The sequence below is a fragment of the Sphingomonas sp. Sph1(2015) genome (genome assembly GCF_001970915.1).
In the GTDB taxonomy this organism is placed as follows: Bacteria; Pseudomonadota; Alphaproteobacteria; order Sphingomonadales; family Sphingomonadaceae; genus Sphingomonas; species Sphingomonas parapaucimobilis.
In genome coordinates this window covers 1-40,607 of sequence record NZ_MQUI01000034.1, presented here as the reverse complement: position 1 = coordinate 40,607, position 40,607 = coordinate 1, and the positions used below count along the sequence as shown (strand labels likewise).

Below are 40,607 nucleotides of genomic sequence, written 5' to 3'. Positions count from 1 at the left end.
TCCAACCGCCCCCGCGCGGTGTCCGAACTGCTGCCCGCCATCGGCGGCGCGGCCTTTCGCCGCTTCGGCTTCGTGCAGAGCGCGATCGTCAGCCGCTGGCCCGATATCGTCGGCCCCCGCCTGTCCACCGCCAGCGCGCCCGAATCAATTCGCTTCCCGCAGGGCGAGAAGCAGAACGGCGTGCTGACCCTGGTCGTGCGCGGGGCGCACGCGCCGATGATGCAGCATATCGCGCCCGAGATCATCGAACGGGTGAACCGCTTCTTCGGTTATCCCGCAGTTGCCCGGCTCCAGATCCGGCAGGGCGAACTGCCCATGGCCGCGCCGCGTCGTGCCGCCCCGCCCAAGCCGCAGCCGGTGCCGCCGGAAATGGGTGACGGATTGCGCCAGATCGCGGACCCGGAACTTCGCGCCGTGCTCGAATCGCTTGCCGCGGGCGTCGCTGCGACGCGCGGCCTTCCCAAGGTGTCGTGATGCGTCTTTTCCTGTCGCTGGCCGCGCTCGGCCTTGCGGTGGCCGCCGGTTCGGCCCAGTCCGCCCAGGCCCAGCACAAGGGCGTGAACTGGGCGAGCCATATCACCCAGACGCCCGCCGGGGCCTATGTCATCGGCAATCCGGCGGCACGGGTGAAGCTGGTCGAATATGTCAGCTATACCTGCCCGCATTGCGCCGTCTTCACCACCGAATCGGCCCCCGTGCTGAAAGGACAGATGGTTCGGTCGGGCTCGACCAGCATCGAGATCCGCCATTTCATCCGCGACCGGCTGGACCTGGCCGCCGCCCTTATCGCGCGCTGCGGCGGGGCGGGCAAATTTGCCGGACTGAGCGACACGATCTTTGCGCAGCAGCGCGACTGGCTGAAGCGCGGCATGGAGTTCGACCAGGCCAATGGCCAGCGGATCGCCGCCTATCCCGCCGCCGCGCAGATGCGTGCCGAGGCAGACGGATCGGGCCTGACCGCGATCGGCAAGAGCGCCGGGCTGAGCGATGCGCAGATCACCGCCTGCCTGTCGGACCGGGCCGCCACCGACCGGATCGTCGCGATGACCACCGCCGCCCCCGACTCGATCGAGGGCACGCCCGGTTTCTTCATCAACGGCAAACAGGCCATGGGCGTCTTTACCTGGGACAAGCTGCTGCCGCTGCTGCGCGCAGGCGGCGCCCGCTAAATCCTTCTTTTCCTTCGGAGCATATGTCGATGAAGTCTCGTCTCCTCCTCCTCGCCCTTCCGCTGGCGCTGGCCGCCTGTGGTGGCGGCAATGGCGACGCCAACAGCAGCGCCCCGGCCGCTTCGCCGCTGCCCGCGGTCGCTGCGCCCGCGGGCCAGGACTGGACCCAGGTCGTCAGCAAGACCGCCGAGGGCTATGTGATGGGCAACCCCAACGCGCCGATCAAGCTGGTCGAATATGGCTCGCGCCTGTGCCCGGCCTGCGGCGCCTTCGCGCGCGAGGGGTATGAGCCGCTGACGAACAATTACGTCAAGTCGGGCAAGGTCAGCTGGGAATTCCGCGAATTCCTGATCCACGGCGCGCCCGACCTTCCCCCGGCGCTGCTCGGCATCTGTGCGGGCGAGGCGACCTTCTTCCCGGTGCTGGAACAGATGTACCAGTCGCAACAGGGCTTCAACGACAAGCTCCAGGCGATGAGCCCCGAGCAGCAGAAGGCGCTGCAGAACGCCAAGCCGGTCGACGTCATCAAGGCGCTGGCCGACCAGATGGACCTCATCAACTTCGTCAAGCAGCGCGGCATTCCCGAAGCCAAGGCGCGCCAGTGCCTGAGCGACATGACGCAGATCGACCGCCTGACCAAGCAGACCCAGGATCGCGGTGCCGACGGCACCGTGACGGGCACGCCGACCTTCATCCTGAACGGCAAGCCGCTGAAGGGCGCGGTCAGCTGGCCGGACGTGCAGGCGGCGCTGAAGAACGCGGGCGCGTAAGCGGGTCTGACTTTCGGATTACGGAAAAGGCGGTCGGGCGAAGGTCCGGCCGCCTTTTTCCATGCCGCCTTCCGTACCCGGCGGAGGCCGTGACGATGTGCGTAGGTTTTGCCTCCACGCCATGTCCAGCGCCACCTCGAGCGCACCGAAACTGGACCCCGGCCTTCGCCGGGGTACGGGGCCTGCGGGGTGCGGGGCCTTTTATCGCCCCCCGACCATCACACCCCGTTCCCACCGAGCGAAGTCGAAGCGCACGCCCCGCCGTCTTCCCCGGAGAGTCCCATGGCCTTCGACTTCGCTCAGGCTGAACGGATGTAGGGAGCGCGGCACCCGGCGTGATCCTGGGAAGTAGGCCTCACCCCCAACCACCGTTCACGCTGAGCGAAGTCGAAGCGCACGACCCGGCCTAGCGCCAAGCGAGTCGCGTGGCCTTCGACTTCGCTCAGGCTGAACGATCGGTGGGATAACTGAACAGACAAAAAAAAGGCCCGGGGATCGCTCCCCAGGCCCTCTTTTGGCTGTGCCGCAAGGACAAGGCCGGTCCGGTTCCCGGCGGGTTGCCCCGCCGGTCCCCGATCCGACTTAGAAGTCCATGCCGCCCATGCCGCCCATGCCACCACCGGCGGGCATGGCGGGCTTGTCGTCGGGCAGCTCGGCCACGGTGGCTTCCGTGGTGATCAGCAGCCCTGCGACCGACGCCGCGTTCTGGAGCGCGGTGCGCACGACCTTGGTCGGGTCGATGACGCCAGCCGTCACCAGGTTCTCATAGGTATCGGTCGACGCGTTGAAGCCGAACGAGGTGTCGTTCTGGTCGAGCAGCTTGCCCGACACGACCGCACCGTCATGACCGGCGTTCTGGGCGATCTGGCGAACCAGCGCGGTCAGCGACTTGCGAACGATGTCGATACCACGGGTCTGGTCGTCGTTGATGCCCTTGACGCCGTCCAGCGCCTTGGTCGCATACAGCAGCGCCGTACCACCACCGGGGACGATGCCCTCTTCGACGGCCGCGCGGGTCGCGTGCAGCGCGTCGTCGACGCGGTCCTTGCGCTCCTTGACCTCGACCTCGGTCGCACCGCCGACCTTGATGACGGCGACGCCGCCAGCGAGCTTGGCCAGACGCTCCTGGAGCTTCTCGCGGTCGTAATCGCTGGTGGTGTTCTCGATCTGCGCACGGATCGCCTCGGTGCGGCCCTTGATCGCGTCGGCTTCACCCGCACCATCGACGATGGTGGTGTTGTCCTTGTCGATCGTGACGCGCTTGGCAGTGCCCAGCATGCCGACGGTAACGGTCTCGAGCTTGATGCCCAGGTCTTCCGAGATCAGCTCGCCCGCGGTCAGGATGGCGATGTCTTCCAGCATCGCCTTGCGACGATCGCCGAAGCCCGGTGCCTTGACCGCTGCGACCTTCAGGCCGCCGCGCAGCTTGTTGACGACCAGGGTCGCCAGCGCTTCGCCCTCGATGTCCTCGGCGATGATCAGGAGCGGACGGCCCGACTGGACGACAGCTTCCAGGATCGGGAGCATCGCCTGCAGGTTCGACAGCTTCTTCTCGTGGATCAGGATGTACGGGTCGTTCAGTTCGACCGTCATCTTTTCCGGGTTGGTGATGAAGTAGGGCGACAGGTAGCCACGGTCGAACTGCATGCCTTCGACGACGTCGAGCTCGAAATCGAGACCCTTCGCTTCCTCGACGGTGATCACGCCTTCCTTGCCGACCTTCTCCATGGCTTCGGCGATCTTCTCGCCGACTTCACGGTCGCCATTGGCCGAGATGATGCCGACCTGCGCCACTTCCGACGAACCCGACACGGGCTTCGAGCGCGACTTGATGTCCTCGGTCACCTTGGCGACGGCGATGTCGATGCCGCGCTTCAGGTCCATCGGGTTCATGCCGGCCGCGACCGACTTCATGCCCTCGCGGACGATCGCCTGGGCCAGGACGGTCGCGGTGGTGGTGCCGTCACCGGCGATGTCGTTGGTCTTCGACGCCACTTCGCGCACCATCTGCGCGCCCATATTCTCGAACTTGTCCTTCAGTTCGATTTCCTTGGCGACCGAAACGCCGTCCTTGGTGATGCGCGGGGCACCGAACGACTTGTCGATCACGACGTTGCGGCCCTTCGGCCCCAGCGTGACCTTGACGGCATCGGCGAGGATGTCGACGCCCTTCATGATGCGCTCACGCGCGTCGCGCGAAAACTTGACTTCCTTGGCTGCCATGGTGGCTACCCTTTCAATAGAATGTCAGAAAAAACGGGAGGAAAACCGGTCGCTCAGCCGATGATGCCGAGGATATCCGATTCCTTCATGATGAGCAGGTCTTCACCGTTCACCTTGACCTCGGTGCCCGACCACTTGCCGAACAGGATGCGGTCGCCCGCCTTCACGTCCAGCGGCGTGACCTTGCCGTCTTCGGCCTTCGCGCCCGAACCGGCGGCGACGACTTCGCCCTCCTGGGGCTTTTCCTTGGCGGTATCCGGGATGATGATCCCGCCAGCCGTCTTTTCCTCGGCCTCGACGCGACGGACGAGAACGCGGTCGTGCAACGGACGAAAGTTCATTGCCATGTCCCTTTAATCTGGCGTGTTACACTTTTCTGGCACTCGAGCCATGCGAGTGCCAACGCCCCGGATATGTGAACGGGCATTCAGGGCGTCAACGCCCGCCTGCAAAAAATTTCGACGAAGCGTGGCGCGGGTGGGAACAAAATCGGGGCCGCCCGCCCCGCGTATTGGCTCGCTAACACGGACCATTGCCGAGCATTCGTCGCTGGGGTAGCGATAGGGAATGACCGACGCCCGCGCCGACGCGCTTCCGCCCGCCTCTCCGCTCGACCAGGATTTCAGCCGACCGGGGCGCAAGCCCGGACGGCGCAGCGGGTGGCGACTGGTCCGGGGCGCGTGGCGGCTGCTGGTCGGCATCAAGGATTTCCTGGTGCTGGCCGCCATGCTGCTGTTCTTCGGCCTGATCTTCGCCGCGCTCAACGCCCGGCCGGGGACCAAAGCGATCACCGACGGCGCGCTGCTGCTGAAGCTGGACGGCCCGATCGTCGAACAGCCCGAGGCGATCGCCCCGCTCGCCATGCTGTCGGGGCGCAGCGTGCCGCATCAATATCGCCTGCGCGATCTCGTCCGCGCGATCGACGCGGCGAAGGACGATGGCCGCGTCAAGGTACTGGTCCTCGACCTGGATGCGTTCGGCGGCGCATACCCCGCGACCCTGCAAGAGGTCGGCGACGCGATCCAGCGCTTCCGTAAAGGCGGCAAGCCGGTGCTGGCCTATGCCACCGCCTATACCGACGGCGCCTATCGCCTGGCGGCCAATGCCAGCGAGATCTGGGTCAATCCGCTGGGTGGCACGCTGTTCACTGGCCCCGGCGGCAACCAGCTTTATTACAAGGGCCTGATCGACAAGCTGGGCGTCACCACCCATGTCTACCGCGTCGGCAAGTTCAAATCCTTTGTCGAACCCTATATCCGCAGCGACCAAAGCCCCGATGCGCGCGCCGCGTCGCAAGCGCTGTACGGCACGTTGTTCGCCCAGTGGCGCGAAGCGGTCGCCAAGGCCCGGCCCAAGGCGCAGATCGACGCCTTCCTGACCCAGCCCGACCGCGCCGTGCTCGCCGCGAACGGCAGCATCGCCGATGCCAATCTGAAGGCCGGCCTGGTCGACAAGCTGGGCGACAAGCTGGCCTTCGGCAAGCGCGTGGCCGAGATTGCGGGAGCGGAGGCGGACAAGCCCGCAGGCGCGTTCCGCACCATCTCCTATGCCGCCTGGGTCAAGGCGAACCCGCTGCCGACCAAGGGCGATGCGATCGGCGTGCTGACCATTGCGGGCAATATCGTCGATGGCGAGGCCGGCCCCGGCACCGCGGCGGGTGAGACGGTGTCCAAGGCACTGCTCGACGGCCTTGCCAAGAAGAATCTGAAGGCGCTGGTCGTCCGCGTCGACTCGCCGGGCGGCTCGGTGCTGGCCTCCGAACAAATCCGCCAGGCGATCCTTGAGGCCAAGCGGCAGAAGCTGCCCGTCATCGTCTCGATGGGTGGCCTCGCGGCGTCGGGCGGCTATTGGGTGTCGACCCCGGCCGACCTGATCTTCGCCGAGCCGGGCACGATCACCGGATCGATCGGCATCTTCGGCATCATCCCGACCTTCGAGAATACGCTCGCCAAGATCGGCGTTACCACCGACGGGGTGAAGACCACGCCGCTGACCGGCCAGCCCGACGTGCTGGGCGGCACGACGCCGATGCTCGACACCATCCTGCAGGCGGGGATCGAGAATGGCTATCGCCAGTTCCTGACCCGCGTCGCCCAATCGCGCCACATGACGCCCGAAAAGGTCGACACCATCGCGCAGGGCCGCGTCTGGGACGGCGGCACCGCGCGCCAGATCGGACTGGTCGACCGCTTCGGCAACCTGTCCGACGCCATCGCCGAGGCCGCCCGCCGCGCCAAGCTGGACCCGGCCAAGGTCCATGCCGAATATCTGGAAAAGAAGCCGGGCTTTGCCGCGACGCTGGTCGAAGGGTTCGACAGCGACGATGACAGCCAGCAGGGCGGCGACGTCTTCGCCATCGCGGCGGCCGAACGCCGCGCGGTGGCAGCGCGCGCGCTGGGCGATGTCGCGCGGCTGGCGCGGGGCGGCTCGGTCCAGGCGAAATGCCTGGAGTGCGGCGCGCTGGGTCCGGTGGGCACGGCCAGCGACGAGCGGCTGCTCGACCTGCTGATCGCGCGACTGGGGCTGTAACTTTTACGCGCAGACAATGCCCAGCCTCCCCCACTCCCGTTCAGCCTGAGCGAAGTCGAAGGCCAAGGGACGCCCTCGCCTCAAGCGCGGGGCGTGCATTTCGACTTCGCTCAGTGCGAACGGATGGGGGACTTGGCGCAAAAGGCAAAGAATGCTGGCCCCTTCCGCAGCACGGCCCCCCGCGCTACCCAGTCTCATCGCTTCAGGAGACGCAAAGCCCCATGATCGCCATCCGCGCCGCCCGCCCCGATGACGCCGCCGCCATCGCCGCCATCTATGCGCCGCATGTGCTGGCGGGCGTCGTGTCGTTCGAGACCCAGGCCCCCGACGCCGATACGATGCGCGCGCGGATGGAGGGGGCGGACGGCCTCTATCCCTGGATCGTCGCGACGTTGGCCGACGAAGAAGGCCGTGAAGATGCGGTGATCGGCTATGCCTATGCCGCGCGCTTCCGCGAGCGCGAGGCCTATCGCTGGGTGGTCGAGACGACCATCTACGTCGCCGACGTGTCGCAGCGTTCGGGCATCGGGCGGCTACTGTACGAGGCACTGGTCGACACGCTGACCGCGCAAGGCTTCACCCAGGCGATGGGCGTGATCGCGCTGCCCAATGACGGCTCGATCAAGCTGCACGAAGCCGTCGGCTTCCGCCGCGCGGGCGTCTTCCGCGAAGTCGGCCACAAGCATGGCCGCTGGATCGACGTCGGCTACTGGCAGCGCGAACTCGCCGAACCCGCCCCCCACCCCGCCGAACCGAAGCGCTTCGCCAATATCGGCGTGGTCCGCGATCCGGTGGCGGGGAAGCATCGGTAAGGCAAAACACTAAGGCCGATCGACATTCATCTATTCCTCCCCTGGCAGGGGAGGTGGCAGGCCGAAGGCCTGACGGAGGGGTGTCCCGCTGGAACAGGCGGGTCAACGATCGCGACCGGAACACCCCTCCACCAGCTTCGCTGGTCCCTCTCCCCTTGCAGGGGAGGAATGAAGACAACACGCGCTGAATGTCGATTGGGCCTAATTCCGCGTTCAGCCGTGCATTAGGACGATTACATCTAAAACCTTGCAATATGTCATTGACGACGCATCATACCGCCGCAACCACAAATGGATGCGGCCATGGTCACCGGAAGCGTGGGCAGGTACGGCATTAATCGGCGCGAAGACGTTGCCTTGGTCCAAGCGCTATCTCGGTCTATCGCGCATCGGACCTAAGTCGTATCCGGGTCGAGCCACGCTGCCGCAAACCGCATTTCGCGTCGGAACGCATTCTGCAATGCGCGGGGCAGCGTGTCGGCGGCATGGGCGACATCGTCGAGGCACCGCGACGGATCGATCTTTAATATCCGGCATCGCCCTGCCCCACCATACCAATCTAAGGCTTGGCTTTGCCCGCCCGCTTTGGCTAACGCCGTGAGGGAAGCCCTTCGGGGCACGCGCAAGGAAGGAACAGGCATCATGGCTGCCGACTGGTCGACGATCGAATCGCTCCCGCAGACCCCGCTTCTCGATCTTTTCGCGAATGATCCCAACCGGCTGGCCTCGCTCAGCCTGGACGTGGCGGGCATCCATTTCGACTGGTCCAAGACGCACCTCACCCGCGAGGCCGTCACCGCCTTCGCCGACCTCGCCAAGGCGAGCGGGCTGGCCGCCAAGCGTGACGCGCTGTTCGGCGGCGAGGTCGTCAACGTCACCGAAGGCCGCGCGGTCGAGCACACCGCCGAGCGTGGCGAGGGCAATCCCGAAAGCGTCGCCACCGCGCGCCAGTCGCACGCCCGGATGCGCGCGCTGATCGACGCGATCGAGGCCGAGGCACTCGGCCCGATCCGCCATGTCCTGCATATCGGCATCGGCGGCTCGGCGCTCGGCCCCGACCTGCTGGTCGACGCGCTGGGCCGTGACAGCGACCGTTACGACGTGGCGATCGTCTCGAACGTCGACGGCGTCGCGCTGGAGGAGGTGTTCAAACGCTTCGACCCCGCCGCCACGCTGCTGGTCGTCGCCTCCAAGACCTTCACCACCACCGAGACGATGCTGAACGCCACCTCGGCGCTCCAGTGGATGACCGAGAGCGGTGTCGAGGATCCCTATGGCAAGGTGATCGCGCTGACCGCCAACCCGGAAAAGGCGGTGGAATGGGGCGTGGACGAGACGCGCATCCTGCCCTTCGCCGAATCGGTCGGCGGTCGGTATTCGCTCTGGTCGACGATCGGCTTCCCCGCCGCGCTGGGCCTGGGCTGGGATGCGTTCGAGGAACTGCTGGAGGGGGCGGCCGAGATGGACCGCCACTTCCGCCTCACCGACCTTAGCCAGAACGCACCCGCACTCGCCGCCTTTGCCGACCTCTATTACACCCAGGTCCGCCATGCCGAGACGCGCGCGCCCTTCGCCTATGACGAGCGCCTGCGCCTCCTGCCCTCCTATCTCCAGCAGCTGGAGATGGAGTCGAACGGCAAGGGCGTGACCGTCGACGGCCAGCCGGTCGGCCGTCCCACCGCCGCCATCACCTGGGGCGGGGTCGGCACCGACGCGCAGCACGCGGTGTTCCAGCTGCTCCACCAGGGCACGCACCTCGTCCCCGTCGAGTTCATCGCGGTCATCGAGCCGGGCGATGTGCTGAGCGACGATCACCATCGCCAGCTGCTGCTCAATGCCTTTGCGCAGGGCGCCGCGCTGATGAAGGGCAAACAGGCCGATGACCCCGCGCGCAGCTATTCGGGCGATCGTCCGTCCTCGACCATCCTGCTCGATACGCTCGACCCGCGCACGCTGGGCGCGCTGATCGCATTCTACGAGCATCGCGTGTTCGTGAACGGCGTGCTGCTCGGCATCAACAGCTTCGACCAGTTCGGCGTCGAGCTGGGCAAGGAAATGGCCAAGGCGGCCGATCAGGGCGGGCAGGAGTTCGACCCCTCGACCGAGGACCTGATCAAGCGGGCTTTTGGCGAATAACTGTCCTCCCCGCTCGCGGGGAGGTGGCAGGCCGCAGGCCTGACGGAGGGGGGCTTCCTCACAGGATATCCTTTGTGGAACGCCCCCTCCACCATGCTTCGCATGGTCCCCCTCCCCGCAAGCGGGAAGGATGAACATCATTTCCGATCACTGTCAGGGGGACGCTGAACTTGGCTCGGCGTCCCCCGTTATGCTTTCAGGCGGCTGAACCGCCCCCAATTCCCGGAGAAACCGTTCCCATGGCTGAGTATGACTATGACCTGTTCGTCATCGGTGCAGGGTCGGGGGGCACGCGCGCCTCGCGGGTCGCGGCGGCACATGGCGCGCGCGTGGCGGTGGCCGAGGAATATCGGGTCGGCGGCACCTGCGTCATTCGTGGCTGTGTGCCCAAGAAGCTGCTCGTCTATGGCGCGCATTTCGCCGAGGATCTGAAGGACGCGCGCCGCTTCGGCTGGCAGGTGCCGAGCGAGTGCGAATTTTCGTGGCAAACGCTGCGGGACAATGTGCTGGCGGAAGTCGACCGGCTGAACGGCGCGTACAAGAAGACGCTGGAGAGCCACAATGTCGAGATCATCGACCAGCGCGCCGTCGTCACCGGCCCCAACAGCGTCCGCCTGGCCGACGGGACCGAGAAGACCGCCGAACGCATCCTGATCGCGGTCGGCGCGCATCCGGCCGTCCCCTCCTGCCCCGGTCACGAGCATGGCATCACCTCCAACGAGGCGTTCCATCTGGACGCCATCCCCAAGCGTGTGCTGATCGCCGGCGCGGGCTATATCGCCAATGAATTTGCGGGCGTCTTCCACCAGTTCGGCGCGCACGTCACGCTGATCAATCGCAGCAAGGACATATTGCGCGGTTACGACCTGACGATCCGCGACCGGCTGCTCCAGATCTCGATGATGAAGGGGATCGAATTCCGCTTCGACGCGACGTTCGAGGGGATCGAGAAGATGGACGATGGCTGCCTGAAGGTATCCATGTCCAACCACGAGCCGATGATCGTCGACCTGGTGATGTTCGCGACCGGCCGCCTTCCCAATACCCATGGCCTGGGGCTGGAGACGGCCGGTGTCGAGTTGGACGATCATGGCGCGATCAAGGTGGACGAGGACAATCGCTCGACCTGCCCCAGCATCTATGCGGTCGGCGACGTGACCAACCGGGTTCAGCTGACCCCTGTTGCCATTCGCGAGGGACAGGCCTTTGCCGACACCGTGTTCGGCGGCAAGCCGACCCGTGTCGACTATGACTGCATCCCCGCCGCCGTGTTCAGCCATCCCCCGATGGCGGGCGTCGGCATGACCGAGGCGCAGGCGCGCCAGACCCTGGGGTCGGTGCAGGTCTATACCTCCGACTTCCGCCCGATGAAGAATGTCCTGGCGGGCCGCGAGGAACGCGCGCTCTACAAGATGGTATGCGACGGCGACACCGGCCGCGTGGTCGGGCTGCACATGATCGGCCCCGACGTGCCCGAAATCCTCCAGGCCGCCGCCATCGCGGTCAAGGCCGGGCTGACCAAGGCGCAGTTCGACGCCACCGTCGCGCTGCACCCGACCATGTCCGAGGAGCTGGTGCTGATGCGTTGAGGCTCAGTCGCCCCCCGGTGTCCCGCCGGGGGGCAGTTCGAAAAGACCAGCCTTATTTGCATATCGCGCGAAACTTTATTGCAGCTTAGTATTATATACATGTCGAGTCGTCAGGACGTTGGAACAGAGTCGTTGCGGTGGAAATGGAATCGAAGATGAGTGAGCATGGTGTCACCTTTGAGCAGGTCATCGCCTTCGCCAAGGCCGCGATGGACGGTGCGGATGCGCTGAACCAGCCGCTGGCGGGCAACCACATCGCCGCGGGACTCGAGATGCTGCGCGCTGCCCATCAACAGGCGGGAGCCGCCGCCGCGGTCTGATCGTCAGGCGTCTTCCGCGCTCTTGCCATCGTCCAAGGCACTGGCGCGCCGGTGGGCCGGGCGATTCTGCAAACGGCCGATATAGGCCATCATCGCATCGGTCCTGGGGATCAGCCCAAACTGGGTGAACCACATCAGCTGCGAGCCCAGATAGACATCCGCCGCCGTGAAGCGCTCGCCAGTGATATAGGGATGCTCGGCCACTGCCGCGCCGATAACACCCACAGCCCGGTCGAAATCGCCATAGCCTGCCATACGCCGCTGCTCGGGGGTCGGGTCCATGCCCATCGCGCGATTGGTGATCGCAGCTTCCAGCGGCCCCGCCGCGAAGAACAGCCAGCGATAATAACGCGCCCGCTCCTGCGGCAGCGGCGCCAGCTCGGCATCGGGAAAGGCATCGGCCAGATAGGCGCAGATGGCTGCCGTCTCCGTCACGACCTGGCCGAGATGGACGATGGCGGGCACCTTCATCATCGGATTGATCGCGCGATAGTCGGGCGCGATCATCGTCGTCCCATAATCCAGCACGACCGTGTCATAGGTCGCCCCCGTCTCCTCCAGCATCCAGCGCGCGATACGGCCCCGCGACTGGGGGTTGGTGTACAGCGTCAGGTCGGCGGTCATCAGGCTCTCCAAGGCGAAGGGAGGGGGCGGGATCAGGCGCGATCGAGATGACGGTGCAGAAAGGCGATGGTCCGCGACCAGGCCTGGGTCGCCGCCGCCGCGTTATAGCGCTCGGCCGAGCTGTCATTGTTGAAGGCATGGTCGACACCCGGATAGGTGAAGGCCTCGACCGGCCGCCCCGCCGCCTTCAGCGCCGCGACCCAGGGCTCGCCGGTCGCATTCACGCGCGCATCCTTGCCCGCATAATGGAGCATCAACGGTGCCTGGACCTTGGCCGCTTCGCCGGGATTGGGTGCGGGGCCGTAATAGGCCACGCCCGCCGCCAGCGTCGGGCCTGCCGCCACCGCCAGCCGGTTGACGAACGCCCCGCCCCAACAAAAGCCCACCACCCCGACGCGGCCGGTGCCGGTCTTGTCGGCGGCGGCATGGGCCATCATCGCGCGCGCCTGGGCCAGCGCCAGATCATAGTCGAGCGTTCCGATCAGCGTCCGCGCCCGATCCTCGTCCGCTGGCGTGCCGCCCTGTGGCGCGAGCAGATCGGGGGCAACCGCATGGAACCCGGCCAGCGCCACGCGCCGCGTGACATCCTCGATATGCGGGGTCAGCCCGCGATTCTCGTGGATGACCAGCACCGTCCCGATCCGCTTCTTCACGCCCCTGGGACTGGCGAGATAGGCGGCCGATCGCGCACCGGCCTCCATCCCCTCGCGGCGGTCGATGCGCAGCCGGGTGTCATGGGGGTCGGTCATTGCGGCGGCGGCGGGACTGGCGGAAATTCCCAGGATCAGCGCCTCGGCGGCGGCGACCGATCCCGCGAGTGCGGTCATCTGGCGCAAAAGGGTCCGGCGGTCGTGATGCTCATGGGTGAAGGCGTCATAGATACGCACCGCGCGGTCGCGCAGGGATTCATTCGGGGGGATATCGGTCATGCGGGCATCCTCCACTCCGGTCGCGGGTCCGGCATGGGTGCCGGTATTTATGCGAGTGTGATGGGGAGCTTAGTCGTGCAGGACGGCAGGGGCTAGGGTTGATGGGATGGGTTTGAGAGCGTGGCCTTCGACTTCGCTCAGGCTGAAAGGAGGGTGGGAGCTATTCCATGAGAGCCAGGCGGCAAATCCCCCCAGTCCGTTCAGCCTGACCGAAGTCGAAGGCCACGGGAAAACGCCCCCCCCCAAACAAAAAGGCCGCCCCCGCACCGGGGACGGCCCTTTCGTCAGCCTGGCCGCAAGATCACGCCCCCAACGGGCTCGGCGATCCGAACGGCCCGTTGCCGCGCCGCGTCTTCGGGATCGAGGTTCCCGCCTTGGCGATCGGCGCCGCTTTCAGCTTGGGATCGTCGCGACCGATATCGTCGCCCGCGATCAGCTTCTTGATCTCGTCACCCGACAGAGTCTCATATTCCAGCAGCGCCCCGGCCAGCAGGTGGAGCTGGTCGACATGCTCGGTCAGGACATGCTTGGCGCGGTGCAGGCCGCCCTCGACGATCGACTTGATCTCGTCGTCGATCAGCTGCGCCGTCTGGTTGGACATGCGCACCGGCTGGCTGGACGAATAGCCCAGGAAGCTCTCGCCCTCCGGCTGGGCATATTCGACAGGGCCGACCTTGTCCGACATGCCCCATTTCGTGACCATGTCGCGGGCCAGACCCGTGGCGTACTGGATGTCGCCGCTGGCACCGCTCGACACCTTGTCATAGCCGAAGATGATCTCTTCGGCGACGCGACCGCCCATGGCGACCGCCAGGTTCGCGTACATCTTGTCGCGGTGATAGCTGTACGAGTCGCGCTCCGGCAGGCGCATCACCATGCCCAGCGCACGACCGCGCGGGATGATCGTCGCCTTGTGGATCGGGTCCGACGCCGGTTCGTGCAGCGCAATGATCGCGTGGCCCGCCTCGTGATAGGCGGTCATCCGCTTCTCGTCCTCGGTCATGACCATGGAGCGGCGTTCCGCGCCCATCATGACCTTGTCCTTGGCTTCCTCGAACTCGGCATTGGCGACCAGGCGCTTGCCCTTGCGCGCCGCCATCAGCGCCGCTTCGTTGACGAGGTTGGCGAGGTCCGCGCCCGAAAAGCCCGGCGTGCCGCGCGCGATGACACGGGCGTCTACGTCGGGGGCCAGCGGCACCTTCTTCATATGGACTTCGAGGATCTTCACGCGGCCGTCGATGTCCGGGCGCGGCACCACGACCTGGCGGTCGAAGCGGCCTGGACGCAGCAGCGCCGGGTCGAGCACGTCGGGGCGGTTGGTCGCGGCGATGATGATGATGCCTTCATTGGCCTCGAAACCATCCATCTCGACCAGCAGCTGGTTCAGCGTCTGCTCGCGCTCGTCATTGCCGTTGCCCAGACCCGCGCCGCGATGGCGACCGACCGCGTCGATTTCGTCGATGAAGACGATGCAGGGAGCCGACTTCTTGGCCTGCTCGAACATGTCGCGCACGCGGCTGGCACCGACGCCGACGAACATCTCGACGAAGTCCGAACCCGAAATGGTGAAGAACGGCACGCCCGCTTCACCCGCGATCGCGCGGGCGAGCAGCGTCTTACCCGTACCCGGCGAGCCGACCAGCAGCGCGCCCTTCGGAATCTTGCCGCCCAGGCGGGCGAACTTCGAGGGATCCTTCAGGAACTCGACGATTTCCTGCAACTCTTCGCGCGCTTCGTCGATGCCGGCCACATCGTCGAAGGTCACCTTGCCTTCCTTCTGGGTCAGCATGCGCGCACGGCTCTTGCCGAAGCCCATCGCGCCGCTCGCGCCGCCGCCCTTCTGCATCTGGCGCAGCACGAAGAAGGCGATACCGATGAACAGGATGAACGGCAGCGAATTATAGAGCATCAGCATCCAGATGGACGGCCCTTCCTCGGTCTTCGCCGTGAAGGTCACGCCCTTCTCGCGCAGGCGTGGGATCAGCTGCGAATCGGGGACAGGCGTCGTGCGGAACTTCTCGCCCGAGGACAGCGTGCCGGTGATCGACTCGCGCGAGATCGTCGCGGTCTTCACCGTGCCCTCGTCGACCTTGTCCAGGAAGGTCGAATATTCGATCTGGTTGCCGCTCTGCGCCGAGGAACCCGCGCCCGACAGGCTGACGAACAGGGCGAGCGCCATCAGGATGCCCACCCAGATCAACAGGCTCTTCATCCAGGGGTTGCCGCCCCCATTGGGATCGGGGCTCTGCTGCTTGTCGTTGTCGTTCATCGGTGCCGGATACCTTTCAGCCTCCAAGATAGGCATGACGAGGTTAATGGCAATGGAACAAGACCGATCATTGTGATCGGGGCGCCTGACTTGATCCTCCCCGCGCTTCGCGCAGGGAGGATTGAAGAATGGGATCAGCCCGTCTTCCTCGGCGGGGCGGGCCGGAAACGCCAGACGCCCGAGCGGACGCTGGCGATCACGCCCGCCTGGGTCGCGCGACTGCCCTGCGCCAGCGATTCGAGCAGCTTTTCGATATTGCTCCCCTCGCTCCACGCCGGGCTTTCGATCCCGGCGGCGGCGCGGACCGTGCCGATCGCGCGGCGGGCCAGACGGCGGCCCAGCTCACGCGGGAGGTCGGCGGCCTGGATCCGGACATTGTCGCCATCGATCTGCGCCCGGTCGGCCCAAAGCCAGTCGACCGTCGCACGCAGGTCGGTATCCGCCTCGGCCAGCTGCGCCGCCGCACGCGCCAGTTGCGCCACGCCCAGCCACTCATGGCCATCGAGCAACTGCCGGAACCGGGTACGATCATGGCGCGGGTCGTGGTTGGCGGGATCGTCGACGAACGGGGCTTCGGCGCGGCGAACGATCCGGCGCAGCTCGGCGCGACGCCAGTCGAGCAGCGGGCGCAGAACCACCATATCGGCGATCACCGTCCGGGCGCGCACCCCCGACAGGCCCGACAGCCCGGCCCCGCGCGCGGCGCGCATCAGGAAGGTCTCGGCCTGATCGTCGGCATGATGCGCGGTGAGGATCGCCGCTGCACCGATCGCGCGAGCCTGTGCGGCAAGCAGGGCGTAGCGCACTTCACGCGCCTGGGACTGGATGCTCGCCCCAGCGATCGGCGTTTCGGGGCGCAAACCGTGATGCGGCACGCCCAGCTGGACGCAAAGATCGGCGACCATGCGCACCTCGTCCGCTGCCTCGGGTCGCAGGCCATGATCGACCGTCGCCACCGCGATCCGCCCCGGAAAGGCGGCCGCCGCCAGCGTCAGCATCGCCATGCTGTCCGGCCCGCCGGATACCGCCAGCAACAGCGGCGCCGCATCGGCATGGGGATCGTGAAGAAGCGTCAGATCGGCGACAAAGCGCGCAATCTGATCGGCGGCCGTGGCATCGGTGGCCATGATGCTCTCAAAACTGGTCAGGGATGCGCGCGCTCTGGCCCTTCCGCCGCACCAGTGCAAGGGGTTTCGTGGCTGTCCCCATTCCTCCCCTGCAAGGGGAGGTGGCTGGGCGAAGCCCGGAGGGAGGGGTGTCGCCCTCTCGATAGGGGGACACCCCTCCACCATGCTGCGCATGGTCCCCCTCCCCTTACAGGGAAGGAATAGGCCTCACTGACACTTCGCCGCGCTGCGCCCGCTGGCGATCTGGCCCTTCATCGCGGTGGACAGCTTGGCGCCGTACACGTCGCTCAACTCGTCATAGACCTTGCAGGCATCGGCCGCCTTGTTGAGCCTGGTCAGCGCCTGGCCAAGATAGAGCAGGCTGTCGGGCGCGCGCTCGCCGTCCGGGAATTTCTTGTAATTTTCGTAGAAGGCCATCGACGCGAGGCTGGGCTTGCCGGAATCGAGATAGGTGCGCCCCAACAGGTTCTGCGCAAAGCTGGCGCGGCGGCTCTTGGGATAGTCGGCGACCACCTTCTTCAGTGCGGCCTCCGCTTCCGGATAGCGCTTCGCGGCCCACAGGCGATAGCCATAGAGATAGGCGTCCTCTGCCGCATCGCCGGTCGAGGGCTTGTCGACCGCCGCCGCCGGGGTCGCCGTCGCGGTGTCGCCGGTCACGACCGAGGGGGCCGCCGGGGTCTTGGGCGGGCGGGTCGATCCGGTCGCGGCGGCGGCGGGCGTGGCGGACGTGTCGAGCGGCGCGCTCTGCCCCGCCGGGGCGATCGGCGCGGGGCCGGATTCCAGCGCCTTCAGCCGCGCTTCGGTGGCGCGCTTATAGGCGTCGAACTGGTCCTGGAGCTGGCGGGTGCGATACCCATTCTGCTCGATCTGGCCGGTCAGCCCCGCCATCTGCTCCTCCAGCGAGGTCACGCGCGAGGTCAGGTCCGACAGCGCGCTGGAGGCGGGAACGCCCGGCGCCTGCGCCTGGGTCTGCGGCGCGGTGATCTCGGGCTGGACATAGCCGCCCGCGCCGTTCGGGAAGACCTTGCGCTGGACGGCGCGCATTTCGCTTTCCAGCTTGCCGACCCGACCCTCGACATTGGATTGGGCGGCGGCGGCGGTCGGCAGGATCATCACGGCCGCGACCCCGGCCAGCAACAGGTTACGCATCGGTTTCACCCCCCCGGTGGGCTGGTTATGAAAGGGACAGGGCCACCCTGCCCTGCCCCGGCTGTCTCCAGCCTGAAGATTTCCGCTTGCTACAGATCCGCCGGAGCCGTGGTGGCGGAGGACGGCGACGGCGTAGGCGTCGTCGGGGCGTTGGCGCCCGTTTCGCCGCTCGTATCACGCGTCGAACGGCGCTCCGTCCGCTCGCGCAGCGGGGTACGCACGGCCGGCGTCGGCGCGGCGGAAGCGGTCGAAGCCCCCGACAGTCGCGCCCCGATCGCCTGCGGATCGAGCCGCACGTCCTTGATCGCGCGCGAGCCATCGCCCAGCGGCGGGATCGGCTTGCCGTCCAGCGTCACACTCAGCTTGTCGGGGCGGCCGACATTCAGCAGCGGCCCCTTGGCGGTGGCGGGCACCTCATAGCTTTCGCCGGGCTTCAGCGTGCCCATCTTCAGCGTGACATTGTCGGCGTCGTACACGCGCAGCCATACCTCGCCATTGGCGGTCAGCACGACCTTGCCCGCCGTCACCGGCGTCGGGCTGGGGGCAGGCGCGGGTGCGGGCGCAGCGCTGTTGGTCAGCGGGGTCGCGGCGGGCACCTCTTGCGCGGTGCGGTCGCGGCGGAACAGATCGGTGCCGTACCACAGCCCGGCGATGATGAGCAGCGCCAGCGCCAGGCCGACGCCGACGATCGCCAGCCCGCGCGACGGGACGCGCGCCGGATCGGCGATGTCCTGCGGCACATATTCGGTGACGCGGCGGCCCAGCTTGTCGACATCCGCGCGCACGGCCTGCGCGATCGCGACCTCGTCGGCGCCGACCGCGCGGGCATAGGCCTTGGCGAAGCCGACCGCATAGGTGGCCGACGGCAGGCTCTGATAATCGGATGCCTCGATCGCCGCGAGATGGCGACTGGGGATGCGCGTCCGCGCACCGATATCGCCCAGCGATAGCCCCTGCGCCTCGCGCGCCGTGCGCAGGACGTCACCGGCGCGGGCAGGTGCCGCTGGTGCGGCATCGTGGCCGGGATTGACCTCGTCCATTCTCAACTCCGAAGCGACCATGGCCCACCCCATGATCGCGGTCGTTCTTTCAGACGGCTGGGATCAAGTCAACGCGAACACCTGACCTGGATCAGGCCAATTCGACACCGTTCGTCGCAGCCCAGGCACCAAGCGCCCCGCGCATGTCGCGGACCGGATGCGCCAGCAGCCGCGCCATTTCGGCGGTGATCGCATCCCGGTCGAGCGAACGGATCATCGCCTTGACCGGGCCGACCGCCGCGGGGGTGATCGACAGCCGGTCGATGCCCAGGCCAATCAACGCCATCGCCTCCAGCGGACGCCCGCCCATCTCGCCGCACACGCCGACCGGCACGCCCGCCTCGCGCGCAGGCTCGACCACCCGGCGCAGGAAACGCAGGATCGACGGGCTGAGCCAGTCATAGCGCTCGGCGAGCTTGGGATTGGCGCGGTCGGCGGCGAACAGGAACTGGGTCAAGTCGTTGGTGCCGATCGACAGGAAGTCGACATTGGGCAGGATCAGATCGAGCTGCTCCGCCAGCGCCGGCACCTCCAGCATCGCGCCGTAGCGCACATCGAGCGGCAGGCGACGCCCGCGCGAGCCGAGCCAGGCGCGCTGCGCCTCGAACAGCGCCTTGGCCTCGTCGAATTCCCACGCTTCCGACACCATGGGGAACATGACGTGGAGCGTGCGCCCCGCCCCCGCCTCGATCAGCGCGCGCGCCTGTGCCTTCATCAGGCCGTCACGCTCCAGCGCCAGGCGCAGTGCGCGCCAGCCCATCGCCGGGTTCTCCTCGTCCCCCGCCTCGGTGTTGAGATAGGGCAGCGCCTTGTCGCCGCCGATATCGATGGTGCGGAACACGACCGGCCGGTCGCCCGCCGCCTCCATCACGTCGCGGTACAGCCGCTGCTGCCGCTCGCGCTGCGGCAGGGTGGCGGAGACCAGAAACTGGAACTCGGTGCGAAACAGGCCGATGCCGTCCGCGCCCGTGGTGTCGAGCGCGGCGGCATCGTCGCGAAGCCCGGCATTGACCATCAGTGTGACGCGGTGGCCGTCCTTCGTCACCGGCGGCACGTCGCGCAGCGCCGCAAAGGCCGCGCGGCGCTTCTGCCGCAGCTCCAGCTTGGCGTCGAACGCCTCCTCCATCGCCGATGAGGGCCGGACCAGGACACTACCCTCCGATACGTCGAGCAGCAGCTGGTCGCCGTCGGCGATCTGGCGGCGCACGTCGCTGACCCGGCCCAGCACCGGCACGCCCATGGCGCGCGCGACAATGATGACATGTGCGGTCAGCGACCCTTCCTCCAGGATCACGCCCTTCAACCGCCGCCGGTCATATTCCAGCAGCTCGGCAGGCCCCAGGTTGCGCGCGATCAGGATCGTGTCCTGCCGCAGGCCCAGCTGCGCCGCCGTGCCCATCTGGCCCGACACGATGCGCAGCAACCGGTTGGACAGGTCCTCCAGGTCGTGCATCCGGTCGGCGAGCAGCGGATCGTCGATCTGGCGCATCCGCTGGCGCGTGCGCTGCTGCACCCGCTCGATCGCGGCCTCGGCCGTCAGGCCGCTGTCGATCGCCTCGTTGATGCGGCGCGCCCAACCCTCGTCATAGGCGAACATCTTGTAGGTCTCGATGACCTCGACATGCTCGCCCGCGACGCCGAACTCGGCCTCGCGCGCCATGCGGTCGATCTGCTCGCGCATCTTGTCGAACGCGGCATAGACGCGGCGGCGCTCGGCATCGATGTCCTCGGCCACCGTATGTTCGACGACGATGCGCGGCTGGTGATAGACGGCAAAGCCGCTGCCCATGCCCTCGACCAGCTTCTGCCCCGACAGGCGGATCGTCGCGGTCATCTGCGGCCGCGCCCCCGCCCCCGCCGCCGCGTCGATCAGCCCGGCATTGGCGATCAGCTCGGACAGGACCATCGCGACGGTCTGCAGCGCCTCGATCTCGACATCGGCATATTTGCGCGGTTCGCTATGCTGGACCGCCAGCACGCCCACCGCCCGCTCGCGCCGGATGATCGGCACGCCCGCAAAGCTGTGGAACCGGTCCTCGCCCGTCTCGGGCTTATAGGCGAAGTCGGGATGGCTGGCGGCTTCGTCGAGATTGAGCACCTCGACATCCTCGGCGATCGTGCCGACCAGCCCCTCGCCCATCGCCAGCTTGGTGACATGCACCGCCTCCTCGGCCAGGCCGCGCGTCGCGAACAACTCCAGCACGCCTTCGCGCAGGAGGTAGATCGAGCAGACCTCGCTGCCGATCGCCTCGCCGATGATCTGGACCACCTGGTTCAGCTTGGCTTGGGCGGGGGTGCGCGACGCCATCACGTCGTGCAGACGAACGAGGATCTCGCGGGCGGATGCGGCGGCCGAAACGGGCATGGGCATAGGGCTAACAGACGGAATGCGGCGGTGTCATGCGTTAATATTGCACGTGCGTGCCTTTTGATGGCGCACCCACCCCGATCGACACGCCGACCTGCGTTACAAATCGGGTCGTATGACCGGTTCCCTGGCCGACGCCGCGGCCTTGGAGTCGTCGCCACCCCGATGATCCGATGCGCCACATTCTGGCCAAGCCGCGATATGGCTATCAGCGCGTAGACCAGGGCTTCGCGCCCGGCACGCCGAAGCGGAACAGGATGATGGCGCCCCTGCGCAAGGACGCCGAATACTCTGGGGCCAGATCGCCGCCGTCTTTGCCATCATACTCCTGAGGATCTGGGCGGCGACGCAATGGACGGCATGGCGGCTGGGGCTTCAGCCGCAATTCGGTCAGCCGGGACAGGCGACGGCACAGGACAAGCAGCTCACGTTCCTAAACGCCGCCGCTGACCGCCGCGATCTTCCAATATACGCTGCGGTGCTCGTCCCGAGACGAACCAGCCTGCCGCCGATCCCCTGACGCTCATCGTACCGACGCTCGAACGCTTCATCGCGGCACTCCAACCCCCAATTCCCGAGAAAGTATTTGGAAACATATTTAGAGAAATGAACACCTAAGGGACAATATCTAAGCAACTTTTGCGGCTGGATTCAAATCATTGGCTGTTAGTCGCGTGGCATCACGGACAGTCCGCGCGATGAGTCATGCCAAATTTCCGATGATCGATCAGGCCTCCGGCAAACAAAAATCTTCACTCAATATGTCGATGAAGGCGCGCACCTTCGGAGAGAGGTGCTTACTCGACGGCCAAAGGACGGTTAGCGTGCACGGCGCCGCAGCTGCCTCTTGCGGAAGGTCAACCAATCTCTTCGATCTCAACGCTTGCGCTACCTCGAAGTCGGGGAGGCAGGCAATGCCGCGCCCCTCGAGGGCGAGATATTTGAGTATCTCGACCGAATTACAGACGACGTTAGACACATTGGTCGAGCCGATGACGTTCTGAAAGTCCGCCACGGGCCATTGCTCGAATTTTCCGGTGTTGGGGAAGCGATAAAGAAGGAGGGTATGCGAAAGGAGATGCTGTGCGGTGGCAGGCTGGCCACAGCGCTCCACATAGCTCGGTGAAGCAACCAGTATTTGTCGAAAGCACCCCAGCGACCTGCTCATGATTCGAGTGTCTATTGTATCGCCAATCCGAATGGCCGCGTCATAGCCTTCATCGATGAGATCGACCTTCCTATCGGTGACATCGATCTCGACTTCGACATTTGGATAAAATTCAATGAATCGGGCAATCCGTGGCAGGAGTAGATTTCCGATCATCGGAACACTCACTCGTAACTTGCCCCTGGGCATAACGAGTGTGGTGCTCAACTCATGCTCGGCGGCCTTGAGTTCGCTCAGGATACGATGGCACCGCTGAAGCAAGAGCTCGCCCTCCGCCGTCAACTTCATGCTGCGCGTGCTCCGGTGGAATAGGCGGACGCCAAAGCGACTTTCGAGACGAGCGATCGACTTGCCAATGGCGGATGCGGAAACGCCAAACCGTCGTCCGGCTTCGGTGAAGCTCAACGTCTCCGCGGCTGCAACGAAGGTCGAAATGCCCGCGAGATGATCCATAATCTCGCTTTAGCTGGCCCCATTGAAGACGGCAACGTCCGCTCTGATCGGAACTGCGGCCCATTTATCTACAATGGCGTGCCGAGTAACCGCAATTCGGCATCCCGCAGCAGGGAGGCGCCCTTGTTGCAATCCTCGAACCGGAGTCATGCATGATGACCGACGAAACTCAATTTCCTTATGCCGCGCGATCGTTCATCGTCAATTACGGCGACGGACTGGTGTTCCGTAACAGTTATCTTGCCGATGGAAAGTCGGTAACGGTTGAACACCTTGAGGGAGTCATGAAGGGAACTTTGTCGACCTCAACCTTCAACTGGTTCGAGTTAGGCAATGGTGAATATATCCTATCTTGGCAGGAGGAAGACAAATCCACAGTCGTGCATTGTGACAATTTTGAAAAGAGGACAACTCGGTCCTTCTACACGATGATGGACGGAAGCTTTTTCGAGCTGTCCGGGAAGATCACAAGCGAGACGGCCCATGTCTGATCGGCAGAATAAGGTAGCCTTGGTGACAGGTGCCTCTCGCGGAATGGGTCGCGCGGCTGCGATCGCACTTGCATCCGCTGGCACTCATGCGCTGGTTCACTACAATTCGAACGGGCAAGCGGCCGACGATGTTGTTGCTGAAATCTTGGATCGAGGAGGAAGTGTTCAGACGGTGAGCGCCGACCTTGGCACGCCCGATGGACCTTTCGGCCTGTCAGCCGCCGTTCGCAGGATCGCCAATGGCAAGATCGACATTTTCGTTTCGAACGCCGGTATTTGCCGGCCTCTCAGCCTGGGAAATACGACCGCTGAGGACTTCGACGAACAGTTTGCCGTAAATGTCAGGGCGCCCTTCTTTCTGGTCCAGCAACTTGCTCCGATGATGCCGCCAGGCGGCAGCATCGTGCTCACCTCTTCGCTGGCCGCTCGAACGACCGTAGGTGAGCTTTCCGCTTATGCAGCGTCCAAAGGCGCAATCTCAACCCTGGTCATCCAACTGGCGGCGGAGCTTGGGAAGCAAGGCCTTCGGGTCAATGGCATTGCGCCTGGTATCGTCGCCACGGACATGTCCACCTTCATCGAAACGAAGGAGGGCCATGATTTCACGCTCGGACTGCAATCCATCAAACGGATTGCAACAGCCGACGATATCGCCGCGGTGATCGCTTTCCTGACGAGCGACGCTGCCGGTTGGATCACGGGCGATGTCATCCACGTCGATGGTGGTTCCAAACTCTAGCCAACCCTTCCCGCCTCTCGATCCATGGCGAGAAACGTGATCGAGCCTGCGGGGCTTCGCAAGTCGAATCGCCTCTGACTGAACCGACGGCGAGCAAGGTCGACCAAAACCAAACAAGGCGTGCGCGGGGTTTCCAATGGCCCGACGCTGCTGAACGGCATCTGCTTTTGCGCGAAGTGCGGCGGCGCGATGACCCTGCGCACGAGCAATGGTGATGGCGGGCAGTATAGCTATTCCACCTGCTCGACCAAGGCGCGGCAGGGCAAGACGGGCTGCGAAAGTCGCTCGATCCGCATGGACAAGCTCGACCATCTGGTCGCGGGCCATCTCGACCGGCGACAGGAACGGGCCGAGCGCCGCTGCGAGCATCTGGCAGACTTGAACCGGCGAATCACGGAAACCGATCAGCGCCTCAACCGGCTCTACGACGCGATAGAATCAGGCGTCGCAGCGCTGGACGACGTGGGACTGAAAGACCCGATCGCCAATCTGAAAGCGATCCGCGATCAGGCCACGGCCGATGCCGAGCGGATACGGATGGCACTCGACGGCTCCGGCGATCGGGCCGTGACACCGGAGATGATCGACGCCCTTTCGGAGACGGCACGCAGGAGCTTGCGGATCGAAGGAGGCGGCTATCGGCGAGATCACCTGCGCGCCTTCGCCCAGCGCGTCGAGGTCGCCGATGACGAGGTTCGCATCATGGGAAACAAGTCGGACCTGCTTCAAACCCTCGTCGCCGCTTCGAGCGGGGAAACGGCGGCGTTTGCGGTTCGCAGTTCTGTACTGAAATGGCGCACCCGACAGGATTCGAACCTGTGGCCTCTGCCTTCGGAGGGCAGCGCTCTATCCAGCTGAGCTACGGGTGCGTGGGCTGGCCGACTAGCATCGCGGGGCACCCCGCGCCAGTCCTTTTTATGCGGCGGCTGCTTTTCCGTTCCTGGCAACAGGGGCCGGGGTCTTGGGGCGATAGGCGCACAGGTCCTCGACCGGACAGCGCCAGCATTCGGGCCGCCTGGCCTTGCAGATATAGCGACCATGCAGGATCAGCCAGTGATGCGCATGGAGCCGGAATGGCGCGGGCGTCGCCTTGTCCAGCTTCAGCTCGACCGCCAGCACCGTCTTGCCCTTGGCCAGGCCGGTGCGGTTGCACACGCGGAAGATATGCGTGTCGACCGCGAAGGTCTCCTGCCCGAAGGCGGTGTTGAGCACCACATTGGCGGTCTTGCGCCCGACGCCGGGCAGGCGCTCGAGCGCGGCGCGATCCTCGGGCACTTCGCCGCCATAGTCGTCGACCAGCATCTGCGACAGCGCGATGACGTTCTTGGCCTTGGTGTTGAACAGGCCGATCGTCTTGATGTGCTGCTTGAGCCCATCCTCGCCCAGGTCCAGCATCTTCTGCGGCGTATCGACCTCGGCGAACAGGGCGCGGGTCGCCTTGTTGACGCCGATATCGGTCGCCTGCGCCGACAGCGCGACCGCGACGACCAGCGTATAGGGATTGCGATATTCCAGCTCGGTCTCGGGATGCGGGTTCGCCTCCGCCAGCCGGTGATAGAATTCGACGATATCGGCCTTCTTCATGGGCGCTTACAGACCCAGCACGTCGCCCATGCGATAGCGGCCCGGCACCTGCCCCGCGAGCCACAGCGCGGCGCGCACGGCCCCGCGCGCGAAGATCGTCCGGTCCTGCGCGAAATGGCCGAGCGTCAGCCGCTCGCCCTCGCCCGCGAAGATCACCTCATGGTCGCCGATCACCGAGCCGCCACGCAGCGCCGCCATGCCGATCGTACCCTCGGTCCGCGCACCGACCAGCCCGGCGCGGCCATCGACACGCAGCTCGGACAGGCTATGCCCCCGCCCCGCCGCCGCCGCCTCGCCCAGCAGCAAGGCGGTGCCCGAGGGCGCGTCGACCTTGTGCCGGTGGTGCATCTCGGTGATCTCGATATCCCAGTCGGTACCCAGCCGCGCCGCCGCCTCGCGCACCAGATTGGCGAGCAGCGTGATGCCGAGCGAGGTGTTGCCGGTCTGGAGCACCGCGATCTCCGTCGCGGCGGCATCGATCGCGGCGTGCTGAGCCGGAGACAGGCCGGTGGTGCCGATCACGATGGGCGTGCGCGCCGCCCGCGCCGCCGCCAGATGCACGTCGAGCGCGCCCGCGATCGAGAAGTCGACCAGCACGTCCGCCGACTTGGCCAGCGCATCCGGATCGTCGCGCGAATCGCACCCGCCCGCCAGCGTCGCGCCCTCACCCTCGATCAGGTCCGCGATGGCCCGGCCCATGCGACCGGCGCTGCCGTAGATACCGATGGCGGTCATGCGGGGGCCTTGGGCGACAGGGGGGAATGGGTCGTCATGTGCGGCTTCTTTACACAGGTTGCGGCCGGGGGAAACCGGCCACGATACGCGCCTGTCAACGATCCGCGGACTGTTCGGGCGAATGGCCAAGCCGTTCGCCGATGTCGACCTCAAAATACGACGTATCCTATTACAGACTGCCCAATCTTATGTACGATCGCTGACATCAGATTTTTGATTTTAGATGTCGAATGCTGATACCCCCATGGAGGATTCTTTGTCGCTATCAATCGACCTTCAACTGCCCGGCGCCGAAATAGCGCTCGAACTGCGCGCGGGCATGTCAACGATCGTCGTTGGTGCAAACGGCAGCGGCAAGACGCAGCTGGCTACAAATTGCGAGGAACAGCTGGGAGAGCAGGCGCATCGTATCTCGGCGCAGCGCATGCTGGCGCTAGACCCTGGGGTCGAAAAAATTAGTGAGCGGATGGCTCGAGAGCGCCTTCGTTATGGTGCCCGTAAGGAGGAGCTTTTTGGCGATTACATGAGCGCGAGAAAGAACTGGCGCTGGGGACAAGCACAAGCTCAGTTCATACTAAACGATGCCGTCGCCCTCATGCAAGTTCTGTTCGCCGAGCAGGCGAACATTGGCGTCGCCGTCAACGAAGCCGCTATCTCCGGCGCTCCAGTGGTCGGGCGGGAGACGACCCTGCGCAAACTGAAAGCGATCTTTCACCGGGTTCTGCCCGCCCGCCGCCTCACGACTACTGCCGACAACATCACGGTAACCGCCATCGACGCGCAAGGTGTCGAGGGTGAGCCGTATAGCATCACCAAGATGAGTGACGGGGAAAAAGCCGTTTTCTACATGGTCGGTCAGGTGCTCGTTGCGCAGCAAGGTTCGGTCTTCATTATGGACGAGCCCGAGATTCACGTACACCGCGCGATCCTCGGCCGCCTATGGGACGAGCTCGAGTCAGCACGGCCCGATTGCGCGTTCCTGCTTATCACCCACGATCTGGAGTTCGCGGCCTCGCGGGCTGGCAGAAAGTATGTGGTGCGCAACTATGCGCCGCTGACCGGCTGGCAGATCGAAGAGGTGCCGGAGGCAAAGGGGTTTAGCGAGGACCTCGTCACGCTAATCCTCGGCAGCCGCAAACCGGTGCTATTCGTAGAGGGGCAGCAGGGCAGCCTCGACCTCGCCTTCTACCGCGCTTGTTACCCGAATTGGACGGTTATCCCGCGGGGTGGATGCCAAGACGTCATATACTCGGTCGCGACGATGCGGCGCAACGCGATGCTTACCCGCGTCACCTGCGCGGGGCTTGTCGATGCGGACGGACGGGATGCGGACGACCGGGCACGTCTTGCCAGCTTAGGCGTCTCTGTCCTGCCGGTCGCCGAGATCGAGAACCTGCTACTGCTGCCTGACGTCGCACGTGTCATTCTCGCCAAGAACGACTTTGCTGGCCCGGAACTGGAGAAGAGGCTTGCCGAAATAAAGGCGGCTGTGTTCGCGGACGCCGCCGTGCGCGCGAACATTAACGAGGTGGTGCTCGGTTACGTTCGACGGCGGGTTGACCAAATGTTGAAGAATATTGACTTTTCGGCGGATAAGTCGGTGGATAGCCTCGCGCAGAGCTACACCGCGCAGACCGGCAAGCTCGACATACCCACGATTGCCGCCAGCATCGAGAAGACGATCACCGACGCGATCGCAGCCGACGACCTACCCGCTCTGCTCGCTATCTATGATCGCAAAAGGCCGCTGCTTGCCATCGCTGCCAAGCTGCGCACCGGACATATCAATGATTTTACAGCCTGGGTAACGCGCGCCATTCAGAGTAAGGATGACGATCGGTTACGGCTTGCCGTCGAGGCGGTGCTTCCGCCCGTGTTAGCCGCATGATTGGCCGTCGAGCACCTGAGAACGGTCAGGCCGCCCAACCATTCCAGACGAGCTAAACAAACCCTATCCTCGCCCCCATGCACCCCATCCACAACATCGTCATCCTCACCGGCGCAGGCGTCTCCGCCGAGTCCGGCATCGCCACCTTTCGTGGTCCCGGCGGGCTGTGGGAGGGGCACCGGGTCGAGGATGTCTGCACGCCCGAAGCGCTCGCCGCCGATCCCGACCTCGTTCACCGCTTCTACGACCTGCGGCGGGCGGCGCTGGCCGGTGTCGCGCCCAATGCGGCGCATAAGGCCTTGGCGCGGCTGGACCGGGAATGGCCGGGCGCGTTGCTGATCGTCACGCAGAATGTCGACGACCTGCACGAGCGGGCGGGGGCAGAGCGGATGCTGCATATGCATGGTGCGCTGAAGCAGGCGCTGTGTGCCGCCTGTGGCGAGCGGTTCGACTGGCCGGACGATCTGCCGCCCGGTACGCCCTGCCCCGCCTGCGCCGCGCCGCGCTTGCGACCCGACATCGTGTTCTTCGGCGAGATTCCCTATCATATGGAGCGGATCGAGGCGGCGCTGGCCAAGGCCGATCTGTTCGTGTCGATCGGCACCTCGGGCGCGGTCTATCCGGCGGCCGGGTTCGTGCGGATGGCGAGTGCCTATGGTGCGGCGACGCTGGAACTGAATCTCGATCGGTCGGAGGGGAGCGGCTGGTTCGACGAAAGCCGCCTCGGCCCGGCGGGGCAATTGGTGCCCGAATGGGTGGAGCAGATGCTCAGCCGGTAACGGGAACGATGACCTCGCGCGCACGCGGCGTGAGCCGCTCGAGCGCCGGGTCCTGAAGGCCCCGCGCCGTCACCAGTACGCCAAAGGCGCGCGGATCGGGCTTGTTGAAGAGCAAAGGCTGGCCCAGGGCATCGGCGACCCCTGCCCCCGCCTCGGACGCGATCAGCGCGGCGGCGGCGATGTCCCACTCATTGCCCCAGCGCAGGGTCGCGACGAGATCGGCTTCGTCGGCGGCGACCATGGCGATGCGCAACGCGATCGAGTTGGGCTTGAACACCGCGACCAGATCGCGGTCGGCCTTGGGCAGCGCATCGACGGGCACGCGCGCGCCGGGCATCTGGTGGCAATAGCCCGCGCTGAGTGCGCTGCCGTTGCGGGTCGCGCCATGCCCCGCCTGCGCCAGCCACAGCTCGCCGCGCGCGGGCGCGGCCAGCACGCCGATCACCGGCACACCGTCCTCGACCAGCGCGACCGACACCGCCCAGCCCTCACGTCCGCGGATATAGTCGCGGGTGCCGTCGATCGGATCGACCACCCAGACGCGGCGTGCCGCCAGCCGGTCGGGCTTGTCCGCCGTCTCCTCCGACAGCCAGCCCGCCTCGGGGATCAGCGCGTGGAGCCGGGCATAGAGCATCCGGTCGACATCCAGATCGACCTCGCACACCGGGCTGCCCGGCGTCTTTTCCCATTGGCGGAAATCGGTGCGCCAGCGGGCAAGCGCCATCGCCGCCGCCTCGCGCGCCGCCGCCACGACAGCAGGGATCAGCTCAGCTGCTGGCAACCGTCATTCCATCGATGCGCAGCGTCGGCACATTGACGCCGTAGCGGAATTCCAGGTCGTTGGCCGGGGTCATGCCGAGGAACATATCCTTCAGATTGCCTGCCACGGTGAACTCCGCAACCGGCTCGGCGATCCGCCCGTTCACGATGCGAAAGCCCGCCGCGCCCCGGCTATAGTCGCCGGTGACGGGGTTCACGCCGCTGCCGATCAGTTCGGTGACGTACACACCATCGGCGATGTCGGCGATCAGCGTGTCGACCGGCACGCGGCCCGCCGCCATGAACAGGTTGCTGGTCGACACGCCCGGCCCGCCGCCGGTGCCGCGTGCGGCATGGCCGGTCGGCTCCAGCCCCAGCTGCCGGGCCGAGGCCGAATCGAGCAGCCAGGTCTCCAGCACCCCGTCCTCGACGATGGCGGTCGGCGACACGGCCAGCCCCTCGCCATCGAACGGGCGCGAACGCAGGCCGTGCGGGCGGTGGGGATCATCCTCGATCCGGATGCCCGCCGCCATCACCCGCTCGCCCAGACGGTCGAGCAGGAAGCTGGTCCGCCGCGTGATCGCCGCCCCCGCGATCGCCGAGACGAGATGGCCGACCAACGACGATCCGACGCGCGGATCATAGACGACCGGCATCGCGCCGCTGGCCAGCTTGGCCGGATTGAGCCGCGCCACGGTCCGCTCGCCCGCGCGCATGCCGATCGCCTCGGGGCTTTCGAGCAGGCGACGCAGGCGGGCGCCATGATGGGCATAGTCGCGTTGCATGTTCGCGCCCTCGCCCGCCACCACGCTGACCGACAGGCCGTATCCGGTGGCGGCATAGCCCGCCGCGAAGCCATGGCTGGTCGCCAGCGCCGAGACGACGCGCGAGGCGGAAGCCCCCGCCCCTTCCGAATTGGTCACGCCCGCCACGGCACGGGCGGCCTCCTCGGCCTCCAGCGCGGCGGCGCGCAACGCCTCGGGGGCGACCTCGCCGCCATCGTCCAGGTCGAGCATCGGCGGCGCACCGCGCAACAGCCGTTCCTCGGGCGCGAGCCCGGCCCAACGATCCTCGGGCGCCTCGCGCGCCATGGCGACCGCGCGCTCGACGGCGCGGTCCATCGCATCGCCCGACAGGTCCGAGGTCGAGACACTGGCCGAGCGCCGCCCGACAAACACGCGCAGGCCCAGGTCCTCGCTTTCCGACCGGCCGACATCCTCCAGGGCGCCCAAGCGTACGGATACTTCGAGCGCGGCGTCGGCGGCAAAGACCGCGTCGGCGGCGTCGGCTCCGGCGGCACGGGCGCGGGCAACGATATCGGCGGCCCGGTCGCGGGCCTGTTCGGGGGTCAGCATGGGTCAGGACTTAAGAGCGGTTGGGCGGGGATGCCAGTCCCTGTCGCATCGCCGTGGCGAGTTCCGCGCCCTCGCCTTCGCTTCGGCCGGTCGGAGACCGTCGCTGAACCGTCAGGCAATCGGGACGTTGATCCGCCATGTCCACCTCGCCGCCCTGCCGAAACCCCGTTTACCAGAAGGCCGTGCTTCGCCTGTCCGCCGGGCGCGCGGTCGAGCTGCGGCTGAAGCTGCACCTCACCCGTGGCGGATTGCTGGCGGTCGGCGGGCTCGTTTCGTCGATATTGTTGTCGACGGCCGTGCTGGTCGGCGTTGCGACACGGCACCCGCCCCGTCGCGACCATCAATAGGAAGGATTACGCAGGCTTACGCCTTGCTCAGCATCTTTTCGGCGCTGGTCTTCACGAACTCGCCGATCGGCCCGGCCATCATCGACAGCATCATCGGGATCGCCACCGTGCCGCGAAGCGCGGTGTCGGCAATCTCCATATCGGCCTTCACCGTCTGGCCCATGGCGATGATGGTCAGGATCAGGCGATCCTCGGCAGGCCATTCGGACGACACCTGGCCGCCACCGGGGATTTTCGCTTCCAGCTTGGGAAGCCCCTGCTCGATCCGGCGCCGGGCTTCGGCATGACCCAGAGAGTGGGGGATGTCGAAATTGACCGATGCCATCAGGTGGGACTCTTTCTCATTCGGGAATGAGACTCGAGTGACCCGCTTTGCCATGGGGGTCAAGCGCTATGCGGCGAAATAATATACCACTCGCACATGCCGAATATGTCGGAGGATGGAGCGGGTAACGGGAATCGAACCCGTGTATTCAGCTTGGAAGGCTGCTGCACTACCATTGTGCTATACCCGCTCAGGTCCAGCGCCGCTGATCGACCCTAGCCGATTGGCGGGGATGGTGGAAGGGACTGGATTCGAACCAGTGTACGCTCACGCGGGCAGATTTACAGTCTGCTGCCTTTAACCACTCGGCCACCCTTCCGGGGTGTCACTCCATCGGAGCGAGGCGCGCCCAATGCCGAAGCTCGGCCGGCCTGTCAACGCCGATTTGCACGATTTTTCGTCGGCCATGCCTGATCGGGTTGCTTGCATGTCGCGCAATCGGGACATAGCCTTTGACCCATTCAAGAGACACCGGGGGAAATATCATGATGCGCCCATCCTTGCTCGCCGCGGTCGCGGCGGCCGCGTTGTTGCCCGCCGCCATGGCGGGCGCGCAGGACCGTAATGCTGCCAACCGGCTGATCGACGAGGGCATGAACCACAGCCAGGTCATGCAGACCGTGCAGCATCTGACCGACGTGATCGGCCCGCGCATGACCAACAGCCCGGCGATGCGCACCGCGGAGGGCTGGACCGCGGAACAGTTCGCCAAATGGGGCCTGAAGAACGTCCATAAGGAAGGCTTCGCCTTTGGGCGCGGCTGGTCGATCGAGCGCGCCAGCGTGCGCATGGTGTCGCCCCGCCCGCTACAGCTGACCGCCATCCCCATCGCCTGGACGCCCGGCACCAACGGTGCGGTGACCGCCCCCGTCATCGTCGCGCCGATGAAGCGCGAACGCGACTTCGACAAGTGGCGCGGACAGCTGCGCGGCAAGATCGTCATGGTGTCGATGCCCGGCACCGGCGACGAGCAGACCAGTGCCCCCTTCCGCCGCCTGACCGGCGAGGACATCGCCAAGCTCGACGTCTATGTCCAGCCCGAGCATGATCCCGAGAGCGCCGACCGCCGGATGAAGCGGCTGGACTTCGCGCAGAAGCTCGACGCCTTCCTGAAGGCCGAGGGCGCGGTGGCCTATGTCACGCAGAGCTATCGCGACGGCAAGCTGGTCCACGGCGAGGGCTATCTGTTCGGGCGCGGCGAAACGCCCGCCGTCCCCGGCATCGAACTGGCCGCCGAGGATTATCGCCGCCTCGCCCGCCTGACCAGGACCGGCCCCGCCCCGACGATCGAGGTGCTGAGCGACGTTCGCTATGATGACAGCGACGTGAACGCGTACAACATCATCGCCGAAATCCCCGGCACCGACCCCAAGGCGGGCTATGTGATGGCGGGCGCGCATCTCGACAGCTGGGTCGCGGGCGACGGCGCGACCGACAATGCGGCGGGCAGCGCCATGGTGATGGAGGCCGCGCGCATCCTGGCCGCCACCGGCCAGCGGCCGAAGCGCACCATCCGTTTCGCGCTGTGGTCGGGCGAGGAGCAGGGCATCCTCGGCTCCATGGCCTATGTCGAGCAGCATCTGGCGTCGCGCGGGCGACCCGACGATGCGCCGCAGTCGGGCCTGAAGCGCTATTATGGCTGGACCAACCGCTGGCCGATCACGCCCAAGCCGAGCTACGGCGACCTGGCGGCCTATTTCAACATCGACAATGGTTCGGGCAAGCTGCGCGGGATCTATGCCGAAAACAATCCGGCGGCGGTGCCGATCCTGAAGGAATGGCTGTCGCCCTATGCGGCGATGGGCGCCGGGAACGTCGTGCAGCGGACGACGGGCGGCACCGACCATGTCTTCATGCAGGCGGTCGGGGTACAGGGCTTCCAGTTCATCCAGGACCCGCTGGATTATGGCAGCCGCACGCATCACAGCTCGGCCGATACCTTCGACCATCTGAAGGCCGACGACATGCGCCAGGCGTCGGTCGTGCTCGCCGGGGTCTTGCTCGCGGCGGCGAATGCGGACAAGGCATTGCCGCGCCCGCCGGTGCCGACGCAACCGGCGACGACCAGACCCTTTGATTTTACGGACAACGACGACTGATGGCACGCCGAGGACATCGCCCCAGCCAGGCTTCATCCAACCGCCCCCGCTTCTGGGGACGGCATGCGGTGACGGCGGCGCTCGCCAACCCGAACCGGACGGTGCGCAAGATCTGGGGCACGCGCGAGGCGCTGGCCGCGCTCGACCTGCCGCCGGTCCTGCCGGTCACCTTTGCCGATGTCGCCGATCTGGGCCGACTGGTGCCCGCCGACGCGCCGCATCAGGGCCTGGTGGCAGAGGTCGATCCGCTGGAGGATATCTGGCTGGGCGATCTGCTGCACGAGGTACAGGATAACCAGCGACCGCTGGTCGTGCTGGACCAGGTGACCGACCCGCACAATGTCGGCGCGATCCTGCGCTCGGCCGCCGCGTTCGACGCGGTGGGCATCGTGACCCAGGACCGGCACGCGCCGCCCGAATCGGGCACGGTCGCCCGCTCGGCCAGCGGCGCGCTGGAGACGGTGCCGTGGGTGCGCGTGGTGAACCTGGCCCGCGCGCTGGAGGAGATCGCGGAAGCGGGCTTCTGGCGAATCGGCCTGACCGGCCATGCCAACCAGACGCTGGCCCAGGCGATGGGCACCCAGCGCATCTGCATCGTGCTGGGCGCCGAGGGCGAAGGGATGCGCCAGAATACCGAAGCGCATTGCGACGAACTCGCCAAGCTGCCGATCAGCCCGAAGGTGGAGAGCCTGAACGTCTCCAACGCGGCGGCAATCGCGCTGTACGCGGTGGCGGCGCGGTGATCTTCCGGGCGGCGGGGCCGGTCCCTGCCGCCTTTTTTGCGCGGGGCGAAGGGCGGGACGTGCGCTTCGACTTCGCTCAGCGTGAACGGCTGTTTGTCCTGATGGCCACCATCCCCGTCCTCCGTTCAGCCTGAGCGAAGTCGAAGGCTATGGGATGAAGGTTCGCGCGGAGGCGCGGAGATGGTGTATCTGGCCGCAAGGCCTCTCCATCCTCGCCAGCCGCCGCAAAAGTCTGCCGGTCGTGATGGCCGACTCCGCTCGCCCGACGCCGGATATCTCCGCGCCTCCGCGTCTCCGCGCGAACAAAATCTCTCGGGTAAACCGCAACGCCACCCGACAGGACACCACCTCCGCGCCCTCCGCGCCTCTGCGCGCAAAAAAAGAGGCGGGGCCGAAACCCCGCCTCCGACGTTCCGACGCAATGCGCCGTCAGTCCTCCGCCGCGATCCGCACCCGCATCCCGTCCTGCGCCGCGCCGAAGGGCAGCTGGCACGACAGGCGCGAAGTTGCGTCGCGCTCACTGGTCGAATCGAGCAGGTCGTCCTCATCCGGGCCGAGCGCGGGCAGCGTGTCGGCAAAGGCCGGGTCGACATGCACATGGCAGGTCGCGCACGAACAGCAGCCGCCGCACAGCGCCAGCAATTCGTCGACACCGGCATCCCGGATGACTTCCATCACCGACAGACCGGCCTCGCCGTCGATTTCGCGTTCTTCCCCGTCGCGGGTCACGACGATAAGCTTGGGCATGTCCATTCTCCTTGTCGGCCCTGATATTGAAAGCGCCTCTGCCGGGCCTGAACGCGCGGATCAAGCATCATGGGGCTGAGCGCCGAACAGATTCGCGAAAGCATGGACGCACTCGCCGCCGCCGAGCCCGCCATCGCCGCCGCGCTGGACCGGATCGGCTACCCGGCGCCGCGCATCCGGGCGCGCGGCTATGCCACGCTGGTACGCACCATATTGGGCCAGCAGGTCTCGGTTGCCTCGGCCGATGCGCATTGGCGGCGGCTGAACGAGCTGCTCGGCGATGCGAGCGATCCGACGCGACTTCACGGCTTCACCGACGAGGAACTGCGCGGTGCAGGCATCTCGCGGCAAAAGGCGGGGTATCTGCGCAGCCTGGCCGAGGAAGTGACGAGCGGTCGGCTGAACCTGTCCGCCCTGCCCGAGGATGACGAGGACGCGATCGCCAAGCTGGTCGCGGTCAAGGGCATCGGCCGCTGGTCGGCGGAGGTCTATCTGCTGTTCGCCGAAGGCCGCACCGATATCTGGCCCGCGGGCGACCTCGCCGTGCAGATCGAGATGGGGCGCATCCTGGGCCATGACGCGCGGCCATCGGAAAAGCGGGTTCGCGAACTGGCAGAGGCCTTTCGTCCACACCGCAGCGCGCTCGCGATCTTTACATGGCATCATTATGGCGCCGGAGCCGACGCCGCGCCGGTGTGATCCTCCCCGCTCGCGGGGAGGTGGCAGGCCGCAGGCCTGACGGAGGGGGGCTTCGGCAAGGGCTTCGTTCCGTCGCACGCCCCCTCCACCACCCTGCGGGTGGTCCCCCTCCCCGTGCCGGGGAGGATGATTGATCCACTTCTCCCTTGCCCCGCCCGACCCGAAAGGCCACCTTTCCCGCGATGCCCACCCTTCCCGCCGTCGCCACCATCGCCCAGACCATCCAGCTGTCGCTGGCCCCCGTCTTCCTGCTCGCCGCGATCGGGCAGTTGCTGAACGTGCTGGCCGGGCGGCTGGCACGGGTGATCGACCGGGCGCGCGGGCTGGAGATGATGATCCACAAGATCGATGACGGCCCCGAACTGGCCCGCCACAAATGGGAACTGCGGCTGCTCGACCGGCGCATGTCGATCATCAACGCGGCCCTGTTCCTGTCGGTGTCGAGCGCGGTGATGGCCTGCATCGTCATCGCCGTGCTGTTCATCGCCAATCTCGGCAAATTCCATATCGGCACCTGGATCGCACTGGCCTTCATCCTCTCGGTCTGCCTGCTGACCATGTGCCTGGTCGCCTTCATGGTCGAGGTCCGCATCTCGCTGCGTGCGATCCATGTCCGCAAGGAAATCCTGGATTGAGCGTCACCCCGACCGAGCGACGTGCCTTGCAGGCCGTGGTCGCCACCGCCTGTCTGGTGCCGCTGACCATCGGCGGGATCAGCATCGTGCGCGGCCCCGGCTGGCTGGGCCATGCGCCCATGATCCCGACCGACCTGGACAGCCAGTTCCGTTATGTCTCGGGCATCTTTTTTGCCCTTGGGCTCGCCTTCACCACCTGCGTGCCCGGCATCGAACGCAAGAGCGCACGGTTTCGCCTGCTCGGCCTGCTGGTGGTGGCGGGCGGACTGGCGCGGCTGCTGTCCTGGGGGACGATCGGCGCGCCTTCCCCGGGGCATCAGCTGGGTCTGGTGATGGAACTGGGGGTCGTGCCGCTTCTTATGCTCTGGCAGGCCCGCATCGCGCGCGGTCGTTGACCGTCAGGAGCTTTGCGATGCATTTTTCGAACCGAGCTCCCTCATGACCATCGTCCGCCGGATCGCCAAGGGACTGGCGCTGGTCCTGATCCTCGTCGGCCTGGCCGCGACGATCGTGCCGCATTATCTCGACCGTCTCTATTATGAAGGGCCGGAGAGCGGCCATTATGACGGCGAGCGTTTCTTCAACCCCGATGGCGATGCCGATACGCGGCGGATGCCGACACGCGGCGGGCGCGGCGGCTTTCTGTGGCGACAGCTGACCGGCGATGACGGCCGCCCCGCATGGCCCAAAGCGGTGCCGGTCCAGCCCTCCAGGCCCCAGGCCCGTGTCGAGGGACAGCGGATGGTCGCAACCTGGATCGGCCATGCGACCGTGCTGGTCCAGACCCAGGGTCTCAACATTCTGACCGATCCTGTCTATGCCGAGCGTACCGGCCCCTTCGGCTTTGGCCCGAAGCGGGTGGCGCGGCCGGGCGTGGCGCTCGACGACCTGCCCCGGATCGACCTGATCCTGATCAGCCACAATCATTACGACCATCTGGATCAGGCGACCCTGCGCCAGCTCTGGCAGCGCGACCGGCCGCTGGTCGTCACCAGCCTGGGCAATGACAGCGTGATCGGCCAGGTCGGCGTGCCCGCCACCGCGCTCGACTGGGGGCGGGAGAAGGTGATCCGGCCCGGCGTCTCGGTCGCCGTCACGCGTAATCATCACTGGGGCAGCCGCTGGTTCACCGACCGCAACCGCGCGCTGTGGTCCAGCTTCGTGGTGAAGCTGCCCGGCGGCAATATCTTCTTTGCCGGCGATACCGGCATGGGCGATGGCCGCTGGCCGGAGGAAGCGGCAAAGCTTGGCCCGGTGCGCCTCGCCCTGCTGCCAATCGGGGCGTTCCGCTTCGAACCCGGCCAGATGGCCTCGGGCAGCCATATCGGCCCGCCGCAAGCGGTGCAGGTTTTCGAGCGGCTGGGGGCGTCCATGGCGATCCCCATCCACTGGGGCACGTTCCGCCTGTCCTATGAGGGCTATGATACGCCGCCCAAGCTGCTGGATGCGGCGATGGCGTGTTCGGGGGCGCGGGGTCGGTTTGCGGCGGTTCGGCTGGGTCAGCCGGTGGAGATCGCGCCGTTCCGGGCTGCGGGTGCAGTACGGACCAGCGATGCGGCGATGCGGACTTGCCTCGACACGCCGCAGGTCCGGGCTTTGCGATAGGGATTCCCTTGGCCTTCGACTTCGCTCAGGCTGAACGGGGTTTGGTATTGAAACCCTCTCCCCCCCTCCATTCGGGCTGAGCGAAGTCGAAGGCCACGCCCCAAACATCGGACCCACTGGAACAAAAGTGCAACCGGACCCATATTCACCCCCATGGCGATCCAGATCCGCACCACCCTCGACGAGCCCGAAACCGGGGTCAGCTTCATCCCCCACCGCCCGTCGCGCCCCGAAAAGGCGGAGGGCGGCAAGCGCTTCGAACTCGTCACCGAATATACCGCCAGCGGCGACCAGCCTGCGGCGATCAAGGAACTGACGGCGGCGGCCCGCGCGGGCGACAAGGATCAGGTGCTGCTGGGCGTCACCGGATCGGGCAAGACCTTCACCATGGCCAAGGTGATCGAGGAATTGCAGCGCCCCGCGCTGATCCTCGCCCCCAACAAGATCCTGGCGGCGCAGTTGTACGGGGAGTTCAAGAGTTTCTTCCCCAACAACGCGGTCGAATATTTCGTCAGCTATTACGACTATTACCAGCCCGAGGCTTATGTGCCGCGGTCCGACACCTATATCGAGAAGGAAAGCTCGATCAACGAGTCGATCGACCGGATGCGCCACTCGGCCACCCGCGCGCTGCTGGAGCGTGACGACGTCATCATCGTCGCCTCGGTATCGTGCCTTTACGGTATCGGCTCGGTCGAAACCTATTCGGCGATGATCTTCGACCTGAAGAAGGGCCAGAGCGTCGACCAGCGCGAGATCATCCGCAAGCTCGTCGCGCTGCAATATAAGCGCAACGACGCCGCCTTCATGCGTGGCAATTTCCGGGTGCGCGGCGACAATCTGGAAATCTTCCCCTCGCATTATGAGGATTCGGCCTGGCGCGTGTCCTTCTTCGGCGACGAGATCGAAGAGATCGTCGAGTTCGATCCGCTGACCGGCAAGAAGGTCGCCAGCCTGAACTCGATCCGCATCTACGCCAATTCGCACTATGTCACGCCCGGCCCGACGATGAAGCAGGCCACGGAGGCGATCAAGTTCGAGCTGACCGAGCGCCTCAAGGAGCTGGAGGCGGAGGGCAAGCTGCTCGAACACCAGCGGCTGGAGCAGCGGACGAATTTCGACCTGGAGATGATCGCCGCCACCGGCAGCTGCAACGGCATCGAGAATTACAGCCGCTTCCTGACCGGCCGCCTGCCCGGCGAACCGCCGCCCACTTTGTTCGAATACCTTCCCGAAAACGCGGTGCTCTTCGTCGACGAGAGCCATGTCACCATCGGCCAGATCAACGGCATGTCGCGCGGCGACCATCGGCGCAAGATCACGCTGGCGGAGTATGGCTTCCGCCTGCCGTCCGCGATCGACAACCGGCCGCTTCGCTTCAACGAATGGGACGCGATGCGCCCGCAGACGGTCAGCGTCTCGGCCACGCCCGGCAATTGGGAGATGGAGCAGACCGGCGGCGTCTTCGTCGAACAGGTCATCCGCCCCACCGGCCTGATCGACCCGCCGGTCGAGATCAAGCCGGTCGAGGAGCAGGTGCAGGACCTGATCATCGAGGCGCGCAAGACCACCGAACTCGGCTACCGCACCCTCGTCACCACGCTGACCAAGCGAATGGCGGAGGACCTGACGGAGTATATGCACGAGGCGGGGATCAAGGTCCGCTACATGCACTCCGACGTCGAGACGCTGGAGCGTATCGAGCTGATCCGCGACCTGCGACTGGGCGTCTATGACGTGCTGATCGGCATCAACCTGCTGCGCGAGGGGTTGGACATTCCCGAATGCGGGCTGGTCGCGATCCTCGACGCGGACAAGGAAGGGTTCCTGCGCTCCGAAACCTCGCTGATCCAGACGATCGGGCGCGCGGCACGTAACGTCGACGGCCGGGTGATCCTCTATGCCGACCGGATCACCGGATCGATGGAACGCGCCATGCTGGAAACCTCGCGGCGTCGCGAGAAGCAGATGGCGTATAATACCGAGCACGGCATCACGCCGCAGACGATCCGCCGCCAGATTGGCGACATCATCGCGCATGTGGCGTCAGGCGATCAGGTGACGGTGCCGATCGACGACGACCGTCCGCACATGGTCGGCCACAATCTGCGCGCCTATATCGAGGAACTCGAGAAGAAGATGCGCAAGGCCGCCGCCGACCTCGAATTCGAGGAAGCGGGCCGGTTGCGGGATGAAATCCGGCAGCTCGAGAACGAGGAACTCGGCCTGCCGGTCCATGAGCAGAAGGCCCCGATCATGGGCCGGTCGAACGAGGGCAAACCGGGGACGCGCAAGACGCGGTTTGGGAAAAGCAAGAAGTTTGCGAGTGGGCGCAAGGCGAATTGATTATTGGGGAGGCTGGGCTACTTGGCCCCTGCCCCTGCCCCTGCCCCTCCCCAACC

Annotated in this window: 37 protein-coding genes, 3 tRNA genes and 1 pseudogene; 21 read left to right on the top strand and 20 right to left on the bottom strand. The window is 66.1% G+C overall.

The features are described 5' to 3' along the window. From BSZ14_RS13595 to BSZ14_RS13585, 3 genes are all read left to right on the top strand, one after another. On the top strand, nt 1-474 hold a 474-nt coding region (locus BSZ14_RS13595), incomplete at its 5' end, for a DUF721 domain-containing protein (protein WP_241823760.1). Further along, the gene (locus tag BSZ14_RS13590) at nt 474-1,169 is read left to right on the top strand and encodes a thioredoxin domain-containing protein (RefSeq protein ID WP_052811392.1); all 696 of its coding nucleotides are present in this window, start codon (nt 474-476) and stop codon (nt 1,167-1,169) included. The genes BSZ14_RS13595 and BSZ14_RS13590, both read left to right, overlap by 1 nt. Nucleotides 1,170-1,198: 29 nt before the next feature. Further along, nucleotides 1,199-1,939, top strand: coding sequence for a DsbA family protein (locus BSZ14_RS13585; protein WP_042484361.1), 741 nt, complete (start codon nt 1,199-1,201; stop codon nt 1,937-1,939). Between the two features lie 582 nt (nt 1,940-2,521). Here the strand turns inward: BSZ14_RS13585 and groL are convergent. Together groL and groES are read right to left on the bottom strand one after the other, a co-directional pair. After that, complete coding sequence (gene groL, locus BSZ14_RS13580) at nt 2,522-4,162, bottom strand: chaperonin GroEL (protein WP_042484186.1); 1,641 nt, start codon at nt 4,160-4,162, stop codon at nt 2,522-2,524. 53 nt (nt 4,163-4,215) lie between these two features. Beyond that, entirely contained in the window at nt 4,216-4,503 is a 288-nt protein-coding gene (groES, locus tag BSZ14_RS13575) for a co-chaperone GroES (protein WP_042484184.1), read from the bottom strand. A 226-nt stretch (nt 4,504-4,729) separates the two neighbouring features. On the opposite strand from groES, the gene sppA reads away from it, so the two are divergent. From sppA to BSZ14_RS19710, 5 genes are all read left to right on the top strand, one after another. After that, nucleotides 4,730-6,691 (top strand): signal peptide peptidase SppA, encoded by a 1,962-nt coding sequence (gene sppA, locus BSZ14_RS13570; protein ID WP_083748258.1) that lies wholly within the window; start codon nt 4,730-4,732, stop codon nt 6,689-6,691. 221 nt (nt 6,692-6,912) lie between these two features. Further along, nucleotides 6,913-7,503 (top strand): GNAT family N-acetyltransferase, encoded by a 591-nt coding sequence (locus BSZ14_RS13560; protein WP_076711317.1) that lies wholly within the window; start codon nt 6,913-6,915, stop codon nt 7,501-7,503. A gap of 642 nt (nt 7,504-8,145) precedes the next feature. Further along, nucleotides 8,146-9,639: a glucose-6-phosphate isomerase gene (gene pgi, locus BSZ14_RS13555; RefSeq protein ID WP_076711316.1), complete on the top strand. Its 1,494-nt coding sequence runs from the start codon at nt 8,146-8,148 to the stop codon at nt 9,637-9,639. A gap of 239 nt (nt 9,640-9,878) precedes the next feature. Next, the gene (gor, locus tag BSZ14_RS13550) at nt 9,879-11,228 is read left to right on the top strand and encodes a glutathione-disulfide reductase (protein WP_076711315.1); all 1,350 of its coding nucleotides are present in this window, start codon (nt 9,879-9,881) and stop codon (nt 11,226-11,228) included. A gap of 155 nt (nt 11,229-11,383) precedes the next feature. Continuing rightward, nucleotides 11,384-11,548 carry a hypothetical protein gene (locus tag BSZ14_RS19710; RefSeq protein WP_157013564.1) on the top strand — a complete coding sequence of 55 codons (165 nt, stop codon included), beginning with the start codon at nt 11,384-11,386 and terminating at the stop codon, nt 11,546-11,548. Nucleotides 11,549-11,551: 3 nt separating this feature from the next. Here the strand turns inward: BSZ14_RS19710 and BSZ14_RS13545 are convergent, their stop codons facing one another. The 8 genes from BSZ14_RS13545 to BSZ14_RS13510 form a co-directional block, all read right to left on the bottom strand. Further along, nucleotides 11,552-12,172 (bottom strand): glutathione S-transferase family protein, encoded by a 621-nt coding sequence (locus BSZ14_RS13545; RefSeq protein ID WP_076711325.1) that lies wholly within the window; start codon nt 12,170-12,172, stop codon nt 11,552-11,554. Between the two features lie 32 nt (nt 12,173-12,204). Further along, the gene (locus tag BSZ14_RS13540; RefSeq protein WP_042484176.1) at nt 12,205-13,101 is read right to left on the bottom strand and encodes a dienelactone hydrolase family protein; all 897 of its coding nucleotides are present in this window, start codon (nt 13,099-13,101) and stop codon (nt 12,205-12,207) included. Between the two features lie 301 nt (nt 13,102-13,402). Continuing rightward, on the bottom strand, nt 13,403-15,370 hold the full coding sequence (gene ftsH, locus BSZ14_RS13535; RefSeq protein WP_042484174.1) for an ATP-dependent zinc metalloprotease FtsH: 1,968 nt from the start codon (nt 15,368-15,370) through the stop codon (nt 13,403-13,405). Between the two features lie 134 nt (nt 15,371-15,504). Continuing rightward, a complete protein-coding gene (tilS, locus tag BSZ14_RS13530) occupies nt 15,505-16,497 on the bottom strand; it encodes a tRNA lysidine(34) synthetase TilS (protein ID WP_076711314.1) in 993 nt (330 codons plus the stop codon). A 207-nt stretch (nt 16,498-16,704) separates the two neighbouring features. After that, nucleotides 16,705-17,646: a tetratricopeptide repeat protein gene (locus tag BSZ14_RS13525; RefSeq protein WP_076711313.1), complete on the bottom strand. Its 942-nt coding sequence runs from the start codon at nt 17,644-17,646 to the stop codon at nt 16,705-16,707. An 89-nt stretch (nt 17,647-17,735) separates the two neighbouring features. Continuing rightward, the gene (locus BSZ14_RS13520; RefSeq protein ID WP_076711312.1) at nt 17,736-18,686 is read right to left on the bottom strand and encodes a helix-turn-helix domain-containing protein; all 951 of its coding nucleotides are present in this window, start codon (nt 18,684-18,686) and stop codon (nt 17,736-17,738) included. Between the two features lie 91 nt (nt 18,687-18,777). Beyond that, nucleotides 18,778-21,051, bottom strand: a complete 2,274-nt coding sequence (ptsP, locus tag BSZ14_RS13515) for a phosphoenolpyruvate--protein phosphotransferase (protein WP_076711324.1) — start codon at nt 21,049-21,051, stop codon at nt 18,778-18,780. 730 nt (nt 21,052-21,781) lie between these two features. Beyond that, nucleotides 21,782-22,675 carry a LysR family transcriptional regulator gene (locus BSZ14_RS13510; RefSeq protein WP_076711311.1) on the bottom strand — a complete coding sequence of 298 codons (894 nt, stop codon included), beginning with the start codon at nt 22,673-22,675 and terminating at the stop codon, nt 21,782-21,784. A gap of 152 nt (nt 22,676-22,827) precedes the next feature. Between BSZ14_RS13510 and BSZ14_RS13505 the strand changes: the two genes are divergently transcribed. The 3 genes and pseudogenes from BSZ14_RS13505 to BSZ14_RS20215 form a co-directional block, all read left to right on the top strand. After that, nucleotides 22,828-23,166 carry a MoaF-related domain-containing protein gene (locus tag BSZ14_RS13505; RefSeq protein WP_198930520.1) on the top strand — a complete coding sequence of 113 codons (339 nt, stop codon included), beginning with the start codon at nt 22,828-22,830 and terminating at the stop codon, nt 23,164-23,166. Continuing rightward, nucleotides 23,159-23,905 (top strand): SDR family NAD(P)-dependent oxidoreductase, encoded by a 747-nt coding sequence (locus BSZ14_RS13500; RefSeq protein WP_076711310.1) that lies wholly within the window; start codon nt 23,159-23,161, stop codon nt 23,903-23,905. The genes BSZ14_RS13505 and BSZ14_RS13500 overlap by 8 nt, the downstream gene beginning before the upstream one ends. A gap of 120 nt (nt 23,906-24,025) precedes the next feature. Next, nucleotides 24,026-24,223: pseudogene (locus BSZ14_RS20215) on the top strand (zinc ribbon domain-containing protein); the annotation flags it as partial. A 120-nt stretch (nt 24,224-24,343) separates the two neighbouring features. Here BSZ14_RS20215 and BSZ14_RS20080 read toward each other — a convergent pair. From BSZ14_RS20080 to dapB, 4 genes are all read right to left on the bottom strand, one after another. Then, nucleotides 24,344-24,634 (bottom strand): hypothetical protein, encoded by a 291-nt coding sequence (locus tag BSZ14_RS20080; RefSeq protein WP_076711308.1) that lies wholly within the window; start codon nt 24,632-24,634, stop codon nt 24,344-24,346. 63 nt (nt 24,635-24,697) lie between these two features. After that, nucleotides 24,698-24,774 (bottom strand) — tRNA-Arg (locus tag BSZ14_RS13480). A 46-nt stretch (nt 24,775-24,820) separates the two neighbouring features. Beyond that, on the bottom strand, nt 24,821-25,489 hold the full coding sequence (gene nth, locus BSZ14_RS13475; protein ID WP_076711307.1) for an endonuclease III: 669 nt from the start codon (nt 25,487-25,489) through the stop codon (nt 24,821-24,823). A gap of 6 nt (nt 25,490-25,495) precedes the next feature. After that, on the bottom strand, nt 25,496-26,224 hold the full coding sequence (gene dapB, locus BSZ14_RS13470; RefSeq protein ID WP_042484135.1) for a 4-hydroxy-tetrahydrodipicolinate reductase: 729 nt from the start codon (nt 26,222-26,224) through the stop codon (nt 25,496-25,498). A gap of 223 nt (nt 26,225-26,447) precedes the next feature. Here dapB and BSZ14_RS13465 point away from each other — a divergent pair, with 223 nt between their 5' ends. Next, a complete protein-coding gene (locus BSZ14_RS13465) occupies nt 26,448-28,112 on the top strand; it encodes an AAA family ATPase (protein WP_198930519.1) in 1,665 nt (554 codons plus the stop codon). A 77-nt stretch (nt 28,113-28,189) separates the two neighbouring features. Next, complete coding sequence (locus BSZ14_RS13460; RefSeq protein ID WP_076711306.1) at nt 28,190-28,891, top strand: NAD-dependent deacylase; 702 nt, start codon at nt 28,190-28,192, stop codon at nt 28,889-28,891. Here BSZ14_RS13460 and BSZ14_RS13455 read toward each other — a convergent pair. Together BSZ14_RS13455 and BSZ14_RS13450 are read right to left on the bottom strand one after the other, a co-directional pair. After that, a complete protein-coding gene (locus tag BSZ14_RS13455; protein ID WP_076711305.1) occupies nt 28,881-29,672 on the bottom strand; it encodes a 3'(2'),5'-bisphosphate nucleotidase CysQ in 792 nt (263 codons plus the stop codon). The genes BSZ14_RS13460 and BSZ14_RS13455 overlap by 11 nt on opposite strands. Then, nucleotides 29,659-31,005: a TldD/PmbA family protein gene (locus BSZ14_RS13450; RefSeq protein WP_076711304.1), complete on the bottom strand. Its 1,347-nt coding sequence runs from the start codon at nt 31,003-31,005 to the stop codon at nt 29,659-29,661. The genes BSZ14_RS13455 and BSZ14_RS13450 overlap by 14 nt, the downstream gene beginning before the upstream one ends. Nucleotides 31,006-31,187: 182 nt before the next feature. On the opposite strand from BSZ14_RS13450, the gene BSZ14_RS19705 reads away from it, so the two are divergent. Further along, nucleotides 31,188-31,352 (top strand): hypothetical protein, encoded by a 165-nt coding sequence (locus tag BSZ14_RS19705; RefSeq protein ID WP_158069211.1) that lies wholly within the window; start codon nt 31,188-31,190, stop codon nt 31,350-31,352. A gap of 16 nt (nt 31,353-31,368) precedes the next feature. Here the strand turns inward: BSZ14_RS19705 and BSZ14_RS13440 are convergent, their stop codons facing one another. The 3 genes from BSZ14_RS13440 to BSZ14_RS13430 form a co-directional block, all read right to left on the bottom strand. After that, nucleotides 31,369-31,677, bottom strand: a complete 309-nt coding sequence (locus BSZ14_RS13440; protein WP_042484120.1) for a polyhydroxyalkanoic acid system family protein — start codon at nt 31,675-31,677, stop codon at nt 31,369-31,371. Between the two features lie 116 nt (nt 31,678-31,793). Next, nucleotides 31,794-31,867 (bottom strand) — tRNA-Gly (locus tag BSZ14_RS13435). 43 nt (nt 31,868-31,910) lie between these two features. Then, nucleotides 31,911-31,996, bottom strand: a tRNA-Tyr gene (locus BSZ14_RS13430). Between the two features lie 169 nt (nt 31,997-32,165). On the opposite strand from BSZ14_RS13430, the gene BSZ14_RS13425 reads away from it, so the two are divergent. Together BSZ14_RS13425 and rlmB are read left to right on the top strand one after the other, a co-directional pair. Further along, on the top strand, nt 32,166-33,776 hold the full coding sequence (locus BSZ14_RS13425) for a M20/M25/M40 family metallo-hydrolase (protein ID WP_076711321.1): 1,611 nt from the start codon (nt 32,166-32,168) through the stop codon (nt 33,774-33,776). Then, a complete protein-coding gene (rlmB, locus tag BSZ14_RS13420; protein WP_042484117.1) occupies nt 33,776-34,519 on the top strand; it encodes a 23S rRNA (guanosine(2251)-2'-O)-methyltransferase RlmB in 744 nt (247 codons plus the stop codon). The genes BSZ14_RS13425 and rlmB overlap by 1 nt, the downstream gene beginning before the upstream one ends. Before the next feature lie 429 nt (nt 34,520-34,948). Here the strand turns inward: rlmB and BSZ14_RS13415 are convergent, their stop codons facing one another. Beyond that, nucleotides 34,949-35,266, bottom strand: coding sequence for a 2Fe-2S iron-sulfur cluster-binding protein (locus tag BSZ14_RS13415; protein ID WP_076711320.1), 318 nt, complete (start codon nt 35,264-35,266; stop codon nt 34,949-34,951). Between the two features lie 69 nt (nt 35,267-35,335). Here BSZ14_RS13415 and BSZ14_RS13410 point away from each other — a divergent pair, with 69 nt between their 5' ends. The 5 genes from BSZ14_RS13410 to uvrB all read left to right on the top strand — a co-directional run bounded on the left by BSZ14_RS13410 (nt 35,336) and on the right by uvrB (nt 40,551). Beyond that, the gene (locus tag BSZ14_RS13410; protein WP_076711302.1) at nt 35,336-35,965 is read left to right on the top strand and encodes a DNA-3-methyladenine glycosylase family protein; all 630 of its coding nucleotides are present in this window, start codon (nt 35,336-35,338) and stop codon (nt 35,963-35,965) included. A gap of 182 nt (nt 35,966-36,147) precedes the next feature. Further along, a complete protein-coding gene (locus tag BSZ14_RS13405; RefSeq protein ID WP_076711301.1) occupies nt 36,148-36,600 on the top strand; it encodes a DUF2721 domain-containing protein in 453 nt (150 codons plus the stop codon). Further along, nucleotides 36,597-36,995 carry a DUF4345 domain-containing protein gene (locus tag BSZ14_RS13400; protein ID WP_076711300.1) on the top strand — a complete coding sequence of 133 codons (399 nt, stop codon included), beginning with the start codon at nt 36,597-36,599 and terminating at the stop codon, nt 36,993-36,995. Before BSZ14_RS13405 ends, BSZ14_RS13400 begins: the two co-directional genes overlap by 4 nt. 43 nt (nt 36,996-37,038) lie before the next feature. After that, nucleotides 37,039-38,205, top strand: coding sequence for an MBL fold metallo-hydrolase (locus BSZ14_RS13395; RefSeq protein ID WP_076711299.1), 1,167 nt, complete (start codon nt 37,039-37,041; stop codon nt 38,203-38,205). A gap of 153 nt (nt 38,206-38,358) precedes the next feature. Then, a complete protein-coding gene (uvrB, locus tag BSZ14_RS13390) occupies nt 38,359-40,551 on the top strand; it encodes an excinuclease ABC subunit UvrB (protein ID WP_076711298.1) in 2,193 nt (730 codons plus the stop codon). Nucleotides 40,552-40,607 lie beyond the last annotated feature (56 nt).

Bases quoted from the DNA above. Each gene is read 5' to 3' on its own strand.
- ftsH (WP_042484174.1), bottom strand. From the start codon at position 15,370: ATGAACGACAACGACAAGCAGCAGAGCCCCGATCCCAATGGGGGCGGC.
- BSZ14_RS13405 (WP_076711301.1), top strand. From the start codon at position 36,148: ATGCCCACCCTTCCCGCCGTCGCCACCATCGCCCAGACCATCCAGCTG.
- BSZ14_RS13395 (WP_076711299.1), top strand. From the start codon at position 37,039: ATGACCATCGTCCGCCGGATCGCCAAGGGACTGGCGCTGGTCCTGATC.
- BSZ14_RS19710 (WP_157013564.1), top strand. From the start codon at position 11,384: ATGAGTGAGCATGGTGTCACCTTTGAGCAGGTCATCGCCTTCGCCAAG.
- BSZ14_RS13425 (WP_076711321.1), top strand. From the start codon at position 32,166: ATGCGCCCATCCTTGCTCGCCGCGGTCGCGGCGGCCGCGTTGTTGCCC.
- nth (WP_076711307.1), bottom strand. From the start codon at position 25,489: ATGAAGAAGGCCGATATCGTCGAATTCTATCACCGGCTGGCGGAGGCG.
- dapB (WP_042484135.1), bottom strand. From the start codon at position 26,224: ATGACCGCCATCGGTATCTACGGCAGCGCCGGTCGCATGGGCCGGGCC.
- sppA (WP_083748258.1), top strand. From the start codon at position 4,730: ATGACCGACGCCCGCGCCGACGCGCTTCCGCCCGCCTCTCCGCTCGAC.
- BSZ14_RS13410 (WP_076711302.1), top strand. From the start codon at position 35,336: ATGGGGCTGAGCGCCGAACAGATTCGCGAAAGCATGGACGCACTCGCC.
- BSZ14_RS13450 (WP_076711304.1), bottom strand. From the start codon at position 31,005: ATGCTGACCCCCGAACAGGCCCGCGACCGGGCCGCCGATATCGTTGCC.
- rlmB (WP_042484117.1), top strand. From the start codon at position 33,776: ATGGCACGCCGAGGACATCGCCCCAGCCAGGCTTCATCCAACCGCCCC.
- pgi (WP_076711316.1), top strand. From the start codon at position 8,146: ATGGCTGCCGACTGGTCGACGATCGAATCGCTCCCGCAGACCCCGCTT.
- BSZ14_RS13510 (WP_076711311.1), bottom strand. From the start codon at position 22,675: ATGGATCATCTCGCGGGCATTTCGACCTTCGTTGCAGCCGCGGAGACG.
- BSZ14_RS13545 (WP_076711325.1), bottom strand. From the start codon at position 12,172: ATGACCGCCGACCTGACGCTGTACACCAACCCCCAGTCGCGGGGCCGT.
- BSZ14_RS13460 (WP_076711306.1), top strand. From the start codon at position 28,190: ATGCACCCCATCCACAACATCGTCATCCTCACCGGCGCAGGCGTCTCC.
- uvrB (WP_076711298.1), top strand. From the start codon at position 38,359: ATGGCGATCCAGATCCGCACCACCCTCGACGAGCCCGAAACCGGGGTC.
- BSZ14_RS13540 (WP_042484176.1), bottom strand. From the start codon at position 13,101: ATGACCGATATCCCCCCGAATGAATCCCTGCGCGACCGCGCGGTGCGT.
- ptsP (WP_076711324.1), bottom strand. From the start codon at position 21,051: ATGCCCGTTTCGGCCGCCGCATCCGCCCGCGAGATCCTCGTTCGTCTG.
- BSZ14_RS13415 (WP_076711320.1), bottom strand. From the start codon at position 35,266: ATGCCCAAGCTTATCGTCGTGACCCGCGACGGGGAAGAACGCGAAATC.
- BSZ14_RS13520 (WP_076711312.1), bottom strand. From the start codon at position 18,686: ATGGACGAGGTCAATCCCGGCCACGATGCCGCACCAGCGGCACCTGCC.
- BSZ14_RS13500 (WP_076711310.1), top strand. From the start codon at position 23,159: ATGTCTGATCGGCAGAATAAGGTAGCCTTGGTGACAGGTGCCTCTCGC.
- BSZ14_RS13590 (WP_052811392.1), top strand. From the start codon at position 474: ATGCGTCTTTTCCTGTCGCTGGCCGCGCTCGGCCTTGCGGTGGCCGCC.
- groL (WP_042484186.1), bottom strand. From the start codon at position 4,162: ATGGCAGCCAAGGAAGTCAAGTTTTCGCGCGACGCGCGTGAGCGCATC.
- BSZ14_RS13585 (WP_042484361.1), top strand. From the start codon at position 1,199: ATGAAGTCTCGTCTCCTCCTCCTCGCCCTTCCGCTGGCGCTGGCCGCC.
- gor (WP_076711315.1), top strand. From the start codon at position 9,879: ATGGCTGAGTATGACTATGACCTGTTCGTCATCGGTGCAGGGTCGGGG.
- tilS (WP_076711314.1), bottom strand. From the start codon at position 16,497: ATGGCCACCGATGCCACGGCCGCCGATCAGATTGCGCGCTTTGTCGCC.
- BSZ14_RS13525 (WP_076711313.1), bottom strand. From the start codon at position 17,646: ATGCGTAACCTGTTGCTGGCCGGGGTCGCGGCCGTGATGATCCTGCCG.
- groES (WP_042484184.1), bottom strand. From the start codon at position 4,503: ATGAACTTTCGTCCGTTGCACGACCGCGTTCTCGTCCGTCGCGTCGAG.
- BSZ14_RS13465 (WP_198930519.1), top strand. From the start codon at position 26,448: ATGTCGAATGCTGATACCCCCATGGAGGATTCTTTGTCGCTATCAATC.
- BSZ14_RS13440 (WP_042484120.1), bottom strand. From the start codon at position 31,677: ATGGCATCGGTCAATTTCGACATCCCCCACTCTCTGGGTCATGCCGAA.
- BSZ14_RS13560 (WP_076711317.1), top strand. From the start codon at position 6,913: ATGATCGCCATCCGCGCCGCCCGCCCCGATGACGCCGCCGCCATCGCC.
- BSZ14_RS13505 (WP_198930520.1), top strand. From the start codon at position 22,828: ATGATGACCGACGAAACTCAATTTCCTTATGCCGCGCGATCGTTCATC.